The 56014-nt window shown below is 69.7% G+C and carries 53 protein-coding genes and 1 tRNA gene; 23 read left to right on the top strand and 31 right to left on the bottom strand.

Annotated elements, in window-relative coordinates; translation table 11 throughout:
• The 4 genes from K2X24_RS08855 to K2X24_RS08840 form a co-directional block, all read left to right on the top strand.
• On the top strand, window positions 1-1257 hold a 1257-nt coding region (locus tag K2X24_RS08855; RefSeq protein ID WP_292496900.1), incomplete at its 5' end, for a bifunctional 2-C-methyl-D-erythritol 4-phosphate cytidylyltransferase/2-C-methyl-D-erythritol 2,4-cyclodiphosphate synthase.
• On the top strand, window positions 1254-1757 hold the full coding sequence (locus tag K2X24_RS08850; protein WP_292496898.1) for a CinA family protein: 504 nt from the start codon (window positions 1254-1256) through the stop codon (window positions 1755-1757). The genes K2X24_RS08855 and K2X24_RS08850, both read left to right, overlap by 4 nt.
• A gap of 295 nt (window positions 1758-2052) precedes the next feature.
• Window positions 2053-3840 (top strand): ABC transporter ATP-binding protein, encoded by a 1788-nt coding sequence (locus tag K2X24_RS08845; protein ID WP_292496896.1) that lies wholly within the window; start codon window positions 2053-2055, stop codon window positions 3838-3840.
• A 184-nt stretch (window positions 3841-4024) separates the two neighbouring features.
• Window positions 4025-4357 carry a phosphotyrosine protein phosphatase gene (locus K2X24_RS08840; protein ID WP_292496894.1) on the top strand — a complete coding sequence of 111 codons (333 nt, stop codon included), beginning with the start codon at window positions 4025-4027 and terminating at the stop codon, window positions 4355-4357.
• A 3-nt stretch (window positions 4358-4360) separates the two neighbouring features.
• Here the strand turns inward: K2X24_RS08840 and K2X24_RS08835 are convergent, their stop codons facing one another.
• The 3 genes from K2X24_RS08835 to K2X24_RS08825 all read right to left on the bottom strand — a co-directional run bounded on the left by K2X24_RS08835 (window position 4361) and on the right by K2X24_RS08825 (window position 6200).
• Window positions 4361-4816 (bottom strand): type II toxin-antitoxin system RatA family toxin, encoded by a 456-nt coding sequence (locus K2X24_RS08835; RefSeq protein WP_292496892.1) that lies wholly within the window; start codon window positions 4814-4816, stop codon window positions 4361-4363.
• Window positions 4817-4823: 7 nt separating this feature from the next.
• Window positions 4824-5786, bottom strand: coding sequence for a lipoyl synthase (lipA, locus tag K2X24_RS08830; RefSeq protein WP_292496890.1), 963 nt, complete (start codon window positions 5784-5786; stop codon window positions 4824-4826).
• Window positions 5787-5915: 129 nt separating this feature from the next.
• Window positions 5916-6200: a GlsB/YeaQ/YmgE family stress response membrane protein gene (locus K2X24_RS08825; protein ID WP_292496887.1), complete on the bottom strand. Its 285-nt coding sequence runs from the start codon at window positions 6198-6200 to the stop codon at window positions 5916-5918.
• A gap of 410 nt (window positions 6201-6610) precedes the next feature.
• Here K2X24_RS08825 and K2X24_RS08820 point away from each other — a divergent pair, with 410 nt between their 5' ends.
• On the top strand, window positions 6611-7501 hold the full coding sequence (locus tag K2X24_RS08820; protein WP_292496886.1) for an amino acid ABC transporter substrate-binding protein: 891 nt from the start codon (window positions 6611-6613) through the stop codon (window positions 7499-7501).
• Window positions 7502-7838: 337 nt separating this feature from the next.
• Here the strand turns inward: K2X24_RS08820 and lpdA are convergent, their stop codons facing one another.
• From lpdA to K2X24_RS08785, 7 genes are all read right to left on the bottom strand, one after another.
• Entirely contained in the window at window positions 7839-9278 is a 1440-nt protein-coding gene (lpdA, locus tag K2X24_RS08815) for a dihydrolipoyl dehydrogenase (RefSeq protein ID WP_292496883.1), read from the bottom strand.
• A gap of 8 nt (window positions 9279-9286) precedes the next feature.
• The gene (locus K2X24_RS08810) at window positions 9287-9703 is read right to left on the bottom strand and encodes a DUF559 domain-containing protein (RefSeq protein ID WP_292496881.1); all 417 of its coding nucleotides are present in this window, start codon (window positions 9701-9703) and stop codon (window positions 9287-9289) included.
• Between the two features lie 184 nt (window positions 9704-9887).
• The gene (locus tag K2X24_RS08805) at window positions 9888-11360 is read right to left on the bottom strand and encodes a pyruvate dehydrogenase complex dihydrolipoamide acetyltransferase (RefSeq protein WP_292496879.1); all 1473 of its coding nucleotides are present in this window, start codon (window positions 11358-11360) and stop codon (window positions 9888-9890) included.
• A gap of 45 nt (window positions 11361-11405) precedes the next feature.
• A complete protein-coding gene (locus K2X24_RS08800) occupies window positions 11406-11687 on the bottom strand; it encodes a DUF5076 domain-containing protein (protein WP_243914569.1) in 282 nt (93 codons plus the stop codon).
• A 59-nt stretch (window positions 11688-11746) separates the two neighbouring features.
• Window positions 11747-13189 (bottom strand): pyruvate dehydrogenase complex E1 component subunit beta, encoded by a 1443-nt coding sequence (locus K2X24_RS08795; RefSeq protein WP_292496876.1) that lies wholly within the window; start codon window positions 13187-13189, stop codon window positions 11747-11749.
• Between the two features lie 100 nt (window positions 13190-13289).
• Complete coding sequence (gene pdhA, locus K2X24_RS08790) at window positions 13290-14384, bottom strand: pyruvate dehydrogenase (acetyl-transferring) E1 component subunit alpha (RefSeq protein ID WP_292496874.1); 1095 nt, start codon at window positions 14382-14384, stop codon at window positions 13290-13292.
• 142 nt (window positions 14385-14526) lie between these two features.
• Window positions 14527-14838: a septum formation initiator family protein gene (locus K2X24_RS08785; RefSeq protein WP_292496873.1), complete on the bottom strand. Its 312-nt coding sequence runs from the start codon at window positions 14836-14838 to the stop codon at window positions 14527-14529.
• 78 nt (window positions 14839-14916) lie between these two features.
• On the opposite strand from K2X24_RS08785, the gene K2X24_RS08780 reads away from it, so the two are divergent.
• Both K2X24_RS08780 and mntR read left to right on the top strand, forming a co-directional pair.
• The gene (locus tag K2X24_RS08780) at window positions 14917-15804 is read left to right on the top strand and encodes a LysR substrate-binding domain-containing protein (RefSeq protein WP_292496871.1); all 888 of its coding nucleotides are present in this window, start codon (window positions 14917-14919) and stop codon (window positions 15802-15804) included.
• A gap of 103 nt (window positions 15805-15907) precedes the next feature.
• Window positions 15908-16360: a manganese-binding transcriptional regulator MntR gene (mntR, locus tag K2X24_RS08775; protein ID WP_238280835.1), complete on the top strand. Its 453-nt coding sequence runs from the start codon at window positions 15908-15910 to the stop codon at window positions 16358-16360.
• A gap of 195 nt (window positions 16361-16555) precedes the next feature.
• On the opposite strand, the gene K2X24_RS08770 is transcribed toward mntR, so the two are convergent.
• The 3 genes from K2X24_RS08770 to K2X24_RS08760 are packed head-to-tail and all read right to left on the bottom strand — an operon-like array spanning window position 16556 to window position 23285.
• Window positions 16556-17473 carry a transglutaminase family protein gene (locus K2X24_RS08770; protein WP_292496870.1) on the bottom strand — a complete coding sequence of 306 codons (918 nt, stop codon included), beginning with the start codon at window positions 17471-17473 and terminating at the stop codon, window positions 16556-16558.
• Window positions 17470-19989 (bottom strand): circularly permuted type 2 ATP-grasp protein, encoded by a 2520-nt coding sequence (locus K2X24_RS08765; protein WP_292496868.1) that lies wholly within the window; start codon window positions 19987-19989, stop codon window positions 17470-17472. Before K2X24_RS08765 ends, K2X24_RS08770 begins: the two co-directional genes overlap by 4 nt.
• The gene (locus K2X24_RS08760) at window positions 19986-23285 is read right to left on the bottom strand and encodes a DUF2126 domain-containing protein (protein ID WP_292496866.1); all 3300 of its coding nucleotides are present in this window, start codon (window positions 23283-23285) and stop codon (window positions 19986-19988) included. Before K2X24_RS08760 ends, K2X24_RS08765 begins: the two co-directional genes overlap by 4 nt.
• A gap of 350 nt (window positions 23286-23635) precedes the next feature.
• Here K2X24_RS08760 and K2X24_RS08755 point away from each other — a divergent pair, with 350 nt between their 5' ends.
• Window positions 23636-24784 (top strand): putative zinc-binding peptidase, encoded by a 1149-nt coding sequence (locus K2X24_RS08755; RefSeq protein ID WP_292496865.1) that lies wholly within the window; start codon window positions 23636-23638, stop codon window positions 24782-24784.
• A 4-nt stretch (window positions 24785-24788) separates the two neighbouring features.
• On the opposite strand, the gene K2X24_RS08750 is transcribed toward K2X24_RS08755, so the two are convergent.
• From K2X24_RS08750 to K2X24_RS08730, 5 genes are all read right to left on the bottom strand, one after another.
• Window positions 24789-25184: an acyl-CoA thioesterase gene (locus K2X24_RS08750; RefSeq protein WP_292496864.1), complete on the bottom strand. Its 396-nt coding sequence runs from the start codon at window positions 25182-25184 to the stop codon at window positions 24789-24791.
• Window positions 25185-25272: 88 nt separating this feature from the next.
• Window positions 25273-25401, bottom strand: coding sequence for a hypothetical protein (locus K2X24_RS08745; RefSeq protein WP_292496861.1), 129 nt, complete (start codon window positions 25399-25401; stop codon window positions 25273-25275).
• A 210-nt stretch (window positions 25402-25611) separates the two neighbouring features.
• Window positions 25612-25905 (bottom strand): hypothetical protein, encoded by a 294-nt coding sequence (locus K2X24_RS08740; RefSeq protein ID WP_238280841.1) that lies wholly within the window; start codon window positions 25903-25905, stop codon window positions 25612-25614.
• A 237-nt stretch (window positions 25906-26142) separates the two neighbouring features.
• Window positions 26143-26328, bottom strand: a complete 186-nt coding sequence (locus K2X24_RS08735) for a DUF1508 domain-containing protein (RefSeq protein WP_292496859.1) — start codon at window positions 26326-26328, stop codon at window positions 26143-26145.
• Window positions 26329-26509: 181 nt separating this feature from the next.
• Window positions 26510-28009 (bottom strand): DEAD/DEAH box helicase, encoded by a 1500-nt coding sequence (locus K2X24_RS08730; RefSeq protein ID WP_292496857.1) that lies wholly within the window; start codon window positions 28007-28009, stop codon window positions 26510-26512.
• A gap of 428 nt (window positions 28010-28437) precedes the next feature.
• Between K2X24_RS08730 and K2X24_RS08725 the strand changes: the two genes are divergently transcribed.
• Both K2X24_RS08725 and K2X24_RS08720 read left to right on the top strand, forming a co-directional pair.
• Window positions 28438-29853, top strand: a complete 1416-nt coding sequence (locus K2X24_RS08725) for an oligosaccharide flippase family protein (protein ID WP_292496856.1) — start codon at window positions 28438-28440, stop codon at window positions 29851-29853.
• Complete coding sequence (locus K2X24_RS08720) at window positions 29853-31061, top strand: GNAT family N-acetyltransferase (protein WP_292496853.1); 1209 nt, start codon at window positions 29853-29855, stop codon at window positions 31059-31061. Before K2X24_RS08725 ends, K2X24_RS08720 begins: the two co-directional genes overlap by 1 nt.
• A gap of 75 nt (window positions 31062-31136) precedes the next feature.
• Here K2X24_RS08720 and K2X24_RS08715 read toward each other — a convergent pair whose 3' ends face one another.
• The 3 genes from K2X24_RS08715 to K2X24_RS08705 form a co-directional block, all read right to left on the bottom strand.
• Window positions 31137-31493, bottom strand: a complete 357-nt coding sequence (locus tag K2X24_RS08715; protein WP_292496851.1) for a hypothetical protein — start codon at window positions 31491-31493, stop codon at window positions 31137-31139.
• Window positions 31494-31509: 16 nt separating this feature from the next.
• The gene (locus K2X24_RS08710; RefSeq protein ID WP_292496848.1) at window positions 31510-31764 is read right to left on the bottom strand and encodes a hypothetical protein; all 255 of its coding nucleotides are present in this window, start codon (window positions 31762-31764) and stop codon (window positions 31510-31512) included.
• Window positions 31765-31878: 114 nt separating this feature from the next.
• Window positions 31879-32250: a hypothetical protein gene (locus K2X24_RS08705; protein WP_292496847.1), complete on the bottom strand. Its 372-nt coding sequence runs from the start codon at window positions 32248-32250 to the stop codon at window positions 31879-31881.
• A gap of 179 nt (window positions 32251-32429) precedes the next feature.
• On the opposite strand from K2X24_RS08705, the gene sseA reads away from it, so the two are divergent.
• From sseA to K2X24_RS08660, 9 genes are all read left to right on the top strand, one after another.
• Window positions 32430-33278 carry a 3-mercaptopyruvate sulfurtransferase gene (sseA, locus tag K2X24_RS08700; RefSeq protein WP_292496844.1) on the top strand — a complete coding sequence of 283 codons (849 nt, stop codon included), beginning with the start codon at window positions 32430-32432 and terminating at the stop codon, window positions 33276-33278.
• Entirely contained in the window at window positions 33275-34141 is an 867-nt protein-coding gene (locus tag K2X24_RS08695) for an urease accessory protein UreD (protein WP_292496841.1), read from the top strand. Before sseA ends, K2X24_RS08695 begins: the two co-directional genes overlap by 4 nt.
• Window positions 34142-34311: 170 nt before the next feature.
• Window positions 34312-36117, top strand: a complete 1806-nt coding sequence (gene atzF / locus K2X24_RS08690; RefSeq protein WP_292496839.1) for an allophanate hydrolase — start codon at window positions 34312-34314, stop codon at window positions 36115-36117.
• Window positions 36118-36231: 114 nt separating this feature from the next.
• The gene (locus K2X24_RS08685; RefSeq protein WP_292496836.1) at window positions 36232-38457 is read left to right on the top strand and encodes a glycosyltransferase family 2 protein; all 2226 of its coding nucleotides are present in this window, start codon (window positions 36232-36234) and stop codon (window positions 38455-38457) included.
• Window positions 38458-38557: 100 nt separating this feature from the next.
• A complete protein-coding gene (locus K2X24_RS08680; protein WP_292496834.1) occupies window positions 38558-39880 on the top strand; it encodes an SLC13 family permease in 1323 nt (440 codons plus the stop codon).
• 166 nt (window positions 39881-40046) lie between these two features.
• Entirely contained in the window at window positions 40047-40448 is a 402-nt protein-coding gene (gene sdhC / locus K2X24_RS08675) for a succinate dehydrogenase, cytochrome b556 subunit (protein ID WP_238282906.1), read from the top strand.
• Between the two features lie 12 nt (window positions 40449-40460).
• Window positions 40461-40874, top strand: a complete 414-nt coding sequence (gene sdhD / locus K2X24_RS08670) for a succinate dehydrogenase, hydrophobic membrane anchor protein (RefSeq protein WP_292496830.1) — start codon at window positions 40461-40463, stop codon at window positions 40872-40874.
• 29 nt (window positions 40875-40903) lie between these two features.
• A complete protein-coding gene (gene sdhA, locus K2X24_RS08665; protein ID WP_292496826.1) occupies window positions 40904-42724 on the top strand; it encodes a succinate dehydrogenase flavoprotein subunit in 1821 nt (606 codons plus the stop codon).
• A gap of 62 nt (window positions 42725-42786) precedes the next feature.
• Window positions 42787-43590, top strand: a complete 804-nt coding sequence (locus tag K2X24_RS08660; protein ID WP_055952937.1) for a succinate dehydrogenase iron-sulfur subunit — start codon at window positions 42787-42789, stop codon at window positions 43588-43590.
• A gap of 330 nt (window positions 43591-43920) precedes the next feature.
• On the opposite strand, the gene K2X24_RS08655 is transcribed toward K2X24_RS08660, so the two are convergent.
• The 3 genes from K2X24_RS08655 to K2X24_RS08645 all read right to left on the bottom strand — a co-directional run bounded on the left by K2X24_RS08655 (window position 43921) and on the right by K2X24_RS08645 (window position 49212).
• Window positions 43921-47085 (bottom strand): multidrug efflux RND transporter permease subunit, encoded by a 3165-nt coding sequence (locus tag K2X24_RS08655; RefSeq protein ID WP_292496818.1) that lies wholly within the window; start codon window positions 47083-47085, stop codon window positions 43921-43923.
• A gap of 3 nt (window positions 47086-47088) precedes the next feature.
• Window positions 47089-48462, bottom strand: coding sequence for an efflux RND transporter periplasmic adaptor subunit (locus K2X24_RS08650; RefSeq protein ID WP_292496816.1), 1374 nt, complete (start codon window positions 48460-48462; stop codon window positions 47089-47091).
• A 327-nt stretch (window positions 48463-48789) separates the two neighbouring features.
• Window positions 48790-49212 carry a hypothetical protein gene (locus K2X24_RS08645; protein ID WP_292496813.1) on the bottom strand — a complete coding sequence of 141 codons (423 nt, stop codon included), beginning with the start codon at window positions 49210-49212 and terminating at the stop codon, window positions 48790-48792.
• Window positions 49213-49465: 253 nt separating this feature from the next.
• On the opposite strand from K2X24_RS08645, the gene K2X24_RS08640 reads away from it, so the two are divergent.
• Window positions 49466-50038 carry a L,D-transpeptidase gene (locus K2X24_RS08640; protein ID WP_292496811.1) on the top strand — a complete coding sequence of 191 codons (573 nt, stop codon included), beginning with the start codon at window positions 49466-49468 and terminating at the stop codon, window positions 50036-50038.
• Window positions 50039-50115: 77 nt separating this feature from the next.
• Complete coding sequence (locus tag K2X24_RS08635) at window positions 50116-50916, top strand: TSUP family transporter (RefSeq protein WP_292496809.1); 801 nt, start codon at window positions 50116-50118, stop codon at window positions 50914-50916.
• 172 nt (window positions 50917-51088) lie between these two features.
• Here K2X24_RS08635 and K2X24_RS08630 read toward each other — a convergent pair whose 3' ends face one another.
• Together K2X24_RS08630 and K2X24_RS08625 are read right to left on the bottom strand one after the other, a co-directional pair.
• Window positions 51089-52135, bottom strand: a complete 1047-nt coding sequence (locus tag K2X24_RS08630; RefSeq protein WP_292496806.1) for a MaoC family dehydratase — start codon at window positions 52133-52135, stop codon at window positions 51089-51091.
• Window positions 52136-52241: 106 nt separating this feature from the next.
• Window positions 52242-52544 (bottom strand): YggT family protein, encoded by a 303-nt coding sequence (locus K2X24_RS08625; protein ID WP_238282964.1) that lies wholly within the window; start codon window positions 52542-52544, stop codon window positions 52242-52244.
• A 122-nt stretch (window positions 52545-52666) separates the two neighbouring features.
• Here K2X24_RS08625 and K2X24_RS08620 point away from each other — a divergent pair.
• Window positions 52667-52742, top strand: a tRNA-Ala gene (locus tag K2X24_RS08620).
• Between the two features lie 101 nt (window positions 52743-52843).
• On the opposite strand, the gene K2X24_RS08615 is transcribed toward K2X24_RS08620, so the two are convergent.
• Complete coding sequence (locus tag K2X24_RS08615; protein WP_292496802.1) at window positions 52844-53197, bottom strand: DUF3140 domain-containing protein; 354 nt, start codon at window positions 53195-53197, stop codon at window positions 52844-52846.
• Window positions 53198-53572: 375 nt separating this feature from the next.
• On the bottom strand, window positions 53573-53980 hold the full coding sequence (locus K2X24_RS08610) for a hypothetical protein (protein ID WP_292496800.1): 408 nt from the start codon (window positions 53978-53980) through the stop codon (window positions 53573-53575).
• A gap of 234 nt (window positions 53981-54214) precedes the next feature.
• Here K2X24_RS08610 and K2X24_RS08605 point away from each other — a divergent pair, with 234 nt between their 5' ends.
• The gene (locus K2X24_RS08605) at window positions 54215-54709 is read left to right on the top strand and encodes a phosphohydrolase (protein WP_292496798.1); all 495 of its coding nucleotides are present in this window, start codon (window positions 54215-54217) and stop codon (window positions 54707-54709) included.
• An 85-nt stretch (window positions 54710-54794) separates the two neighbouring features.
• Here K2X24_RS08605 and K2X24_RS08600 read toward each other — a convergent pair whose 3' ends face one another.
• The 3 genes from K2X24_RS08600 to K2X24_RS08590 form a co-directional block, all read right to left on the bottom strand.
• Window positions 54795-55088, bottom strand: a complete 294-nt coding sequence (locus K2X24_RS08600; RefSeq protein ID WP_292496796.1) for a hypothetical protein — start codon at window positions 55086-55088, stop codon at window positions 54795-54797.
• 244 nt (window positions 55089-55332) lie between these two features.
• Complete coding sequence (locus tag K2X24_RS08595) at window positions 55333-55506, bottom strand: hypothetical protein (RefSeq protein WP_238282695.1); 174 nt, start codon at window positions 55504-55506, stop codon at window positions 55333-55335.
• A gap of 130 nt (window positions 55507-55636) precedes the next feature.
• On the bottom strand, window positions 55637-56014 hold a 378-nt coding region (locus K2X24_RS08590), incomplete at its 5' end, for a CoA-transferase (protein ID WP_292496790.1).

The raw sequence follows: 56014 nt of genomic DNA, 5'->3' as shown, positions 1-56014 counted from the left end.
GTCGCGGCCGGTCGCGGTATCCGCATCGGCGGCGACACCCCGAAGCAGTACCGCCGCGTCGGCGGCCAGGCCGTGCTGACCCGGACGCTGGCGGCCCTGGCCGCCCATCCGGGCATCGCCCGCATCCAGCCCGTGATCGCGCCGGACGCCGCCGACTTCTACCGCGCCTGCCTCGACGACCTCGACGCCGCGACCCGGGACAAGCTCGCCGAGCCGGTCCCCGGCGGGGCCACCCGGCAGCAATCGGTCCGCGCCGGGCTCGAGGCCCTGGACGGCGCGGACGCGCCGGACCTCGTTCTCGTCCACGACGCCGCCCGCCCACACGTGGACCGCGCGCTGATTGAGCGTGCGCTGGTGGCCGGGCGCGACCACGGCGCCGCCGTGCCGGGCATCGCCGTCACCGACACCATCAAGGTGGTGGAGGATCTCGGCGACGGCACCGGGCGGGTTCGCGAGACGCCGGCGCGCGAGCATCTCCGCGCCGTGCAGACGCCCCAGTCCTTCGCCTACGGCCCCTTGCGCGACGCCCACCGCCGGGCGGCAGGAGCCGATCTCCACGCCTTCACCGACGACGGGGCCCTCGCCGAATGGGCCGGCCTCGCCGTCGTCGTGTTCGAGGGCGACCCGCGCAACCGCAAGATCACCCAGCCGGCCGACCTGATCGAGGCCGATCGCGGCTTCTCCGGCCAAACCCCCGACGCCCTGAGCGAGGCCCATCCCATGACCACCTACGTCACCCGCCTCGGCACCGGCTTCGACGTCCACGCCTTCACGGAAGGCGACCATGTCTGGCTCGGCGGCGTGAAGATCCCCGCCGACCGGGGCGTGCTGGCCCATTCCGACGGCGACGTGGCCCTGCACGCCCTCACCGACGCGCTCCTCGGCGCCATCGCGGACGGCGATATCGGCACGCACTTCCCGCCGAGCGACGAGCAGTGGCGCGGCGCCTCGTCCGATCGCTTCCTGGCGCACGCGGTGGAGCTGGTGCGGGCGCGCGGCGGCAAGATCGACCATCTCGACATCACGGTCCTGGCCGAAGCGCCCCGGATCGGCGCCCATCGGGAGGCGATCCGCGCCCGCATCGCCGAGATCGCGGGCGTGCCGCTGAGTTCGGTCTCGATCAAGGCGACCACCACCGAGAAGCTCGGCTTCGTCGGCCGCGCCGAGGGCCTCGCCGCCCAGGCCGCCGCGACCGTGCGGCTGCCGGAGGCCGCCCCCCTGAACGCCGCCGACGAGACGGCCGAGCGCCGCGCGTGATCGACGATCCCGCCCTGCTCGCCCGTGCGGAGGCGCTCGTCGCCGCCTACGCGGCGGCGGGGCTGACGGTCGCCACGGCCGAATCTTGCACCGGCGGCCTCGTCGCCGGACTGCTCACCGCGATCCCCGGCTCCTCGGCGGTGGTCGAGCGCGGCTTCGTCACCTACTCGAACGCCGCGAAGGCCGAGTGCCTCGGCGTGCCCGCCGACCTCATCGCGGCGCAGGGCGCGGTGAGCATGGACGTCGCCCGCGCCATGGCCGAGGGCGCCCTGTCGCACGCGCGGGCCGATGTCGCCGTGGCCATCACGGGCATCGCCGGTCCCGGCGGCGGCAGCGCGGACAAGCCGGTCGGCCTCGTGCATTTCGGCCTGGCCGCGAAGGGCGCGGGGGTACGCCACCTCGAGCGTCGCTACGGCGATCTCGGCCGCACCGAGATCCGCCGGCAGGCGGTGGGCGATGCGCTGGGTCTGCTCGAATCGGTCCTCGTACCGACGTCTTGAAACCGACACGCTCGATCGTCAGGTTCCGAATCACGGCGCGTCGTTGCGCGCCGGGTTCGCCCGCGATCCATTGGGGAGGCTGCATGACATCGGTATCGTTCGCCTCCTCAGTCCGTCCGCGCTCCGCGCATCTGCCCGCCCGCCCGCGCTCTTCGCGCCTGCCGGCCTGACGCCGCCGCGCGCCCGAGCGCGCCGCGCCCGTCCCCTCCCCGCACCTCTTTGAATCCTCGGCCGGTCGCCCGCGCGTCCGCGCCGTCCACGGAGTCGGCGCCCGCTCCGCGCCGTGATCGCATCCATGCTCCTCGACCGCCTGCACGGCGCGGAGGCCTACCGGGCCGTCCTCGCCTTCCTCGTCCGCCAGTGGCGGACGCGCCTCCCCCTCGTCGCCGGTGTCGTCGCGGCGATCGTCGGCGCGACCCTCGGCGACGTGTTCCTGCCCCTGTTCGCCGGACTGCTGGTCGACGCGCTCTCGGTCGCCGACCGCATGGCGGCGCGCGGGGATGCCCTTCTCGCCTTCGCGGCGATGGCCGGGCTTGGCCTCATCACCCTGGGCCTGCGCCACGTGGCCTGGGCCCTGGTCGTACCGCTGACCCTCTCGACCATGCAGGCGGTGGCGCAGGCCGGCTTCCACCGGGTCCAGCGCCTCTCGACCGACTGGCACGCCAACAGCTTCGCGGGCTCCACCGTGCGCAAGGTCTCGCGCGGCATGTGGGCCCTCGAAGGGCTGAACGACACGCTGCTGCTGGAACTGCTGCCGGCCTTCACGGTGCTCCTCGGCACCATGATCCTGCTCGGCCTGCAATGGCCCGTGATGGGGCTGGTGATCGGCCTCGGCTCGCTGGTCTATCTCGGCATCGTGGTGATGCTCGCAACCCGGGTCATCGCGCCCGCGGCCCAGCTCTCCAACGTCTGGGATTCGCGCCTCGGCGGTGCGCTCAGCGACGCCGTCGGCGCCAACGCGGTGGTGAAGGCCTTCGGGGCCGAGGCCCGTGAGGATGCGCGCCTCGCCCGGCTGCTCGGCAAGTGGAACCGGCGCACCCACCGGACCTGGATGCGGATCACCTGGAGCATCACGGCGCAGTTCGCGCTGCTCCTGGTGCTGCGCACCGCCATCGTGGGCACGGCGCTCTGGCTCTGGTGGACGGGGGCGGCGAGCCCCGGCGACGTCGCCTACGTGCTGACCACCTACTTCGTGGTGCACGGCTACCTGCGCGACATCGGCAGCCACATCAACCGGGTCCAGCGGGGCGTCAACGAGATGGAGGAACTCGTCGCCCTCGAGGCCGAGCCCTACGGCGTCGCCGATCGGCCGGGCGCCACGGCGCTCGCCGCGACGAACGGCGACCTGCGGTTCGAGCACGTGACCTTCCACTATGCCGGGCACGAGACGCCCCTCTACCGCGACCTCTCGGTGCACATCCCGGCCGGGCAGCGGGTCGGCCTCGTCGGCCGCTCGGGCTCGGGCAAGACCACCTTCGTCAAGCTGGTGCAGCGCCTCTACGACGTCACCGGGGGCTGCATCCGCATCGACGGGCGCGACGTGTCCGGGGTGACGCAAGCGTCGTTGCGCGCGCACATCGCCATCGTGCCCCAGGAGCCGGTGCTGTTTCACCGGTCGCTGGCCGAGAACATCGCGTATGCGCGCCCCGGCGCTTCGGCGGAGGCGATCGCGCGCGCCGCGCGCCTCGCCAACGCGCACGACTTCATCGCCCGCCTGCCCCAGGGCTACGCCACCCTGGTGGGTGAGCGCGGCGTCAAGCTCTCGGGCGGCGAACGCCAGCGGGTGGCGCTCGCCCGTGCCTTCCTGGCCGATGCGCCGATCCTGATCCTCGACGAGGCCACCTCGAGCCTCGATTCGGAATCGGAGGCGCTGATCCAGGAGGCGATGGAGCGCCTGATGCGCGGGCGCACGGCCATCGTCATCGCGCACCGGCTCTCCACCGTGCGGGCCCTCGACCGCATCCTCGTCTTCGAGAGCGGCCGCATCGTGGAGGACGGCAGCCACGACGACCTGCTGGTCCGGCCGGAGGGGCGCTACCGCGCCCTGTTCGAGCGCCAGGCCGGCGGGGTGGTGAAGGCGTGATACTGTTTTCGGTCGATGGCTTCGGTCTGCGTGCGCGCTCCGTGCTCCCTCTCCTGGAAGGAAAGGGTTGGGGAGAGGTGTGTGACCTTTCCGGATGGGGCACGCCCCTCACCCCAACCCTCTCCCAAACGGGAGAGGGGGCCCGTCCCGACCAAGACGACCGAAGCGATCAACCGGAGCTGGCGTGAAACGCGCGCGGCGCGTGCTCTTCGTGTGCAGCCGAAACCGGCTGCGCAGCCCGACCGCCGAGCAGGTGTTCTCGGACTGGCCCGATCTGGAGGTCGCCTCGGCGGGGACGGATGCCGCGGCCGACGAGCCGGTCTCGGCGGAGTGGCTCGCCTGGGCCGATCTGATCGTGGTGATGGAGAACCGGCACCGGGCGCTGCTGCAGCGCCGCTTCCGCGCGAGCCTGAAGCACGCGCGCCTCGTTTGCCTCGACATCCCCGACGTCTATGGCTTCATGGACCCGGATCTCGTGCGGCTGTTGCGCGCCCGCGTGACGCCGCACCTGCGCTGACGTTCAGGCGGCGCCGTAGACCCGGTTCGCCCGCGCCTCGAAGGCGTCGGTGAACTTGCGGAAGGCCCGGTCGAACATCGTGCCCATGAGCATGCCGAGGGTGCGGCTCTTGAATTCGTAGGTGATGAAGAAGTCGACCGTGCAGCCCCCGCCGTCGCCCGCCTTGAAGTTCCAGCGGTTCTCCAAGTGGCGGAACGGGCCGTCGATGTATTCGGCCACGATGCGCAGATTCTCGGGATCGAGGGTGACGCGGGTGGTGAAGCGCTCGCGGATCGCCTTGTAGCCGACGCCCATCTCGGCCACGAGCACCTCCGTGCTGTCCGCTCCCGGCTGGCGCCGGAGCACGCGCAGGGATTCGCACAGCGGCAGGAAATCCGGGTAGCGCTCCACGTCGGCCACGAGGTCGTACATCTGGCGCGGCGAGTGCCGCACCGCGCGGTTGATCCGGAATGAGGGCATCGAGACTCTAGGCGTTGGCGATGCGGGCGAGACGGGCCGCTTTCAGCTTTGCGAAATCCTCACCGGCGTGGTGGGAGGAGCGGGTCAGGGGCGTCGCCGAGACGAGAAGGAAGCCCTTGGTGTAGGCGGTGGTCTCCAGGCCCTTGAACTCGTCCGGGGGCACGAAGCGCACCACCTCGTGGTGCTTCTTGGTCGGCTGGAGATACTGGCCGATGGTCAGGAAGTCGACATCGGCCGAGCGCAGGTCGTCCATGAGCTGCACGACCTCGTTCCGCTCCTCGCCGAGGCCCACCATGATGCCCGACTTGGTGAAGATGGTCGGGTCGAGTTCCTTGACCCGCTGGAGCAGACGCACCGAATGGAAGTAGCGCGCGCCCGGGCGGACCGTGAGGTAGTTGCCCGGTACCGTCTCCATGTTGTGGTTGAACACGTCGGGCCGGGCCGCGACCACGACTTCGAGGGCGCCGGGTTTGCGCAGGAAGTCCGGGGTCAGCACCTCGATGGTGGTGGCGGGGCTGCGCGCCCGGATCGCCCGGATGGTGCGGGCGAAGTGCTCGGCGCCGCCATCGCCGAGATCGTCGCGGTCCACCGAGGTGATGACGACGTGGTGCAGGCCGAGCTTGGCCACCGAATCCGCGACCTTGTCGGGCTCACCCGCATCGAGGCCCTCCGGCAGGCCGGTGCGCACGTTGCAGAAGGCGCAGGCCCGCGTGCAGGTGTCGCCCATGATCATGAAGGTGGCGTGCTTCTTCTCCCAGCACTCACCGATGTTGGGGCAGCCCGCCTCCTCGCAGACCGTGACGAGACCGTGCTCGTGCACGATCTTGCGCGTGTCCTCCCAGCCCTTGGAGCCCGGCGCCTTCACGCGGATCCAGTCGGGCTTGCGCTGGATCGGCTTGTCGGGCCGGTGCGCCTTCTCGGGGTGGCGCGGACGCTGATCGTTGCGAAGGAGGTCGAGGACGACGGCCATGACAATCCACGGGATTCGCCCGGGAGACGCCGGCGCGTGTCAACGACTTAAGCCGTGACGCCCGCGACCGCAAACCCGCCGCGACGGGATGGCGCGACAGGGGGCACGGTTCGTCAGGCGCCCTATCGATCAGTATCGGCGCCCGGCGATCGCCCGGTAGATGGTGATGATGATGACGGCGCCCACCGTCGCCGAGATCAGGTTGCGCCAGAACCCGAAGACCGGGATGTGCAGCTTGTGCGCGAGGTAGTTGCCGAGCAGGCCGCCGAGGATGCCCATCACGATGTTGGCGATGAGCCCCATATTCGCCGCCGTGAACCGCTCGGCGAGCCATCCCGCCAGCGCCCCGATCACGATCGCCATCAGAAAGCCGACGCCGGGTTGACCCATGGCGCCGTAGACGTGTCCGTCCATCGTGATTCTCCCCAGAGCGGGTCCCGGCCCGCATCCCCCAGCGGGCTCAGATGCCTTTGGCGCCGTTCGGATTCAACCGCGCGCGCCGGATCTCCCGCGACATCTTTGCGACGCGCGTTTCGGGCTTGCGCGATCGACCCTCGGAAAGTCCGCTTCGGGCCATTCGTCAGCAACGCCGATGGCGACCTTCGGGACATGCCTATCGAAGCGTATCCCACCCCAATCTCAGGAACCGAGAAGGTCGTGCTTGCCGCGCTCGATCCCGAATGCGCTGCCATCGACGTCATCAGTGATTCAGTTCGTGTGCGGCGGATGACATCGCCTTCGTATCGATTTGATCCAGCGCAAGGCCGATTTGAGCAATTGGTCTCAGAGCAAACCTCAATACCAAAATGCTTGAGGAGGCAGAGATGTCCTATCGAAAACAAGTTCGTTGTTTCGTGATAGGCATCGCCCTGCTTGCCGTATCGGGATCTTTGCAGAAATCGGCGCGATCCGAAGATCTGAGTGGGACGCTCAGGAAGGTCAAGGAGGCCGGATCCATCGTCATCGGGCACCGCGAAGCGTCGATTCCGTTTTCCTATCTCGATGAAAACAAGCGGCCGGTGGGATATTCCGTCGATCTATGTCTCAAGATCGTCGATGAAGTGAGGGCCGCACTGCAACGTTCCGAGATTGCCGTGCGATATGTCGCGGTCAATCCTCAGAATCGAATTCGGATGGTCGTGGATGGCCATGTCGACCTCGAATGCGGATCCACGACGAATACGCTCGCCCGTCAGCAGCAAGTCGATTTCTCGGCGGTTTTCTTCACGACCGGGACACGTTTGCTGACTTGGAAACGGGACGGCATCAAGGAGATCGAAAATCTTGTCGGTAGAACAATCGCCGTCGTCGGCGGTTCGACAAACGAAAAAGCCGTCAAGGCGCTCGTCGACAACGGGATTGTCGAACGCGCGGCCGTTCTGAGCGTGAAGGACTATGCCGAAGGTCTCGCGACCCTCGAAACGCGGAGGTCGGATGCGTTTGCGACGGACGACATCGTTCTCTTCGGTTTGCTCTCGAAGTCCCCCAAGCACAGCGAACTCGAGGTGACGGGCCGGTTTCTCACCTACGATCCCTACGGGATCATGTTCCGCCGTGATGATCCGGAATTCCGCTTGGTCGTCACGAAAGCGCTCGCGGGGGTTTTCCGTTCGGGCGATGCCGCACGTCTCTACGCCAAGTGGTTCGACCCGATGTCTGTCCCGCTCAGCCCATTGCTGAAGGCGGGTTTCGCGCTGCAGGCCATTCCCGAATGAGCGACCCTTCCCGCCGAACCGGCTGGTCGGCGGGAGGTGCGAACCGATCTCATTCCACACGGAGCGTCCGCTTCCGCCGGACCTTTCCGGGATCAACCCGTCGACGGGAGAAGCCGACGACATCGCGGCTCCATACGGGTCGGTCGCCGCTCACACATTCGCCGTCGTGAGGCTTCCGATCTCCGGCGTGTTTCGGCCCTCGACGAGAACCGGTCACGCGTGCCGCGCGCGAAGGGGCATGAACCAGTCTGACGCGGCCGAACGGATCATTGTCCGAAGGATCGATTCACGTGAGCGTCGGTACCCCTAAGCCTTTGTTTCGGATGCGGTTTTACGATTAGGTGTGGATCACCTTGCCATACGCATCCAGCACGCTCTCGTGCATCATCTCGCTGAGCGTCGGGTGCGGGAAGACCGTGTGCATCAGGTCTTCCTCGGTGGTCTCCAGGTTCATGGCGACGACGTAGCCCTGGATCAGCTCGGTGACTTCGGCGCCGACCATGTGGGCGCCGAGGAGCTGGCCGGTCTTGGCGTCGAAGACGGTTTTCACGAGGCCGTCCGGCTCGCCGAGCGCGATGGCCTTGCCGTTGCCCGCGAAGGGGAAGCGGCCGACCTTGACCGAAAAACCCTGCTCCTTGGCCTTGGCCTCGGTGAGCCCCACGCTCGCGATCTGCGGCTGGCAATAGGTGCAACCGGGGATCTTGGCCTTGTCCATGGCGTGGGTGTGCAGCCCCTTGATCGTCTCGACGCAGAGCACGCCCTCGTGCTCGGCCTTGTGGGCGAGCATGGGCGGACCGGCGACGTCGCCGATGGCGTAGATCCCCGGCACGTTGGTCCGCCCCAAGCCGTCGGTGACCACGATCCCGCGCTCGATCGCGACGCCGAGTTTATCGAGGCCGATCCCCTCGATGTTGCCGACGACGCCCACCGCCGAGATCAGCTTCTCGGCGCTGAGCTGCTGGGACTTGCCGTCGCCGGTCTCGATGGTCGCCGTGACGGCGGCGGCGGATTTCTCCACCTTCGTCACCTTGGCGCCCGTGAGGATCTTGATGCCCTGCTTCTCGAAGCGCTTGCGGGCCAGCCCGGCGATCTCCGCATCCTCCACCGGCAGGATCTGCGGCAGGAGCTCGATCACCGTCACCTCGGCGCCCATGGTGCGGTAGAACGAGGCGAACTCGATGCCGATGGCGCCCGAGCCCATGACGAGGAGCGATTTCGGCATCGTCTCCGGCACCATGGCCTCGTAATAGGTCCAGATCTGCTTTTTGTCGGGCTCGATGCCCGGGATCGCGCGGGGCCGCGCGCCGGTGGCCACGATGATGTGCTTGGCGGAATACGCGCCCGCCGCCAGGGCGCCCTTCGGGGCCGGCGCGCGGGTGGTCTCCTTGACCGTGACCTGGCCCGGCTGGTTGCCCTTGGCGGCCGCCGTGATGGTGGCCTCCCCCCAGATCACGTCGACCTTGTTCTTCTTCAGCAGCATGCCGACGCCGCCGTTCAGCCGGGTCGAGACCCCGCGCGAGCGCTTGACGATGGCGGCCGTGTCGAACCCGACCTTCTCGGCCGACAGCCCGTAATCGGCGGCGTGCTGCATGTAGTGATAGATCTCGGCCGAGCGCAGCAGCGCCTTGGTGGGGATGCAGCCCCAGTTCAGGCAGATGCCGCCGAGATGCTCGCGGTCCACCACGGCGGTCTTGAAGCCGAGCTGTGCCGCCCGGATCGCCGCCACGTAGCCGCCGGGGCCGGCTCCGATGATGAGGATGTCATAGGTATCGGCCATGTGCGCTCCTACGCCCCGCGTTCGGCGGGGCCATGGGTCGGGGATGGGATGATCGCGAGGGCGGCGTGGACCGTCTCGAGGACGTCGTCGACCCGCTGCATCACGTCGGTGTTCGTGACGCGCAGGACCCGGTAGCCGCTCTCGTTCAGGTAGGCGTCGCGCCGCGAATCATAATCGACTTCACGTGCGTGTGTGTGATGTCCGCCATCGACCTCGACGATCAGTCGTTCAGCCAGGCAGCAGAAATCGGCAACGTAGGGACCGAGCGCGACCTGACGCCGAAAGTGCGATCGTGCGAGGGAAAGACGATGCCGGAGATGCCACCAGAGCCGCTTCTCGGGTTCCGTCATGCTCGTGCGAAGGATGTTCGCATGCGACGCCGCGCGTGGTGTGATCGCTTTCCTGGAATGCTCGTTCCAGGACATCACCGATGTCCACCCGTGTCCGCCCGCGCGACGGCCCATCGACCAAGCGCTTCCCTCCCCCTTGCGGGGAGGGTCAGGGTGGGGGTGGTGCAGAAGGCACCGTGACCGATCCATCCGACCCCACCCCCACCTCCGGCTCCTCCCCGCAAGGGGGAGGAGAGGTGCGCGCGGCTCGATGTGTCGCTCACACCAGCATCCCCATCGGGTTCTCGATCAGCGCCTTGAACGCCGAGATCAGCTCGGCGCCGAGCGCCCCGTCGAGCACCCGGTGGTCGCAGGACAGCGTCGCGGTCATGACCTGCGCGACGGCGGGGGCCCCGTCCCGCACCACGACGCGCTTCTCGCCCGCACCCACCGCGAGGATCGAGGATTGCGGCGGGTTGATCACCGCCGTGAAGTGCTTGATGCCGAACATGCCGAGGTTGGACACCGAGGTGACGCCGCCCTGGTATTCCTCGGGCTTCAGCTTCTTGGCTCGTGCGCGGGCCGCGAAGTCCTTCATCTCGTTGGAGATGGTGGAGACCGTCTTCTGGTCGGCCCGGCGGATGACGGGCGTGAACAGGCCGCCGTCGATGGCCACCGCCACGCCGACCTCGGCGTTGTCGAAGCGCAAGATGCGGTCCTCGGCCCAGACGGCATTCGCCGCCGGCACCCGCATCAGGGCGAGGCCCATCGCCTTGATGACGAAATCGTTCACCGAGAGCTTGAACAGCGGCTTGCCGTCCTTGGTCGTACCGGCGCTCTTGTTCAGCTGCTCGCGCAGGGCCATCAGCGCATCGAGCTCGCAATCCACCGTCAGGTAGAAGTGTGGGGCCACCTGCATCGCCTCGGTGAGGCGCTTGGCGATGGTCTTGCGCATGCCGTCGAGGGGCACTTCCTCGTAGGTGCCCTTGGCGTAGAAGCCCCGGACCTGATCCGTGGTGAGCCCGCTGGCCTTGGGCGGAGCGGCCGGCACCGGGGCGGCCTTCGGGGCTCCGGCGGGCTGCGCGGCTTCGGCGGGCTTCGGCGCGGCAGCCGGGGGGGCCTTGCCGGTACCGGCGGCGAGCGCCGCGCGCACGTCGCGCTCGATCACCCGGCCACGGGGGCCGGAGCCTGTCACCACCGCCAGGTCGACGCCCTCCTGCTTGGCGATGCGGCGGGCCAGCGGCGAGGCGAAGACGCGCCCACCCTCGGCCCCGGGGGCCGACGCGGCGCCGGCAGTCTCCGCGCCCTTGCCGCGATCGGGCTTCGCGCCGTCCGGCGCCGCGTCGACGCGGGCGTAGGACATCGTCCCGCCGCCTGGGGTCGCGTTCTCGGCGGAAGCCTCGGCCCTGGCGTCCGCCCTCGGGGCTTCGGTCTTGGGAGCCTCGGTCTTGGGAGCCTCGGCCTTGGGAGCTTCGGCGCCGCCCGGGGCCTGGATGCTGGCCGGGTCCTCGCCGTCCGCCGCGATGATCGCGATGAGGTCGTTCACCGGCACGTCGGCCGTGCCCTCGGCCACCAGGATCTTGGCGAGCACGCCCTCGTCGATGGCCTCGACCTCCATCGTCGCCTTGTCGGTCTCGATCTCGGCGAGCACGTCGCCGGATTTCACCGCATCCCCCTCCTTCTTGAGCCACTTGGCGAGGTTGCCCTTCTCCATCGTGGGCGACAGGGCGGGCATCAGGACGTTGATCGGCATGGGGTGAAATCCTGATCGTCAGCGGGCTAGGTCGGGGGGCGGCGGTCAGTTCAGAATCGGGGCGTCGGGGTCGAGGCTCTCGGCTTCGAAGCCGGCGCTGATGCGCGCGAAGGCTTCGTCCTCGGCCATCTCCGTCTCCAGCGCGTAGACCCGCGCCGCCTGGCGGGCGAGGTCGGCCAGAAGACGGCCCCAGGTCGCTGGATCGTCGAAGGACCGGCGCAGGGCGATGCTCACCGCGCCGTCGACGACGCTGGCGCGAAGCACCTCGATGCCACCGTTCTCGATGGCATCCGGCGGGGCGGAAAGTTCTTCGAATTTCTGGGTCATCATCTCGTCTCCGGTCTCTCCCCGGCAGGGGGAGAGTTGGAGGTGAACGCGTGCGGGCCTCAGCGGTAGCAGACCGCCTTCACCGCCTCGATGACCTCTGCGACGTTGGGCAGCGCCAGCTTCTCGAGGTTGGCCGCATACGGCATCGGCACATCCTTGCCGGTGACGCGCAGGACGGGGGCGTCGAGGTAGTCGAAGGCGTCGACCATCAGCCGGGCCGAGATCTCGGCGCCGATACCCGATTGCGGAAAGCCCTCCTCGACGGTGACGCAGCGGCCCGTCTTCTTCACCGATTCCACCACCGTGTCGGTGTCCATCGGGCGCAGGGTGCGCAGGTCGATCACCTCCGCCTCGATGCCCTCCTCGGCCAGCGCCTGCGCCGCCTTGAGGGCGTAGGTCATGCCGATCGAGAACGACACGATGGTCACGTCCTTGCCGGTGCGGTGGATGCGCGCCTTGCCGATGGGCAGCACGAAGTCGTCGAGCTTCGGCACCGGGAAGCTCTGGCCGTACAGGATCTCGTTTTCGAGGAAGATGACCGGGTTCGGGTCGCGGATCGCGGCCTTCAGCAGGCCCTTGGCGTCCGAGGCGGTGTAGGGCGCGATGACCTTGAGGCCGGGCACGTTGGAGTACCAGGCCGAGTAGTCGTGGCTGTGCTGCGCGCCGACGCGGGCGGCCGCGCCGTTGGGGCCGCGGAACACGATGGGGCAGCCGAGCTGGCCGCCGGACATGTAGAGGGTCTTGGCCGCCGAGTTGATGATGTGGTCGATCGCCTGCATGGCGAAGTTGAAGGTCATGAACTCGACGATGGGCCGCAGGCCCGTGAAGGCCGCGCCGACGCCGATGCCGGCGAAGCCGTGCTCGGTGATCGGGGTGTCGACCACCCGCCGCGCCCCGAATTCCTGCAGCAGCCCCTGCGTGATCTTGTAGGCGCCCTGGTACTCGGCGACCTCCTCGCCCATCACGAAGACGTCGTCGCTCCGGCGCATCTCCTCGGCCATCGCGTCGCGCAGGGCCTCGCGGACGGTCGTGGTGACCATCTCGGTGCCCTTCGGAAATTCCTCCATCACCGGCGCGGGCGCCTTGTTGGTGATGGTGGCGGGCGCCGCCGGGGCCTTCGGCGCGTCTTCGCCGGTCTTGGCGCTCGGGGCGGGCTTCTCCGCCTGGCCCTCGGCCTGCATGTCGGGCGCCGGGGCGGGTTGGGCGGAGGCCTCCGGCTTCGGGGTGCCGCCGCCGGCGGAAGCCGCCGAGACGTCCTCGCCCTCGGCCGCGATGATGGCGATCGGCGTGTTGACCTTCACGCCCTCGGTGCCTTCCTCGACCAGGATCTTGGCGAGCACGCCCTCGTCGATGGCCTCGACCTCCATGGTCGCCTTGTCGGTCTCGATCTCGGCCAGCACGTCCCCGGATTTGACCGGATCACCCGCTTTCTTCAGCCACTTCGAGAGCTTGCCCTCCTCCATGGTCGGAGAGAGGGCGGGCATCAGGATGTCGGTCGCCATGAAATACTCGTCGATCGAGGATGAGGCGGTCAGCCCGTCGGAGGCAGGGGCGCAGCCGCTGGCGCGGCGTGCGCGCCCGGCCTCCGGCGCGTGATGGGGCTCAGGCGCGGGCTTCCAGCAGGATGTCGGTCCACAGCTCGGCCGGATCCGGCTCGGGATCGTGCGTGGCGAACTCGGCGGATTCGTTCACGGTCTCGCGCACCTTCGCGTCGGTGGCCTTGAGATCGGCCTCGGGCACGCCGTGCATCTCGATCAGGCGCTTGCGCACCATCTCGATGGGGTCGTGCTCCTCGCGCATCTTCGAGACTTCGTCCTTGGTCCGGTACTTGGCCGGGTCGGACATCGAGTGACCGCGATAGCGGTAGGTCTGCATCTCGAGGATGTAGGGGCCCTGGCCTGACCGGGCGTGCTCGATCGCCCGGGTCGCGGCCTCACGCACGGTGCGGACATCCATGCCGTCCACCTGCTCGCCGGGGATGCCGAACGAGATGCCGCGCTTGGAGAAGTCGGTCTGGGCCGAGGCACGGGCGACCGACGTGCCCATGGCGTAGCGGTTGTTCTCGATCACGTAGACCACGGGCAGCTTCCAGAGCTGCGCCATGTTGAAGCTCTCGTAGACCTGGCCCTGGTTGGCGGCGCCGTCGCCCATGTAGGTCAGGCTGACGTTGCCGTTCTTCCGGTAGGCGTCGGCGAAGGCGAGCCCGGTGCCGAGGGAGACCTGGGCGCCGACGATGCCGTGACCGCCGAAGAACTGCTTCTCGCGGCTGAACATGTGCATCGAGCCCCCCTTGCCGCGACTGTAGCCGCCGCGCCGACCGGTCAATTCGGCCATCACGCCCTTCGGGTCCATGCCGCAGGCCAGCATGTGGCCGTGGTCACGGTAGCCGGTGATGACCTGATCGCCCTCGACGGAGGCCATCTGCATGCCGATCACGACGGCTTCCTGGCCGATATAGAGGTGGCAGAAACCGCCGATCAGGCCCATGCCGTAGAGCTGGCCGGCCTTCTCCTCGAAGCGCCGGATCAGCAGCATCTCGTGATAGGCGTGGAGATCTTCCTCACGGGTGAACTGCGGCGCGTTCGGGGCCGGCGCGTGGGTCTCGGCCGCACCTCCGGACTTCGCCCCCGCGGAGCGCTTGGCTCCCGCCCGGCTCGTATCGGAGGCGGCTTGGCCTGCATCCTTCGCGGCATCCATCGGCAACTCCCCGGGACCATCTGTTCACCCGGGGTTCTAGGGCACGCCTCCGGGGAAAGCGAGGCCGCCGGCCCGACAGAACGGGGAAGTTGTCAGTTGCGAAGCCCCTGCGTCGGCGAAGGGTTTTGCCCTCTGGGCGGCCTTACGGATCGATGATCACGACGTCGTTGGCGTGGACGCGGCCGAGCATGACGCGGGCGCGCTCCTCCAGCAGGTCGCGGTCGATCTGCTCGCTGCGCAGGAGGGCGACGCGGTGCTCCCAGATCGCTCGGTCGGCCTTGGCGGCCGTGAGCTCCTGGTTCAGCGCCCGCGCCTGGATCTTGAGGGCGCGCTTCGCCTCGAGGCCGCGGTTGCCGCTCTCGGCCTGATGCACGAAGTAGCCCACGACGAGGCCCGACACGGCGTAGAGGCCGAGGGGCATCAGGACAGCACGGACGCGACGACGAACCACCATGCCGGCAGGATGCGCGCACAGGGTTAAGAAAGTGCTGACGCCGCGGGGAGACACCGCCATGCAGAAGGGCCCACGTCGATGATGCGCTTCGACCTCGTCGACCTCTCGCTGTTCCGGCACGTGGTGGAGGCGGGCTCGATCACCCACGGCGCGGGGCGCGCCAACCTCGCGCTGGCCGCCGCCTCCGTGCGCATCCGCGCCATGGAGGAGACCCTCGGGGCGGCACTCCTCACGCGCGGGCGCCAGGGCGTGGTGCCGACGCCGGCGGGGCGCTCGCTCCTCGCCCATGCGCGCGGGCTCCTCGAGCGCATCGACCGCATGCAGGAGGATCTGGCCGCGTTCTCGGGCGGCACGGTGGGGCAGATCCGCCTCGTCTCGAACACCAACGCGCTCACCGAATTCCTGCCCGAGGTCCTGAGCGCCTTCCTGGCGCGTCAGACCGGCGTCAGTGTCGACATCGAGGAGCGGACCTCGGACGAGATCGTGGGGCTGGTGGCGGAGGGCTCGGCCGATCTCGGCATCGTGGCCGGCACCGTCGATACCGGCGCGCTGGAGACCTATCCGTTCCGGCAGGACCGCTTCGTCATGGTGGCGGCGACCGGGCACCCCCTGGCGGGGCGGACCTGCGTAGCCTTCGCGGAGGTGATCGAGCACCCGCTGGTCGGCCTCGACCGGACCAGCGCCCTGACCCGCTTCCTCGCCGACAAGGCCGCGCGCACGGGGCGCCCGCCCATGCGGCTGCGGGTGCAGCTGCGCAGCTTCGACGCGATCTGCCGGCTGGTGGCCTGCGACGTCGGCCTCGGCATCGTGCCCGAGACCACGGCGGCGCGGGCGGCCCGCACCATGCCGCTGGCGATCGTGCCCCTGGAGGATGCCTGGGCCCTGCGCGACCTCACCATCTGCGTGCGCGACCTCGACGCCCTGCCCCGCTTCACGCGGGATTTCGTGGCCCAACTCCGGGGCTGATCCGGCTTTCGGGCCCCGGGGGGCTCCCATCCGGGGCCGCGCTTGGCTACAACCCGGCTCGGGCGCCGTTCGGCGCGCCGAACGGGGGGAGTTCGCCGGCCAGATGCAGGATTCGACCTCCTCCGCGCCCGATACGGCCCTCGTCGACCCCGACGTCCACGTGGAAAGCTTCCGGCAGGCCCGCGAGGCGCGCCGCCTCGAACTCGTGGAAGATTACGTGGAGCTGATCGCCGACCTGATCGGCGACGGCGGCGAGGCCCGCCAGGTCGACATCGCGGCCCGGCTCGGCGTCGCCCAGCCCACCGTCGCCAAGATGCTCAAGCGCCTGGCCGAGGACGGCCTCGTGCAGCAGCGGCCCTACCGGGGCGTGTTCCTCACCGAGGCGGGCCAGGCCCTGGCCGTGCAGAGCCGCGAGCGCCACCGCATCGTCGAGCAGTTCCTGTGCGCCCTCGGCGTCAGGCCCGAGATCGCGCGCCGCGACGCCGAGGGCATCGAGCACCATGTCAGCGCCGAGACCCTGGAGGCGTTCCGGCTCTTCACCGAGCGGATGGGCTGATCCAATTTTTGCTTGAATGCTTCGGTCTGACGGCGCGCGACGCGCCCCCTCTCCTGAAAGGAGAGGGCTGGGGTGAGGTGTGGTCCATCTCCGGAAAGATCACACACCTCACCCTGTCCCTCTCCCGAAGGAGAGGGGACCCGCGCCAGAATGCGAATGGATCAGCCCGATAAACGTATGAGGCGCGGAGCCTCTTCAGGCGGACGCGGCGAGCGCGGTCTCCGTGTGCTCGGGCATGGGCTCGCCGTCCGGTACCACGTCGACCTCGACCTTGAGCTTCTGCGGACCGGAGGCCGAGACGATGCCGTCGATGGGCGAGACGTCGGTGTAGTCGCGCCCCCGCGCCACGACGATGTGGTCGTCGCACATGCCGATGCCGTTGGTGGGGTCGAGGCCGATCCAGCCCTCCCCGCACCAGACCGAGACCCAGGCGTGGCTGGCATCGGCGCCGCGCAGGCGCGGCCGACCCGCCGGAGGGATGGTGCGCAGGTAGCCGCTCACGTAGGCCGCCGGCAGGCCGAGGCCGCGCAGGCCCGCGATCATGATGTGGGTGAAGTCCTGGCAGACCCCGGCCCGCAGGGCGAAGGCCTCCGCCAGCGGCGTGTGGACGGTGGTGGCCTTCGAATCGAAGGTGAAATCGGCCCGGATGCGGCGCATCAGGTCGACGGCTCCGCCATAGGCGCTGCGGCCGGGGGGGAAGCTCGCCCGGGCGTAGTCCGTCACCGCAGGCACCAGGGGCACGCGCACGCTGGGGAACTGGAAATGCACGGGCCGTTCGGGGTCGAGCCCCTGCCCCGTCACCGCGCGGTCGCGCACCGTCTCCCAGGCCGGGCCGGATTCCGGCGCGGGCAGCGGATCGCGCTCGACGCGGACACGCGAGAGGGCCTCCACCCGCAACTCGGTATGGGGCGCGTCGATCGTCACCGAGACCACGTCAAGGCCGAAATAGTCGCGCCGGACCACCCGCAGGCTCGGGTCCGGGCTGATGGTCAGGGCGCTCTCCAGCACCGTCTGGCCCTCGCCGTCGCGCGGTCGCAGGCGCAGGGCGCAGCGCGCGAAGCGCACGGGCCGCGTGTAGCGGTAGGTGGTGAGGTGGCGCAGCGTGTAGATCACGCGAGTCCCACGAGCTTTTCCGGGCGCAGGGCGTGCGGTCCGTTGGGAAAGTAGCGGGTCGCGATGGCGTCGGCGAGGCGTTCCACCTCGTTCTCCAGGCGGGTCAGGGCGGCGCCGTCGAATTCCGCCGCCTCGCCGGTGGCGAACTCCGCCGCGAGCCGGGAGGCGAGACGCTGGTGCGGTTCGGGCAGGCCGTCGGCCCGCAGCACCGGCAACTGGCCGAGATGCCGGGCGATCGCCTCCACCTGGAAGGCCACCGAGCGCGGGTTGAACGGATCGAGCAGCACCATGTCGCGCACGGGATCGAGGGCGACGCCCTGGAGATAGCGCGCGCCGAACGAGACGTGGGCGTCGCAGAGCGACAGCATCACGCCGAGATCCTCCGCCGTGGCCGCGTCGCGGGCAAAGCGCGTGGCGAAGCTGAGGGTGTTGATCGCCCGCTCGATGCGCCGCCCGAGATCGACGAAGTGCCAGCCGGCGGTGCGGTTCATGTTCTCCTGCGCGAGGCCGGAGAGGGCCGCGATGTGGCTGAGGGCCCGCTCGGCGAGGCCGAGCAGCTGGGCCTCGGGCAGGGCCTGGGTCGCGTCGATCTCGAGAAGATCCCGGAGGTCGGCCAGCGCCCGCCACGCCTCGCCCGAGAGGCGCTCGCGCAGGGTGGCGGCGTTGGCCCGGGCCGACAGGCTGTGGCGCAGGGCCGAGCCGTAGGCGTCGCGCCCGCTCAGAGCCTGCTGCGCCAGGGTGGCGGTCGGCAGGTCTGGCGCCTCGATGGCCCCCCATTCGTCGAGGAGCGCGCGGATGCGCAGAGCCGTCGGCGCCTTGGCGTCGCCCGCCATGTCGGCGATCACGGCCGAGCCGACGCTGCCGAGATGCGCGATGACGAGGCGGATCACCGCCTCCGCCCGCTCCACGTAGCGCCCGAACCAGAATAGGTTGTCGGCGGCCCGCGACGGCAGGTGCCCGGCGATCCGCCGGACCCGGGTCGAGCCGGGCTGGATCAGCGAGACCGCCTCGACGGGATCGCGCGACAGGATCCAGACATCGGCCGACTTGATGCCGGCCCGCATCTCCAGGGGTTCGACGTCGGGCCGCTCCGAGATGCGGCAGAACCCGCCCGGCATCACGCGCCAGCCCTCCGGCGTGGCCGCCGCGAAGACCCGCAGCACGAAGGGGCGCGGCACCAGCCGCAAGGCGCCGCCCGTGCGGTCCCAGGCCGGCATGGTGGCCAACGGCATGGTTTCCTGGGCGACGTAGTCGAAGGGCCGGTCGCGCAGGGCGGCGAGGAGGTGGTCCCGCTCGGCATCGAGGGCGTGGGGCGCCAGGATCGCGTCGCGGACGGCGCCCTTCGGCGGGGTCGCTACCGGGCGCAGGCTCAGGGCACCGAGGTTGTCGCGGACTTCCGCCAGGCCGTCCGGATCGCCGCACCACCAGGTCTTTGGGCCGTCGAGCCGGAGGTCCCGCCCGAGGAGGTGCCGGGCGATGTTCGGCAGATAGGCGGCGAGCGCCCCGGATTCGAGGATGCCGGAGCCCGGCATGTTGCCGACGACGAGGCTGCCGTTGCGCAGGGCCTCCACGAGGCCGGGCACGCCGAGGCGCGAGGCCGGGTTGAGTTCGAGGGGGTCGATGTAGTCGGAATCGATGCGCCGCCAAAGCACGTCCGCCCGCTTGAGGCCCGACACCGTGCGGATGTGCAGGGCGCCGTCCTGCATCACGAGGTCGTCGCCCTCCACCAGGAGCAGGCCGAGGTAGCGGGCGAGCGCGGCTTGCTCCACGTAGGTCGAGCTGAACACCCCGGAGGTGAGCAGGCAGATGCGCGGGTCGCTGCGCTCGGCCCCCACGGCGAGGCCGTCGCGAAAAGCCTGGAAGAAGGCCGCAAGGCGTTCCACCTGCAGGTCGGCGTGCAGGTCCGGGAAGGCGCGGGTGAGGACGAGGCGGTTCTCCAGGGCGTAGCCGGGCCCGGAGGGGGATTGGGTGCGGTCGGCCAGCACCCGCCAGCGCCCGTCGGGACCGCGGGTGACGTCGGCGGCGTAGAGCTTGAGGAAGCGTCCGCCGGGCGGCGTCACCCCGACGAGGGGGCGCATGAATTCGGGGCTGCCCGCCACGGCGGCGGCCGGCAGCAGCCCCTGCGCCACGAGGCGCCCGTCGCCGTAGATGTCGGCGAGGATCGATTCCATCACCCCGGCCCGCTCGACGATGCCGGCGCTCAAGGCCTCCCAGTCGTCCTGCTCGATGACCAGCGGCAGGGAGCCCAGCGGCCAGGCATGCTCGCGCTTGTCGCCGTAGATCCGGTAGGAGATGCCGGTGTCGCGGATGCGCCGGACCGCCGAGACGAAGCGGGCTCCGATCTCCAGTTCGTCGAGGGCGCCGAGGCGGTCGAGGAAGCGCGGCCACGCACCCTTAGGCCGGCCGTCCGCATCCATGAACTCGTCCGGCACCCCTGCCTGCGGCCGGTAGGCGGAGGTCCAGCGCGCGAGGCGCTCGGCCCGACCCTGAACCTCCCCTGCGGCCGCCTCGGTCATGGCGCGGTCGCGCCCGGGGGCGTGTAGCCCGGGGGCACCGGCGTACGCAGGTCGAGGGTCATCGGGAACTCCCGGTTGAGTTCTTCCACGGGCATCGCGACCGGGCCGGCGGTGTGGCCGTGCGGCTGGAAGCGGGCGAGGCGGCGCCCCTCCGCCTCGTAGGTGTTGACCGGGAAGGTCTCGTAGTTGCGCCCGCCCGGATGGCTGACATGGTAGCGGCAGCCGCCCAGGGACCGGCCGCTCCAGGCGTCCAGGATGTCGATGGTCAGCGGCGAGTGCGCGGGAATCGTCGGGTGCAGCGAGGAGGCCGGCTGCCAGGCCTTGAAGCGCAGGCCCGCCACCGCCTCGCCGGAGGTGCCGGTGCCGGTCATGGGCAGGCGCCGGCCGTTGCAGGCGATGATGTGCCGGCCGGGCACGTAGCCCTCGACCTTCACCTGCAGCCGCTCCACCGACGAGTCCACGTAGCGCACGGTTCCCCCGATCGCGCCCTCCTCGCCCAGCACGTGCCAGGGCTCCAGGGCCTGGCGGAGTTCGAGCTTCACGCCGCCCTGCTCCACCGTCCCGAAGACGGGGAAGCGGAACTCGCGCTGCGCCACGAAGGCCGCCGGGTCGAAGTCGTAGCCGGCCCCCCGGAGGTCTTCCAGCACGCCGAGGAAATCGGCCCACAGGAAGTGGGGCAGCATGAAACGATCGTGCAGGCCCGTGCCCCAGCGGACACAGCCGCCCTCCTGCGGCTCGCGCCAGAGCCAGGCGACGATGGCGCGCAGGAGAAGCTGCTGCGCGAGGCTCATGCGCGGGTCCGGCGGCATCTCGAAGGAGCGGAACTCGAGGAGTCCAAGTCGGCCCGTGGGGCCGTCCGGCGAGTAGAGCTTGTCGATGCAGATCTCGGAGCGGTGGGTGTTGCCCGTCACGTCCACGAGGATGTTGCGGAAGATGCGGTCCACGAGCCAGCGCGGGATGTTGGGCGCGTCGGGTTTGGGCACCTGCGCCATCGCGATCTCGAGCTCGTAGAGCCCGTCGTGGCGCGCCTCGTCCATGCGCGGGGCCTGGCTCGTCGGGCCGATGTAGAGGCCCGAGAACAGGTAGGACATCGCCGGGTGGCGCTGCCAGTACAGCACGAGGCTCTTCAGGAGGTCGGGCCGGCGCAGGAACGGCGAATCGTCCGGCGTGGCGCCGCCCAGCACCACGTGGTTGCCGCCCCCGGTCCCGGTGTGGCGGCCGTCGGTCATGAACTTCTGCGCGCCGAGGCGGGTCTGGCGGGCATCCTCGTAGAGGTCGGTGGTGATCCGCACGGCCTCCCGCCAGGACGGGGCCGGGTGTACGTTCACCTCGATCACGCCGGGATCGGGCGTGACCTTGATGACGTTGAGGCGCGGATCGAAGGGGGGCTCGTAGCCCTCGATGTGCAGGGGCTGCTTCAACTCGGCGGCGGCCGCCTCCAAGTGCCCGAGGAGTTCGAGGTACTCGTCCACCCGCTGCAGCGGCGGCATGAAGACGTGCAGGATGCCGTTGCGCGGCTCCACCGCGAAGGCCGTGCGCACCGCGACCCCGGTGACGCCCGAGCCGTTGACGGTCCGCGTGCCCGGATGGCCCTCGGGCAGGGCCGGCCGCTCCTCCAGGGTGTCCTGGGGCTGGTAGTAGGGGTAGTGCTCCGGCGGCACGTAGGGCAGCGAGGAGAGCGGCAGGCGGTAGCCGACGGGTGAATCGCCCGGCGTGAGGAAAGCGTGGCCGCGCCGGAACTCCCAGGGCTCCGAGATCCAGGCCCGCTCGGCATCGCCGTCCTTGCCGGTGGGCAGGCTTGCCAGCGGCAGCGCGTAGCCGGCCGCCTCCCCCAGGCCCCGCTCGAACACCCGCGCCATCCGGGCATTGGCCTCGGGGTTCGGGAAATGCGGCTCGGCGGTGGTGACGTTGACGGGTAGCTCGTCGCGCTTCTCGGTCCAGTAGACCGGGTCCTCGAAGGCCGGGAACACGTAGGCGCCGAGGCCCAGGCGCCGGGCGACGCCGTCCATGAGGTCCTTGGCCCTGTGGATGGTGGCGTCGCGCGGGCCGTCCTCGGCGGCGATGAGGTCGGCGTCCTTCCAGACCGGAACACCGTCCCGGCGCCAGTACAGGGCGAAGGCCCAGCGCGGCAGGCTCTCGCCCGGATACCACTTGCCCTGGCCGTAATGCAGCATGCCGCCCGGCGCGAAGCGGGTGCGCAGGCGCCGGATCAGCTTGTCGGCGAGGCCGCGCTTGGTCGGGCCGACGGCGGCGGCGTTCCATTCGGCCGACTCGAAGTCGTCGATGGAGACGAAGGTGGGCTCGCCGCCCATGGTCAGGCGGACGTCCTGCTCGGCGAGGTCGGTGTCGATGCGGTCGCCCAGCGCGTCCATCGCCGCCCAGACCTCCTCGGAGAAGGGCTTGGTGATGCGAGGCGCCTCGGCCACGCGGGTCACCGACATCTCGAAGCCGAACGTGACCTCGGCCGGCTCGGCCAAGCCCGCGATCGGCGCGGCGGAGGCGTAGTGCGGGGTCGCGGCCAGCGGGATGTGGCCCTCGCCGCAGAGGAGGCCGGAGGTGGCGTCGAGGCCGATCCAGCCGGCGCCGGGGAGGTAGACCTCGGCCCAGGCGTGCAGGTCGGTGAAGTCGGTGCTGGTGCCGGCCGGGCCGTCCACCGCGGTGGTGTCGGGGATGAGCTGGATCAGGTAGCCCGAGACAAAGCGGGCGGCCATGCCGAGGCGGCGCAGGATCTGCACCATGAGCCAGGCGGAGTCGCGGCAGGAGCCGCTCTTGAGCGTCAGGGTCTCGGCCGCACTCTGGACCCCGGGCTCCATGCGCACGCCGTAGGTGATCTCGCCCGCCACCTGGGCGTTGAGCGCCACCAGGAACAGCACGGTGTTCGTCTCGGTGGGCAGCCGCTCCAGGAAGGCGTCGACCTCCGGGCAAAGGGCGTCGTCGAGGACGAGGTAGGGCTTCAGCTCGGCGGTGAGATCTTCCGCGTAGGCGAACCCGCGCGTCTGGGCGTAGTCCTCCACGAAGAAGTCGAATGGATTGATCACCGACATGTCGGCGATGAGGTCGACCTCGATCTTCAGCTCGGAGGTCTTTTCCGGAAACACCAGCCGGGCCAGCCAGTTGCCGTTCGGGTCCTGCTGCCAGTTGATGAAGTGGTTCTCGGGCAGCACCTTCAGCGAATAGGCCGGCACGGCGGTGCGCGTATGGGGCGCCGGGCGCAGCCGGATCACCTGCGGGCCGAGGGAGATCGGCCGGTCGTAGGTGTAGTGCGTGACGTGGTGCAGGGCGGCTTTGATCGACACGGGGGCTCCCGCTGTAGCTGGACAGGGCGCCGGGCGCGAAGGGCGCGCACCGGCGGCGGAGAAACGGGGCACCGCCCTGCGGTGTCCCGGAGGAAGCTTCGCTATGACATACGCGAACACGGACCCTTGTGCGATGGCCTTCACGCGGCGGCATCACGAGGGCACGCCCGAGGGGCGGGCTTGCAAGTTTCGTGCATCGGGCGTTCGATGCACGCCGGGCGAGCGGCGCCCGGAACTTCGCCGGTGGCGTACGCTTTGCCACCGGGACGCGCGCCGATCCGCTATGACGGTTCCTTCACGAGCGGCGTGCGACGCTGGATGTAACAGGCGAGGCGTCCCGCGACGGGTTCATGAAGATCTTCCAGTGCCAGGCCTGTGACCAGCCGATCAGCTTCGAGAGCACGCATTGCGAGAGCTGTCAGCGCCGGCTCGGCTACGTCTGCGCCATCCACGAGATGTCGGCCCTGGAGCCGGTGGGCCAGGTCTGGCACGCCTATGCCGACCCGGCGCGGCGCTACCGGTTCTGCGCCAATGCCCAATACGACGCCTGCAACTGGCTCGTGCCGGAAGATTCCCCGGATCGATACTGCTTCACCTGCCGGCACAACCACGTGGTGCCGGACCTCTCGATCGCCTGGAACCTGACGCGCTGGCGCCAGATCGAGGCGGCCAAGCACCGGTTGTTCTACTCGCTCCTGCGCCTCGACCTGCCGCTGATGACCCGGGACGAGAACCCGACCACGGGCCTCGCCTTCGATTTCCTGGTCGATCCCTCCGAGAGCTACCAGATCGGTCCGCCGGTGCTGACGGGCCACCGCAGCGGCCTCATCACCCTGAACATCGCCGAGGCCGACGACGTCGAGCGCGAACGCCGCCGGATGCTGTTCGGCGAGTACTACCGCACCCTGCTGGGGCACTTCCGCCACGAGATCGGGCACTATTTCTGGAACGTCCTGGTGCGCTTCGACCAGAGCCTCTGGACCTTCCGCTCGCTGTTCGGCGACGAGCGGCTGAACTATTCGGGCGCGCTCCAGCGCCACTATTCGCAGGGCGCGCCGGCGGACTGGGAGGACACCTACGTCAGCGCCTACGCCACGGCCCACCCGTGGGAGGATTTCGCCGAGACCTGGGCGCAGTACCTCCACATCGTCGATACCCTGGAGACCGCCAGCACCTTCGAGATGCACGTGCGCCCGCGCCTGCGCCACGGCCCGGCCGAGCCGGTGGTGATCGACTTCGATCCCTACCGGACCACCGATTTCAGCCGGATCGTCGAGGCGTGGCTGCCCCTGACCTACGCGGTCAATTCGCTGAGCCGCAGCATGGGCCAGCCGGCCCTGTTCCCGTTCAAGCTGACGCCGGCGGTGATCGCCAAGCTCTCCTTCGTGCACGAGCGCATCGAGACCGTGCGCTGCATGGCCAGCAGCGATTCCGATGCCGACATCCTGAAGGCGGTGATCACGGGGCTGCGCCAGAAAGTGGCCGCGCCCAACGCCTGACGGATCAGGGCGTGTCCAGGGGCCGGGGTCGGCCCTCGTCGTCGATGGACACGAAGGTGAAGGTCGCCTCCGTCACCTTCTCGCGCACCTGGGTGCGGAAGCGCCGGGCCCAGGCCTCGACCTCGATCTTCATCGACGTGCGCCCGACGCGGTCGATCCGCGTATAGACGCAGAGCACGTCGCCGACGCGCACGGGGCGGATGAAAGTCATCGCGTTCACCGCGACGGTGACCGCCCTGCCCTGCGCGCGCTCCACGGCCGCGATGCCGCCGGCCTGGTCCATCTGCGACATGACCCAGCCGCCGAAGATGTCGCCGTTTGCGTTCGTGTCAGCCGGCATCGCGATGGTGCGCACCGTCAGGTCGCCCCGGGGGAGCGGTGCCCCGTCCGTTTCGGTCATGATCTCACCCGTCTGCGCGCGCGCCGGATCCCGGCCGGCTCCACCATAGGACGAAGGCGGCGGGGCCGCCCATCCGTGACCGGGTGGATCAGGGCAGCGCACCGGCCCATTTCAGGCCGCCGGCGAGGATGATGGCGAAGGCCGACATCAGGAACTCGAGGGGAAGCGACTTCCAGGGCGCGCAGGCGGGCGCGCGCCGTTCGGCGATGGCGTTCATGGCTTATCCTCCGGAGCAGCCCGATCTGACGCGGGCCGTCTCGCATCCGGCAACTTATCGCATGGACTTCCGGCTTCCCAGCCGCAATCGCGAAATTTAGTGCCGCCGCACAACCCGCCCGAAACGAAACGGCCCGGCCCCCGCGTGAGCGGGAACCGGGCCGGAACGACGCGAAGGCGCCGTCCAGACGTCTCAAAGGTCTTCTGTGTCTTAGTAGTAGAAGCGGCGCGGGCCGTAGAAGCGACGGCCGTAATAGGGACGCGGGCCGTAGAAGCGACGCGGACCATAGTAGCGGCGGCCGTAGAAGGGACGCGGGCCATAGAAACGGCGCGGGCCGTAGAAGCGGCGACGGTAGCCGTAATACTGAACCGTCTGCACGGCGGCCGGGGCTGCCTCGCTCTGAAGGGCGAGGGCAGGACCGATCGGGGCGGCTGAAGCGCCCTGGGGTGCCATGGCGGCGAAGCCTAAGGCCAGCAGCGCGGCCAGCACGAGTTTCCTCAGCACGTTCTCAACTCCTTGGAATCTGTCGAGTTCGATATCCGTGCCCGCGCGAAATCCTTTCGCGATCCGAACCCGGTCGCATCAAACGCACGAGTGGCCGAAAGCGTTGCGGGCGCATCGCGCGGCTTGCGTGGAATGGTCAACGAAGCCCTGCGATCCGATCCCGGGCCGCTGAAATTCGGCGGCCGCGCCGGCCGACCGCGCGGGGTGACGCTCATCGCGGTCCGGTACGCGTCCGCCTCAGGCGATCCTGAGGGTCATATCGACGATCGCCGCCTCGGCGCTGCCCTTCACCAGCGCGATGCCGTGCTCGCAATCCTCGCGGCGGACGTAGGCTTCGGCGGAATCCGCGACCACGTTGCCGTTCTGGGTCCGCAGGCGCCAGCGCCAGCCGCCCGCCGAATCCCGGTACAGTTCAAACCGCATCGCTCGCCTCCGGTAAGGCCGGACGCAGGGGCCCGGCTCCTTTGAGATGGCCTTCGGGCCCGACTTGGCAATGGTCGTTGGGCCGACTCGACCATGCCCGTCGAGCCACCCGATGCCAGGACGAAAAACGCCGCCCCGGCTGGCCGGGGCGGCGTGATCTCTGGTCAGAGGCTGGTCGGGTTCAGGAGCGCGGGCCGCGATCCAGCCAACCGATGGCGCGGCCTTCGCCGCCACCCTGCGGGCGCGGTGCCCGGGGGCGCTCGCCACGGGGCTCGGAGCGATGCTCGGCCGGAGCGGCCTGGCGGCGCTCGCCGCGCGGCTCACCCCGGTTCTCCTGCGGACGGGGCGCTCCGTCGGCACGGGCCGGGCGCCCGGCGCCGCCGCGGTTCTCGCCGCCGCGACCCTCGAAGCCACGGCCCTGGCCGGGCCGGCCGCCGGGGCGGCTGCTCGGACGCTGGCCCTGGCGCTGGCCGGGACGCTGGCCGTTCGGCGCGGGGCGACGCTCCTCGGCCTGGGCGTTGTCCGCCGCTTCCTGGCGGGAGGGCGGGCTGAAGCCCTCGGGGAAGCCCGCCACGGGGATCTTCTGGCGCGTGGTGCGCTCGATATCCCGCAGGTAGGCCTTCTCCTCGTCGTTGCAGAACGAGATCGCGAGCCCGTTCGCCCCGGCGCGCGCGGTGCGGCCGATGCGGTGGACGTAGCTCTCCGGCACGTTCGGCAGATCGTAGTTGATGACGTGGCTCACGGCCTCGACGTCGATGCCGCGTGCCGCGATGTCGGTGGCGACAAGAACCCGGCAGGAGCCGTCCTTGAAGGCGGCCAGCGCCCGCTCGCGCTGCGGCTGGGACTTGTTGCCGTGGATGGCGGAGGCGTTGATCGAGACCTTCTCCAGGCCGCGCACCACGCGGTCGGCGCCGTGCTTGGTCCGGGTGAAGACGAGCACGCGCTCGATTCCCGGATCGCGCAGGATGTGGTTCAGCAGCGCCTGCTTGGCGCCCGTATGGGCGAAGATGACCTCCTGTGTCACGCGCTCGGCGGTGGTGGCGACCGGCGTGACGGCGACCTGGACCGGATCACGCAGATACTGGTCGGCGAGGCTGGCGATGTTCTTCGGCATGGTGGCCGAGAAGAACAGGCTCTGGCGCTCCTTCGGCAGCATCTTCACGATGCGCTTGAGGGCGTGGATGAAGCCGAGGTCGAGCATCTGGTCGGCCTCGTCGAGGACGAGGATCTCGACGGCCTCGAGGGTCAGCGAGCGGCGCTCGATGAGGTCCATGAGGCGGCCCGGCGTGGCGACCAGGATGTCGACGCCGTTGGCCAGCGCCTTCTCCTGACGGGAGATGGTGACCCCGCCGAACACCACGGTGTTGGTGAACGACAGGTATTTCCCGTAGTCGGAGAAGTTTTCGGCGATCTGGTTGGCGAGTTCGCGTGTCGGCGAGAGCACGAGCACGCGGCAGCCGCGGCGGATGGGCCGGCGCGGGGTCTCGGCGAGGCGGTGCAGGATCGGCAGCGCGAAGGCCGCGGTCTTGCCGGTGCCCGTCTGGGCGATGCCGCAGAGGTCGCGGCCCTGCATGGCGGGGGCGATGGCCTGCGCCTGGATCGGGGTCGGGCTCTTGTAGCCGGCCTCCTCCAGCGCCCGCAGCACGGGCTGGGCGAGGCCGAAATCGGTGAATTGGGTCAAGGAATAACTTTCAGGCAGCGGGACCGTGCCGGACGACCTCGTGGCGAGGCGCGTCATCGAAGACGATGGTCGGTCCGTTGAGCTGGAGCCGCCCGCGTGCGGGGGCAGTCCGGGTGCATGCACGTTGAAGAGAGGGGCTCAGGTCGCTCGGGGCCCGCTGATGCGATCCGGCGATCCGTCACGCAGCCCTCTCAAGCGGAACCATGACGGCCGCTGACGCTGCAGTCGCGATATGAGCCTTCGCGCTTGCGAAGTCAATCGAAGCACCGCCACGCGGCGTCGTCCGACCGGCCCTCATGCGTCAGGCGCATGAGGCGCCCTCGCCGTGCCTTCGCTCCGGGACCGTTGACGTGTCGGCAACGTTGGCGTGTTACCGCAGGCGAACGAGGCCGGAGCGACCGGCCGGGCTGGTTGCGCCCTGGGGACCCATGATCGCGCGCCACACCCTGACCTATGTGGGTTCGCGGGGCTTTGCCGCCGCCCTGAACATGGCGGCCCTGGCGGTGTTCACCCGCCTCGCGCCGACCGACGTTTTCGGTCTCTACCTGCTGGTCCTGTCCTGGGCGCTGGTGCTCTACAGCGCCACCTGCCAATGGCCGAAGTTCTCGTTCTTCGCCCTCTATGCCGAGGATCGGGCGGCGCTGCAGGTCGGCACGGTGGTCCGGCTCCTCGGCGGCATGCTGCTGCTGGCCGGCCTCGGCGCGGCCGGAGCGGCGATGGCGGGTCTCATCGCCCCGCGCGCGGCCGCCGCCATCCTCGTCGCGGTCGTCGGCATGACGGCCTTCGAGGGGGCCGCCGAGATCGCCCGAACCCGCCTCGAAGTCAGCGCCGTCGCCCTTTCCATCGTGCTGCGGTCCGTGCTGGTGCTCGGCCTCGGCAGCGCCGCTCTGCTCGGCGGGGGCGAGGCCGTCGCGCTCCTGGTGGCGACGGCGCTCGCCAACATGCTGGCGGCGATCCCCTCCCTCGTCGCCATCCGGGCCCTGCTGCGCGGGCCGGGCGACCGCGCCGAGGCCCGGCGCCTGCTGGTCTATGGCTGGCCCCTGGTGCTGTCCTTCGCGGCCGCCGCCCTGGCGCAGACCCTGGACCGCCTCATCATCGGGGCCAGCATCGGTGTGGGTGAACTCGGCGCCTACGGGGCCTTCGCCGACTTCCTGCGCCAGAGCTTCGTGGTGTTCGGCGACAGCATCGCCCTCGCCCTGGTCTCCATCGCCAAGCGCGAGGCCCGGGAGGGGGGCCTGCCCGCCGCGCGGCCCGTGCTGGAGGACGCGGCCCGACTCCTCACGGTGATCGCGGCCTTCGGGGCGGTGTTCTTCCTGTCCTTCGACGACGTCCTCGTCGGCATTCTGCTCGGGCCGGATTACCGTGAGACGGCCCTGCGAGTGGCGCCCCTCTTGGTGACCGCGAGCATCCTGCAGATGCTGCGCGCCTATTACTTCGGACAGGTGATCTACTTCACGCCCACGAGCCACCTCGATGCGGTGGCCTCGGTGACGTTGCTGGTCGCCATCGGCGCCCTCTCGGCCGTGCTGGTGCCCCGCTACGGCGTCGAGGGAGCGGCGCTCGCCATGGCGGTCGGCCAGGGCCTCGCCTGCCTCGTGTTCCTGTTCGGCTCGCGCGGCGGCAGCCGCATGCCGGTGCCGGTGCGGGACGTGGCGATCATCGTCTGCGCCGCGCTCCTGTGCGGCCTCATCCTGGCGGGCCTCGACCGCCTGCCCCTCGATCCGCGCGCGGGCCTCGCCCTCAAGCTCGCCTGCCTCGCCGTGGTCTCGGTCGCGACGGGCTGGGCCTTCAACATCCTCGGCGTGGCCGACCTCACGGCCCGCCGCTTCAAGCGAGCCGCCTGATGCGACAGATCCGGTCCCGCAGCGTGGTGACGCCGGACGGCCTCGTGGTCGCCCTGCGCCCCCTCGAGGCGAACGCCCCCTGGATCGCGGCCTGGCGCGACCTCAGCCGCCGGCCCCTCGTCGACAACCTGTTCTACGACCCCGACTTCGCCCTGCCGGCCTCGGGCGCCTTCGGCCACGGCGTGCAGGTGGCCCTGGTGGGCGACCGGGCGCCGGAGGAGCCGGGCCTGCATCTCCTCGGCGCCTGGCCGGTGCGGGTCAGGCGCCTGCGCTGGGGCCTGCCCCTCGTCCTCACGATGGGATGGATGCACGAGTTCGGAGTCTTCGGGGTGCCCCTCCTCGACGCCGCCGAACCGGCCCGCGCCCTCGACGCCCTGTTCCTCGGCCTGCGCCACCTGATCGGTCCGCGCCTGATGCTGACCCACGTGCCCACGCAAGGCCCCTTCGCCGAACTCCTCTCCGGCTGGCTCGACCGCAACCGGCTCCGCCACGCCCGGTTCTGGGCGCACGAGCGCGCCCTCCTCGACCTGACGGGGCGCGATTCCGCGGCGCGGACTGCATACCTCGCGCATCTTTCGTCCCGAAAGCGCCGCAAGCTGCGCCAAGCCTGGGAGCGTCTCAACGCGGACGGGCCGGTCAGCGTCGAGACGATCCGCGATCCGGCCGACCTGCCCGCCGCCATCGACGACTACATCGCCCTGGAGAGCGCCGGCTGGAAGGGGCGGCGCGGCACCGCCATCGCTGACGATCCCCGCCAGGCCGCGATGATGCGCGCGGCCATCGCGGCCTTCGGCGCCCGCGGCGACGTCCGGATCGACCGCCTGCGCCGCGACGGGCGCACGCTGGCGGCGGTGGTCAGCTTCGTCACCGGTAAGCGGCTCTGGAGCCTGAAGATTTCCTACGACGCGTCGGTCGCCCGGCATTCCCCCGGCGCCCTCGCCTTCCACCAGCTCACCCAGGACCTCGTCGCCGACCCCGCGATCGCCAGCGCGGATTCCTGCGCGCCGCCGAACTACACCCTGCCGGAGACCTTCTGGACCGAGCGCCTGGCCCTCGCCCACATCCTCGTCGAAACCCGGGGCGGCGATCCGCTCTTTCCCCTCGCCGCGCGCCTGGAGCGGGCGCGCGCCGCCGCCAACGTCCGGGTCAAGGGCTGGCGCGACCGCCTGCGCGCCCGCCGGCAAACCGACGCCGGCGACCCGGTCTGAGCCCCCTCACGCCGCGCGATCCCGCACCTGTGCGGGGTCCGTGGTAAGCCGCGTGGCACCGACGCGATCCAGGCCTCACCAGCCGAAGCGCCCGATCTCGGCGAGGCGCGCCCGGGTCGCGGCCTCGTCGCGCCCGAGGGTGGCGAGGCGCTGCGAGAGCCCGTAGCAGGTGGCGCAGAACCCGAGCTGCAGCAGGGGGATGCCGTCCTGACGCGCCTGCGCCACGGAGGCGATCAGGCAGGCGATCACCGGCTGGCCCTCCGCGAGATCGAGGCACGCGCCGCGCGGGCTGCCGAACAGGGGGCGGTTCGGCCAGTTCAGCGAGACCACCGTGCCGCCGCGGCGGTCGGGGGCCGGCGGCACGGTGTAGCTGCGCAGGAACAGGGCCGCGAAGACGAGAACCAGAGTCGGAAGGATCAGGGCGCGCCGCATGCCGGGTCTCGATCCCTCAGGTCCGCTCGTCGAACCGGCTCCAGCGGAACACTTCCGTGCCGGCGCCGTCGATCACCCGCACCGCCTCGGCCGGCGCGCCCGAGCGCTGCGGCGCGCGGGCCCGGGCGAACACCGAGAGGGCCCGCTCCTTGGCGGCCTCGACGGAGCCGGTCCGCACGGAGATGCGCTGGCTCACCGGGTCCTCGCCGCGCGCGCCGGCCTCGTCCTCCGAGGCGAGCACTTCGATGTGATAGGTCTCGCGCGGGGTCAAAGCATGTCCTGGGGGCGTTCTGCGGTAGCGGTGCCGCTTCCTCCATAGCCGCCGCTCTCCGCCTTGGCACCGTGCGTCGCCCGGCTGCGACGAAAAAGGCCGGCGCGATGGATCTCAGCGCGGCAGCGCACCCGCCGGCGCGCCACCGGACCTGATGCCGCCTCCGGTGCTCGGGATAGGGGCCGCACTCGGATTCCGCGCGGCGCCGGTCCCCGGTCCGACCCCACCCGTGCTGCCGGTCACCCCCGCGCCGCCGGTGCTGCCGACGCCGCCCGGACTGCCCATGCCGGGATTGTTCATGCCGGGATTGTTCACGCCGGAACTGCTCATGCCAGGACTGCTCATGCCAGGACTGCTCATGCCAGGACTGCTCATGCCAGAATTGTTCATGCCGCCGGTACTTCCCGACCCGCCGGTCTGCGCTTGGGCGGCCGCCGCGCCGAGGGCCAGGGTCGAGGCGGTGAGCAGGATGATCGCGATGCGCATGAGGGGCTCCTGAGGTCGATCTACCGGGTGTCAACGCCGTCGCGAAGTTGCGGGTTCGGTTGGTCGGCGCGCCAGCCGGGCGTGCAACACCTGTCCGGATGTGGTTTGGTGCCGGTTCGTGAGCGCCCGAGGGCGTGTCCCGGCCGGAGTCCCCCCCGGCCCATCGAACAGAGAACACCATGGCGACGACGCCCTTTGTCACGGCCGAATGGCTCCACGCCCGCCTCGGCGCACCCGACATCGTGATCCTCGACGCGTCCTGGTACCTGCCGGCCCAGGGTCGCGACGCGCGCGGCGAGTACCTGGCCGGGCACATCCCCGGCGCGATCCGCTTCGACATCGACACGATGAGCGATGAGACCTCGCCCCTCCCCCACACGCTTCCGCGCCCGGAGGTCTTCGCGTCCCGCATGCGGGCGCTGGGCATCGGCGACGGGGCGCACATCGTGGTCTATGACGGGATGGGCCTGTTCTCGGCGCCGCGGGTGCGCTGGATGCTGCAGACCTTCGGGGTGCGCGACGTCGAGATCCTCGAGGGCGGCCTGCCGGCCTGGATCGCGGCCGGCTACCCCGTGGAGGAGGGCGAGGGGCGCCCGCGTACCCGGCGTCACTTCACCGCCCGCCTCGACCACGGCGCCGTGGCCGATGCCGGCGACGTCGCACGCGCCCTCGAGACCGGCACCGCGCAACTGGTGGACGCTCGCTCCGCGCCGCGCTTCCGCGGCGAGGAGGCGGAGCCTCGTCCCGGCGTCCGCCCCGGCCACATGCCGGGCGCCCGCAACGTCCATTACGCCGCGCTTCAATCCGAGGGACGCCTGAAGGACCCGGAGGCCCTGCGGGCGGTCTTCGCCGAAGCCGGCGTCGACGTGAACCGGCCCGTGGTCACAACCTGCGGATCCGGCGTCACCGCGGCGATCGTCGGTCTGGCCCTGGAGACCCTGGGACGCCCTCAGCGCGCGCTCTACGACGGCTCCTGGTCGGAATGGGGGGCCGATCCCGCCCGTCCCGTGGCGACCGGTCCGGCGTGAGCGCCGTCTTGCTCGATCCGGACCGTTCGCCCCTGCCCGTCGCGGCGCCCGAGCGTCAGCGCTCGCGCGGGCGCATTCACCTCAGTGTCGACTGCGCGGACGGCCACGACACCCGCATCCGCGACATCGCGGAGGCGGGCCCGGCCCGCCTGCGCCTGCCGCGCCGGATGCGCGGTCCCTGCGAGGCCGTCCTCCTCAACACGGCCGGGGGCATCGCCTGCGGCGACACCTTCGACGTGACGGTCGAAGTCGGGGCCGGTGCCGATCTCGTCCTGACGACGACGGCCGCCGAGAAGATCTACCGCTCCGATGGCCCGGTCAGCCGCCTGACGACGTGCACCACCCTCGCGGCCGGGGGGCGCCTCGCCTTCCTGCCGCAGGAGACGATCCTGTTCGACCAGGCCACCCTGGAGCGGCGATTCTCGGCGGATCTGGCGCCGGATGCGCGGCTCCTCGCTTTCGAGGCCGTCACGTTCGGGCGCACGGCGCGCCGGGAGCCGATCACGCGGGGGCATCTCACCGATATCTGGCGCATCCGGCGCGGAGGGCGTCTGGTCTATGCGGATTCCGTGCGCCTCGACGGCGATCTCTCGGCCCAGCTCGCGCGCGCGGCGATCGGCGGAGGCGCCCGGGCCATGGCGACCCTGCTCGACGTCTCCCCCGAGGCGGAGGGCCGCCTGGAGCAGGCCCGCGCGATCCTCGACGACGTCGCGATGGCCGGCGTCACGGCGGCGGCCTCCGCCTGGAACGGTCATCTCGTCGTGCGGTGCCTCGCCGCCGATCCGGATGCGCTCCGGACGCTGGCACAGCGTCTCCTGACCGCCTATCGCGGGCAGCCGCTCCCGCGGGTCTGGCAGGCCTGAGGGTGTCGCGAACGCCCGTCACCGCGCGCTCGGCCGCCGCGTCGGCACGGAGGATGCAACCTCGGCCGCAGGGGCGCCCCGACCTCTAGCCGGACCATCGAAACCCGCCGCCGCGGGCCGCACGCGGCACGGCGAAAAGCCCGCCGCGCCGATCGAGGAGACCCGTACCGATGCTGCCCACCATCCTCGATGCCGCGACCCTGCGCGCGGCCTACGCGTCCGGGGCCCTCGATCCCGTTGCCGTGGCCGGCATCGTCGCGGACCGCATGGCGACCTCCGCCGATCCGGCGATCTTCATCACGATGGTGAACCGGGACGACCTCGTCGCGGCCGCCCGCGACCTCATCGAGCGCCATCCGGTCCCGAATTCGCTGCCGCTGTGGGGCCTGCCCTTCGCGGTCAAGGACAACATCGACGTGGCGGGCTTGCCCACGACCGCCGCTTGCCCGGCCTTCGCTTACACGCCCGAGGCGGACGCGGTCGTGGTGGCGCGCCTGAAGGCGGCCGGTGCCTTAGTGACGGGCAAGACCAATCTCGACCAGTTCGCCACCGGTCTCAACGGCACGCGCTCGCCCTACGGGGCGCCGCGCAGCGTGTTCAGCGCCGAGCACGTCTCCGGTGGGTCGAGCTCCGGTTCGGCCGTGGCGGTGGCGGCCGGGCTCGCCTGCTTCAGTCTCGGCACCGATACGGCCGGGTCCGGCCGCGTGCCGGCGGCCTTCAACAACATCGTGGGCATCAAGCCAACCCCGGGGGCGCTCAGCACCACCGGCCTCGTCCCCGCCTGCCGCAGCCTCGACTGCATCACGGTGTTTTCCGCCACCGTGGGCGATGGCATCGCGGTGCGCCGCGTGGCGGAGGGGTTCGATCCCGCCGATCCCTATTCGCGGATGGCGGTTCCGCGGGCGCTGCCGGCCACAGGTCTGCGCTTCGGCGTGCTGGCGCCCGCCGAGCGCGAGTTCTACGGCGATGCCGAGACCGCGGCGCTCTACGACGCCGCCATCGCCCGGCTGGGAGGGCTTGGCGGCGTGGCGGTGCCGTTTGACTATGCCCCGTTCCGCGAGATCGCTGCCTTGCTCTACGACGGCCCCTGGGTGGCCGAGCGGCTGGCGGCCATCGAGACGTTCCACGCGGATCACGCGGCCGCCATGGACCCGAGCGTCCGCGCCATCGTCGAGTCCGCCAAGCGCTACAGCGCCGTCGACGCGTTCAGGGGGCGCTACGCCTTTGAGGCGTGCAAGCGCCGCACGGACATGATCCTGGGCGAACTCGACATCCTGTTGCTGCCCACCTCGCCCACCACCTATTCGGTGGCCGAGATGCAGGCGGAACCTATCCTCCGCAACAGTCATTTTGGGCGCTACACGAACTTCGCCAACCTGCTCGGCATGGCCGCCATCGCGGTTCCGGCGGGATTTCGCCGGGACGGGCTGCCGGCGGGCGTGATGCTGGTGGCGCCGGGCTTCACGGACGAGGCGCTCAGTCCATGGGCCGACGCCCTGCACCGTGCGCTCGCGGGCGGCATGGGACTCGACCGGGCCGCCGCCCTGCCGGCGGCGAGCCTCGTGCCGGCGGCCGAGCCCGATGCGATTCCGCTCGTGGTGGTGGGCGCCCACCTCACGGGCCTCGCCCTCAACCACCAACTCCAGGATCTCGGCGCGCGCTTCCTGCGGGCCACCCGCACGGCGGCCGATTACCGCCTCTTCGCCCTGCCCGGCACGGTGCCGGCCAAACCCGGCCTCGTGCGCGAGCCCGGCCATCCCGGGCCGGGCCTGGAGGTCGAGGTCTGGAGCCTCGATCCGGCGAGCTTCGGGCGCTTCGCCGCCGCGATCCCCGCCCCCCTCGGCATCGGCAAGATCACCCTGGCCGATGGCGAGACGGCCTCCGGCTTCCTGTGCGAGGCGCACGCGGTGGCGGGCGCCCCGGAGATCACCCATCACGGGGGCTGGCGCGCCTACCTCGCCGCCAACCAGCCCTGATCTGCGCCGACCTTGCGGGGGGAAGCGGGCTTGCCCTAAACCTCGCCTCGGCAGGTCGGGCGATCTGCCGATGAGCCGCGCGCCGCGCGCGCCGGCCCCCGAGAGGATCCGGGTTTGCGTCGTACCCTTCGCTGCCGTCTTGACCCCGCCACCCAGATCGAGGCGGATGGGGCACCCGATGCGTGGCGCGCGACGGGCACCGACCCGAACTTCCGCCTGTGGCCGCCGCAGGGCCGCAAGCGCCATCGCGGCGGCTGGGTGCGCCTGCGGGCAGACCTCAAAGTCGTCGACCGGGCGAAGCTGACGCCCCTGCTCTACGTCGATGACGGCAAGGGCTTTCGCGAGACCCTGACCGTTCCCCTCGAACTCGACGCGAACGGCATCGACAACCTCGTTCGGCTGCCGCGCCGCGTCCGGGGCCTGCGCCTCGATCCCCTGAGCGGCGTCGGCCGGTTCCGCCTCGGCCATGTCGAGTTGACTTACCTTGGCCGCGTCGGCGCGGTGGCGGAGATCGCGCGCCGACTCCTCGCGCGCCTGCCGGAGGCCGAGCGCCGGCCGGGTCCGCTCCTCGCTCGCATCAAGGCGCTCGCCCGCGAGCGGGGGCTCGCCGCACTCTGGCAGGACTTCTTCGCAAGCGCCCGGCCGCGGCCGGTGCCGGCGTCCTACATGGCCTGGATCGAGACCGTGGAGGCGCCCGCCCGGCTCTCGGTCGCGGCGATGCGCGCCGAGGTCGCCGGTTATCCGTTCCGGCCGCGCATCTCCATCATCATGCCGGTCTACGATACGCCCAAGCGCTGGCTCGAGGCGGCCATCGCCTCCGTACGGGCACAGGCCTACGAGGATTGGGAACTCTGCCTCTGCGACGACAACTCGTCGGCGCCCCATGTCTGGCCCATGCTCCAGGCCTACGCGGCGGCCGATCCCCGGATCAAGCTCCACCGCCGCCGGAGCAACGGCCGGATCTCGGCCGCCTCCAACGACGCCATGGGCCTGGCTACCGGCCGCTACATGACCCTGATGGACCACGACGACGCGATCCCCGACAACGCGCTCTACGAGTTCGTCCGCATCCTGAACGCCGACGAGAGCGTCGACTTCATCTATTCGGACGAGGACAAGATCTCCATCGACGGGGTGCGCTACGAGCCGTTCTTCAAGCCGGACTGGTCGCCCGAGGCCCTCGAGGCCTGCATGTACACGGCGCACCTCGCGCTCTACCGCATGGACATCGTGGAGCGGATCGGCGGGTTTCGCGACGCCTGCAACGGCGCCCAGGATTACGATTTCGCCCTGCGCTACACCGAGCACGTCCGCAACGTCGTCCACGTGCCGAAGGTGCTCTACCACTGGCGCGCCATTCCCGGCTCCACCGCCCAGACGATGGACAACAAGGACTACGTCATCGCGGCGGCGATCCGCGGCCTGGAGGACCGGGCCCGGCGCACGGGCGAACTCGACTTCGCCCGTTCCACCGCGTTCAAGGGCTGCTTCGCGTTGCGGCGAAAGCTGACCGACCGCCCCCTCGTCTCGATCGTGATCCCGACCGCCGGCCGCGACAGCACCGTCGGCGGCCGCACGGTCGATCTGCTGGCCGCCTGCCTCGACAGCGTCGCCGCTCTCAGCACCTATCCGCGCATCGCGTTCGTGGTGGTCGACAACGGCGACCTGCGGCCGGGCACCCTGGCGGCCCTGGAGCGCCACGGCGCCGAGCGCGTGACCTGGTCCGAGCCGGTCTTCAACGTGGCCGCCAAGATGAACCTCGGCGCACGGGCCGCGCGCGGCGCAGTCCTGGTCTTTCTCAATGACGACATCGCGGTGATCAGCCCCGACTGGATCGAGGCACTGTTGGCGCAACTCCAGATCCCCGGCGTCGGCGCGGTCGCGCCGAAGCTCCTTTTCGAGACCGGCGAGATCCAGCATGCCGGCGTGTCGATCGTCGACGCGACGCCCGACCATGTCCGGCGCGGTTATCCCGGCGACGATCCGGGGCACTATTTCTCCACCGTCGGCAACCGCAACTACCTCGCGGTGACTGGTGCCTGCCTGATGGTGCGGCGAGCGGAGTTCGAGGCCGTCGGCGGGTTCGACGAGGGCTTTGCCGTCAATTACAACGACATCGACCTCTGCCTGCGGCTGCGGGAGCGGGGCCTGCGCAGCGTCTACTGCGCACAGGCGAGCCTCTACCATTACGAGAGCCGCAACCGCGCCCGCACCGTCGACCCGGACGAGCATCAGCGCTTTCGCGATCGCTGGGCGGCGAAGCTCCCCCGCGATCCCTATTACGGCGAATGGTTCGAGGCCCTGCCGCCGACCTTCGAGCTCGATCCGGCCCGGTTCTGAGCCTTCGTCGTCGGCGAAGGCTCACGCTGCAAAGTCCGAATTGCGAACCGCTCCAAGGTAGGACCATTGTCCCGGCGAACCAGCGGGATGGAATCACGCGATGCCGGCAGGGGCGTTGATGGGCGGGGAGGCGACGGTCGTGGTGACCGCGCTCCTGCTCGTGCTCTGCATGGGGCTTTGGGCGAGCGGGCTGATCGCCGAGATCGTCACCGCGATGCTGTTCTTCGCGGGGGCGATGTTGTTTCGCCTCGCGCCCGCCGCGACCGTGTTCTCGGGCTTCGCCTCCTCGGCCTTCTGGCTGGTGCTCAGCGGCATGGTGGTGGGCCTCGCCATGACGCGCTCGGGCCTCGGCGACCGTCTGGCGCGAAGTCTGTCGGGGCACCTCTCGGCCTCCTACCCCGCCTTCGTCGCCGGCATCGTCGCCTTGTCCTTCGCCGTCGCCTTCGTGATGCCGTCGAACCTCGGCCGCATCGCCCTGCTTGTACCCGTGGTGCTCGCCCTCTGCGACGCATTCGGCCTCGGTGCCGGCCGGCCGGGCCGGCACGGGGCGGTGCTCGCGGTGGGTCTTGCCACGCCGATCCTCTCCGCCGCGATCCTACCCGCGAACGTGCCGAACCTCGTCATGGCCGGCACCGCCGAGACGCAGTACGGCCTCCACATCGCCTATCTGCCCTACCTCCTGCTGCACGCGCCGGTGCTGGCCCTGGTGAAGGGCGTCCTCCTCGTCCTGGCGATCGTCCGGCTGTTCCCGGATCGGCTCGACCATGGCGAGAACGGGGCCGCCCTCGCGAAGGAGCCCCTGCGGCCGGAGGCGCGCCGCCTCGCGGTGATCCTGGCCGGTACCCTTGGCCTCTGGGTCACCGACAGCCTGCACGGCATCGCCCCGGCCTGGGTCGGCCTCGTCGCCGCGATCCTCTGCCTGATGCCCCGCATCGGCGTGCTGCCGGCCGAAGCCTTCGGGGCGGTGAACCTGCGCACCTGCTTCTACGTCGCCGCCCTGCTCGGCCTCGTCGCCACCGTGAACGAGACCGGTCTCGGCGCTCGCCTCGGCCATGCCCTGCTTCACGTCGCGCCGCTGACACCGGATGCGCCGGGCTACAACTTCGCAATTTTGACAGGACTGGCGGCGATCCTCACGCTTGCCGTCACCGCGAACGGTGCCCCCGCGCTCTACACGGCGCTCGCCGGTGAGATGGCGCGCGCGAGCGGCCTCGACCTCATGGCGGTGGTGATGATCCAGGTAGTCGGCTACTCGACCCTGTTCCTGCCCTATCAGGCCCCGCCGATCGTCCTCGCGGTGGATCTCGGCAAGGTGCCGCTGCGGGCAGCGACCAAGCTGACCCTCGCGACCGGGCTTGCCTCCCTCCTCGTCGTCGCACCCCTGGATTATCTCTGGTGGCGTGCGCTCGGATGGCTGCCATGAGGCGGAAGGAAGGGAATGACGATTCGGCCCCTGTGTCGCATGTGCGCTGCGGCAAGGCGGGGTTGCGCATTGGCGCGTGCCCGCTAGCACTTTAGAGACGATCCAAATTTTTCTGAGGCCCATCTCAAAATTGGATGGTGCCGCCCAGTCGAGGACCTTCAGCACGATGGCTCCAACCGTCCGTCCCACGGTCGCCCAGCCGCTCTCGCCCCACCTCCAGATCTATCGGTGGACCTGGACCATGGCGATGTCGGTGTTTCACCGCATCACCGGCACCGCCCTCTACGGCGGCTCGGCTCTGGTGGCGATCTGGCTGGTGGCCCTCGCCTCCGGCCCGTCCGCCTACGGCACCGTCTCGTGGTTCTTCGGCTCGATCGTCGGCCGCCTGGTGCTGTTCGTCTACACCTGGATCCTGATGCACCACATGCTGGGGGGCTTGCGCCACTTCATCTGGGATCTCGGCTACGGCTTCGACCGCGCCCAGCGCATGGGCCTCGCCCGCGCGACCCTGATCGGCTCCGTCATCCTGACCGTCCTGATCTGGGCGCTCGCCCTGACCCTGCGCTGAGGAGACGGACCGATGGCCGACAACCGCCAGAACACGAACGTCACCATGCGCACGCCCCGCGCCCGGGTGAAGGGCCTCGGGGCCTCGGGCCACGGCGCTGGCCATTTCTGGACCCAGCGCCTGACCGCCGCCGCCAACGCGCCGCTGATGCTGGCCTTCGTGGTCATCGTCGCGCTGATGGCGAACCGGCCCTACCCGGAGGCCATCGCGCTGATGTCGCACCCGGTGGTGGCGCTGATCCTGATCCTCGCCGTGATCTCGGTCACGGCCCATATGAGGATCGGGATGCAGGTCATCATCGAGGACTACGTCCATGACAAGACGCTCAAGCTCTTGAGCCTGCTCGCCAACAATTTCTACGCGGTCATCGTCGCCGTGGCCTGCCTGTACGCGATCCTACGCGTCGGCCTCGGCAAGCTCGTCTGACCCGCCCCCCGAACCCGAAGGATCTGCCCATGGCCACCAACGGAACCAACGGCAACGGCGCTCCCGCCTACACGATCAACGACCATACCTTCGACGTGGTGGTGGTGGGCGCCGGCGGCGCGGGCCTGCGCGCCACGGTGGGCTGCTCGCAGGCCGGCCTGCGCACCGCCTGCATCTCGAAGGTGTTTCCCACTCGCTCGCACACCGTGGCGGCGCAGGGCGGCATCTCGGCCTCGCTCGGCAACATGGGCCCGGACGACTGGCGCTGGCACATGTACGACACCGTGAAGGGGTCCGACTGGCTCGGCGACCAGGACGCGATCGAGTACCTCGTGCGCAACGCGCCCGCCGCGGTCTACGAGCTTGAGCACTGGGGCGTGCCGTTCTCGCGCACGGAAGAGGGCAAGATCTACCAGCGCCCGTTCGGCGGCATGACCACCGATTACGGCAAGGGCACCGCCCAGCGCACCTGCGCGGCGGCCGACCGCACCGGCCACGCCATGCTGCACACCCTCTACGGGCAGGCGGTGAAGAACCACACCAATTTCTTCATCGAGTACTTCGCCCTCGACCTCATCATGGACGAGGAGGGCCGCTGCCTCGGCGTCATCGCCATCGACCAGGCCTCAGGCGAGATCCACCGCTTCCGCGCGCAGATGACGATTTTGGCCACCGGCGGCTACGGCCGCTCGTACTTCTCGGCCACCTCCGCCCACACCTGCACCGGCGACGGCAACGCCATGGTTCTGCGCGCCGGCCTGCCCCTGCAGGACATGGAGTTCGTGCAGTTCCACCCCACCGGCATCTACGGCGCCGGCTGCCTCATCACCGAGGGGGCGCGGGGCGAGGGTGGCTACCTGACCAATTCCGAGGGTGAGCGCTTCATGGAGCGCTACGCTCCGAGCGCCAAGGACCTCGCCTCGCGCGACGTGGTCTCCCGCTCGATGACCATGGAGATCCGGGCCGGACGGGGCGTCGGCAAGTCCAACGACCACATCTACCTGCATCTCGACCATCTCGACCCGGCGATCCTGCACCAGCGCCTGCCGGGCATCTCGGAATCTGCCAAGATCTTCGCCGGCGTCGACGTCACCAAGGAGCCGATCCCGGTGCTGCCGACGGTCCACTACAACATGGGCGGCATCCCGACGAACTATCACGGCGAGGTGCTGACCCTGAAGAACGGCAACCCCGACACGGTGGTGCCGGGCCTGATGGCACTGGGCGAGGCGGCCTGCGTCTCGGTGCACGGAGCCAACCGCCTCGGCTCGAACTCGCTGATCGACCTCGTGGTCTTCGGCCGCGCGGCGGGCCTGCGCTGCGCCGAGATCGTCGAGGCGGGCGCCCGCCAGATGGAGCTTCCGAAGGATTCCGCCGACAAGGCCCTCGGGCGCCTCGATCGCTTCCGCTACGCCAATGGCGGCACACCGACGGCGCAGCTTCGCGCCGAGATGCAGAAGACGATGCAGAACAACTGCGCCGTGTTCCGCACCGGCGAGGTGCTGGAAGAGGGCAAGTCCCTCATCCACAAGGTCGCCGCCGGCATTCCCGACATCCACGTCAACGACCGCTCGCTGATCTGGAACACCGATCTCCTCGAGACGCTGGAATTCGACAACCTGATCGGTCAGGCCGTCGTCACCATGGAATCCGCCGCCAATCGCAAGGAAAGCCGCGGCGCGCATGCCCGCGAGGACTTCCCGGATCGCGACGACAAGGAGTGGATGAAGCACACGCTGGCCTGGATGGATGACACCTCCAAGCAGGTCAGCATCGATTACCGCCCGGTCCACACCTACACGATGTCGAACGAGATCCAGTACATCGAGCCGAAGGCGCGCGTGTACTGAGGAAACGGCTGTTGTCGTTCCCCGGATTGGTTCTCACGAGACGGATTTAGGCACGCCAAACCATGGCTCAATTTAATCTACCCAAGAACTCTCAGATCACCGAGGGCAAGACCTGGCCTCGGCCGCAGGGGGCCAACAACCTGCAGGAGTTCCGGATCTATCGCTGGAACCCCGATGACGGGAAGAACCCGCGCGTCGACGTCTATCAGGTCGATCGGGACGATTGCGGCCCGATGGTGCTCGACGCCCTTCTGTGGATCAAGAGCAAGGTCGACTCGACCCTGGTGTTCCGCCGCTCCTGCCGCGAGGGCATCTGCGGCTCCTGCGCCATGAACATCGAGGGCCAGAACGCGCTGGCCTGCACCATGGGCATCGACGAGTGCCAGGAGCACGCCAAGGGCAAGAAGACCGGCGCGGTGCGGATCTATCCGCTACCGCACATGCCGGTGCTGAAGGACCTCGTGCCGGACCTGACGAACTTCTTCGCCCAGCACGCCTCGATCGAGCCCTGGCTCCAGACCGAGACGCCGGCCCCCGAGGGCGAGTGGAAGCAGACACCGGAGGACCGCGCCCAGCTCGACGGCCTCTACGAGTGCATCCTGTGCGCCTGCTGCACGACCTCGTGCCCGAGCTACTGGTGGAACGGCGATCGCTTCCTCGGTCCGGCGGCCCTGCTCCAGGCCTATCGCTGGCTGATCGACAGCCGCGACGAGAACACCGGCGAGCGCCTCGACGCCCTGCACGATCCCTTCCGGCTGTATCGCTGCCACACGATCATGAACTGCGCCAACACCTGCCCGAAGAGCCTGAACCCGGCCAAGGCCATCGCCGAGATCAAAAAGATGATGATCGCCCGCGAGGTCTGACATGGTTTCCGGCTGAATCGTTCGGGGTTCTGGCGCGGGTTCCCTCTCCTGGAAGGAGAGGGACAGGGTGAGGTGGGTGACCTTTCCGGATGTGGACCACACCTCACCCCGACCCTCTCCTTCCAGGAGAGGGAGCATGTCGCGCCCTGCCAGAACGAAGCCATCAACCGGAAACCATATGAGCGGGCTCCGCTCGAACAGACTCGGGCTCGGCGTCGACCGACGCCGGACGAAAGAAGGGGCGCGCGGTCGATTAGACCGCGCGCCCCTTCTTCATGTCCGCATCTCGCTGCGCCGGGGCTCCCCACGGGAGAGCCCCGGCGCCCGGACCTACTCGGCCGGCGCGTGGTGCGGCACGTGTACCGCGCCGGGCTCCGCCTCGGGCTGGATGCCCTCGTAGGCGTCCTTGCGGCGGAAGATCCGCATCACCACCACGAAGAACACCGGCACGAACAGCACCGCCAGAATCGTGGCCGAGATCATGCCACCGAGCACGCCGGTACCGATCGCCTGCTGGCTCTTCGAGGCGGCACCGGTGGCGATGGCCAGCGGCACCACGCCGAAGATGAAGGCGAGCGAGGTCATCACGATGGGGCGGAAGCGCAGGGCCGAGGCCTCGATGGTGGCGTCGACCAGGGACTTGCCCGGCTTCCACAGGTCCTTGGCGAATTCCACGATGAGGATCGCGTTCTTGGCCGAGAGACCGATGATCGTGATGATGCCGATCTTGAAGTAGACGTCGTTGGGCAGCCCCCGGAGGTACACGGCCGCCACCGAGCCGATGATGCCGAGCGGGATGACGAGCAGCACCGAGAACGGGATCGACCAGCTCTCGTAGAGCGCCGCGAGACACAGGAACACGATCAGGATCGAGAGGCCGAGGAGCAGCGAGGCCTGGGAGCCCGCCTGCTTTTCCTGCAGCGACTGACCGGTCCAGGCGTAGCCGAAGCCCTTCGGCAATTGCTGCATCAGGCGTTCCATCTCCGCGATGGCGTCGCCCGAGGTGTAGCCCGCGGCCGGCTCGCCGGTGAAGCGGACCGACTGGTAGCCGTTGAAGCCGACGATCTGCGAGGGGCCGACGCCCCATTTCAGATCGGCGAAGGACGACATCGGCACCATCGTGCCCGAGGCGTTCTTCACCCCGTAGTTCAGCAGGTCGGGCGCCTGCATGCGCTGGAGCTGTTCCGCCTGGACGTAGACGCGCTGCATCTTGCCCTGGTTGGGGAAGTCGTTGGTGTAGACCGAGCCCAGGTTGACCTGGATCGTGCTGTTGATGTCCTCGAACTTCACCCCGAGGGCGGCGGCCTTCTCGCGGTCGATGATCAGCTCCGCCTGCGGCGTCGGGGACAGGCCCTCGATCTTCATCTTCTGCAGGATGGGGCTCTTCTTCGCGAGGGTCAGCAGCTGCGACTCGGCCGCCGTGAGGGCCGAGTAGCCGCGCTGGGCCCGGTCCTGGAGGCGGAACGAGAAGCCGGCGGCGTTGCCGAGGTTGTCCACCGGCGGCGGCTCCTGCGCGTCGATGATGGCGTCGCGGTAGCCGGCGAGGGCCGCGTTGGTGTCGGCCACCAGGGCGCTGGCGGAATTGGCCGCGTCGCGCTCGCTCCAGGGCTTCAGGGTCACGAAGGCTTGGCTCAGGTTCGGGCCCTGGCCCGAGAACGAGAATCCGTTGAGCATCGTCACGGTGGCGACGCCGGGCCGGGCGAGGAGATACTGCTCCACCTCGCGCACCGCCGTCTGGGTGCGGTTGAACGAGGCGCCGGGCGGCGTCTGGATGTCCACCGTGAAGAAGCCCTGGTCCTCCACGGGCAGGAAGCCCTCGGGCAGGCGCAGGAAGGCGAAGCCGACCCCGACCAGCAGGGCGAGGTAGACCATCATCACCTTGCCGGAACGCTTGATCAGCGCCGCGACGCCGCGGCCGTAGCGCGCGGTTTCGCGGTCGACGATCCGGTTGAACCAGCCGAAGAACCCGCCCTTCGAATGGCCGTGGCCCTTCTCGATCGGCTTCAGCAGGGTCGCGCAGAGCGCCGGGGTCAGAGACAGGGCGAGGAGCGCCGAGAAGCCGATGGAGGTCACCATCGCGATGGAGAACTGCCGGTAGATGATGCCGACCGAGCCCGGGAAGAACGCCATCGGAATGAACACCGCGACGAGCACCAGGGTGATGCCGATGATGGCACCGGTGATCTGGCTCATCGCCTTGCGGGTGGCCTCCTTCGGCGAGAGGCCCTCCTCGTTCATGATGCGCTCGACGTTCTCCACCACCACGATGGCGTCGTCGACGAGGATGCCGATGGCCAGCACCATGCCGAACATGGTCAGAACGTTGATCGAGAACCCGGACAACAGCATCACCGTGACGGTGCCGAGCAGCGCGATCGGGACCACGATGGTGGGGATCAGGGTGTAGCGGATGTTCTGCAGGAATAGGAACATCACCACGAACACCAGCACCACCGCCTCGACCAGGGTCATCAGGACCTTCTTGATCGAGGCCTGAACCGCCGGGGTGATGTCGTAGGGAATGTCCCATTTCAGGCCGGGCGGGAAGAACTGCGACAGCTCCTCCATCTTGGCGCGGATGGCCTGGGCGGTCTCGAGGGCGTTGCCGTCGGGGGCCAGGGTGACGGAAATGCCGGCCGCCTCGCCGCCGTTGAGGCGGGTCGAGAACTGGTAGGCGTCGCCGCCGAGTTCGATCCGGGATACGTCGCGCAGCCGCACGTTCGAGCCGTCGGAATTCGCCCGCAGGACGATGGCGCCGAAATCCTCGACGGTGTTGAGCTGGCCCTTCACGACGATCGGCGCGAAGACCGGATGCTTGCTCGGGCTCGGCTGGGCGCCGACCGCCCCGGAGGCGATCTGGATGTTCTGGTTGCGGATCGCGTCGGTGACGTCCTCGGGGGTCAGCGACAGGCCGCGCAGCTTGTCGGGATCGACCCAGACGCGCAGGCTGCGCTCCGTCGAGTAGAGTGTCGCGCGCCCGACGCCGGGCACGCGCCGGATCTCGTTGATGACGTTGCGGATCAGGAAGTCGCCGAGGCCGATCTCGTCCATCTTCCCGTCGGTCGAGACCAGCGTGATGATGTTGAGCGTCGCGGCCGAGGCCTCCTCGACCAGGATGCCCTGCTGGCGGACTTCCGCCGGCAGGCGCGCCTCCACGCGCTTGAGGCGGTTCTGGACTTCGACGGAGGCCAGCGCCGGGTCGGTGCCGGGCAGGAAGGTCGCGGTGATATTGATCGAGCCGAACGAGTCGGTGGTCGACTCGAAGCTCATGATGTTGGCCGCCCCGTTCAACTCATCCTCGATGAGCCGGGTGGTGCCGGTGTAGAGGCTCTCCACCGAGGCGCCCGGGAAGGCGGTGGAGAGGGCGATCGAGGGCGGCGCGATCACGGGGTACTGCGCCACCGGCAGCATGGGCAGGGAGAGCGCGCCGCCGAGGATGATGAAGAGGGCGACGACCCACGCGAAGACCGGACGGTCGATGAAGAAACGGGCCATGGTTCAGCGCACCTGCGAAACGGGCTTGGCCGTGTCGGGCTTGGCCTTGTCGGTCTTGGCCGCATCGGGTTTGGCAGCTTCGGACCTGGGCGCGTCGGTCTTCACCGTATCGGTCTTGGCCGTGTCGGTCTTGGCCGCCTCCCCCTTGGGCTGGCGTGGCTTGGCCTCGGCGTCCGCGACATCGGTGTCGCGCGGCTTCGGCTCGTGGTCCTCGGTGGCCGTCTTCAGTTCGACGGTCTTCACCTCCTGGCCGGCGGCGATCTTCTGCACGCCCTCGACCACGACCCGGTCGCCGGCCTTGAGGCCGGAGCGGATGATCCACTGGTTGCCGACCACGGAGCCGACCTCCACGGGCTGGAGCATCACCTTGCTGTCGTCGCGGACGACCCAGACCTCGGCCTTGCCGTCGCTGGTGCGCTGGATCGCCTGCTGCGGCACCGCGAGCGCGTCGGTGTCGATGCCCTGCTTGATGCGGGCGCGGACATACATGCCGGGGAACAGCTCGTCGTGCGGATTCGGGAACAGTACGCGCAGGGTCACCTGGCCGGTGCTGGGGTCGGCGGTGACGTCGGAGAACAGCAACTTGCCGGCCGAGCCGTAGAGCGAGCCGTCATCCATGATGAGGTGGACGTTCGCGGTGTCGGCCGAGAGCCGCGAGAGTTCGCCGCTGGCGAGATCCCGGCGCAGCTTGTTCAGCTCGCCCACCGACTGGGTGATGTCGACGTAGATCGGGTCGAGCTGCTGGATGGTCGCGAGGTTGGCGGTTCCCCCCTGCTCCACCAGGGTGCCCTCGGTGAGGAGCGCGCGGCCGATGCGGCCCGAGATGGGCGCGCGGACATCCGTGTAGCCGAGGTTGAGCTTGGCCCGGTCACGGGTCGCCTTGGCGCCGGCGACCTCGGCCTGGGCCTGCTTCAGCCCCGCATAGGCGGCATCGTACTGCGCCTGGCTCGCGGTCTGGCGCGAGAGCAGCTGCTCCAGGCGGTCGGCCTGCTGGGACGCGAGGACCTGCGCGGCCTCCGTGCGCGCCAGCGCCGCCTCCGCGCTCAGGAGTTCGACCTCGAAGGGGGCCGGATCGATCTTGTAGAGGACGTCGCCCTCCTTCACGAGGCTGCCCTGCTCGAAGGTCCGCTTGACCACGAGGCCGGACACCCGCGAGCGCACCTCGGCGATGCGCAAGGGCGCGACCCGCCCCGGCAGGTCCCGCACGTAGGGGATCGGCTGCTCGCGGACGGTCACGATCCCGACTTCGGGCGCCGGACCGGGAACGGGTGCGGCCGCCTGTTGCTTCTGGTTGCACGCCGAAAGAGCGACCAGCACGAAGCCGGCGGCGAGGGAAGCCGGCCGGGCCCGGAACAGGCGGGTGGTGAGAGACGTCACGATTACTTCGCTCCTGCGAAATGGCGGTTCGATGACGCTCGCGGGGCGAGCCGGCATCACCGTGTTCAGGGTCCAGGGAGCCGGGATCCGTAATCGGATCCGCCCTCTGGCAAGCGGCGGGCCACGGCCGGCATCACGCCAGCATCGACGCTGCGGGGGCCGTGTTCGAGGGGTGGTGGAGCCATCCCCGGTTCGGAGAGCCCGCCATCGACCGGATCGAGATCGCTGACGGCGACGCCCTGGATGCCGCACAATCTTGGCAATCCAACGACACGGGTTGCACCCGGCCGTCCGGGACCACGCAGGGATAGGCGGCGCGCCGGGCGTTCAGCCGGCCGGGCGCGGCCTCGGCGGGCGGTCGAGGGGGATGGCGGCGGCAACCTTGAGCACACCGGTCGAGCGCGGCAAGGCGGGGCGCGGCAGCCGCGCGACCACCAGAGCGCCGACGCGGGGCTGGACCGCCTCCTCGCAGGCCTCGTCGAGATCGAGGAGCGTACTCGCGATGCGGGCGCCGGCGTCCGACGCGGGAAGTCCCGCCGAATGCGCGAGCACGGGTCGGACTTCGAAGCCGCGGGGCACATCCACGGCGACGTGAAGCAGGGGCAGCAGGGCGCAGACAAGAGACAGCAGGCCCAGCAGCCCATATCCGGCCGCAACCACGGTCCGCAGGGCGGCGTGGGGACCATGTCCGGGCCACGATGCGCCGATGCGACCGAACGGGTCGACACGCATCGCGAAGTGGGGGGCCAAGCTTCTCACGTCCCGGACTCTGGGGCTGCGCCGGCGGCGCCGCAAGTTCCTGCGGCATTGTGTCAGGTGTTCCGAAGGCCCTTCGGCGGCTGAATCGGACGGCGTTGCGGGGATCACACAGAGGCGCGCGAACGTGGTCGGCTCGGTTGACCACCTCCCCGTGCGCCGTCAAGGCTCCTGCCCCCGACCATGAGCCTGATGGCTTCGGGGCCCAGAATGGCCCCCGGAGCCTGTTTTGGCTGGAGGACAGACCATGCAGACGCGCCGCGTTCTCGCCGCAGCCGCCCTGGCGGCGGCCCTCACCGGATCGACCGGCCCGGCCTTCGCCGGAAACCCGTTCGACAGCGGGCCGATCGCCGACTTCATGAACATCTTCAAGGAGCAGGCGATCCCGCGCGAGACCGTCGCCTGGAAGGGCGCCGAGAAGCCCGGCACCATCGTGGTCTCGACGAGCCAGCGCCGGCTCTACTACGTGCTCGGCGGCGGTCAGGCCGTGCGCTACGGCGTCGGCGTCGGCCGCCAGGGCTTCTCCTGGTCCGGCGAGAAGCGCGTGACGATGAAGAAGGAATGGCCGGATTGGCGCCCGCCGTCGCAGATGCTGGCCCGCCGGCCCGACCTGCCGCGCTTCATGGCCGGAGGGCAGGACAACCCCCTCGGCGCCCGCGCCCTCTACCTCGGTTCGTCGCTCTACCGCATCCACGGTTCGAACGAGCCCGAGACCATGGGCGCCGCCGTTTCCTCGGGCTGCATCCGCATGACGAACAAGGACGTGGTCGACCTCTACGATCGCGCCAAGGTCGGCACCCGGGTCGTCGTCCGCAACTGAGACGCTGATCCGGCGCCCGCCCCCATCCTCCATCCCGCCTCCAGTCGGTCTTCACTGGACCATGACGTGAGGACGGTATGATCTTCGGGGTGGATATCGGCCTGATCGCGGGTCTGTTCGCGATGGCCGTCGCGGCCGGCTGCGTCGACGCGATCGCGGGCGGCGGCGGCCTGCTCACGGTACCGGCCCTGCTGCTCGCGGGGCTCGATCCCGTGGCGGCGATCGCGACGAACAAGCTTCAGGGCAGCGCCGGAGCGATCTCCTCCACCCTCGCCTTCGCCCGGCGCCGCCTGATCCACTGGCCGGATGCCTGGAAGATCGCGGTGAGCGCCGGCTGCGCCTCGATCGCGGGCGCGCTCTGCGTCAGCCTGCTGCCGCGCGCCGTGCTGGACGCCGCGGTGCCGATCCTGCTCGTCGCGATCGCCATCTACTTCGCTACCGCCAAGCGCATGAGCAACGAGGACGCGGCCGCGCGGATGACGCCGAACTGGTTCGCCCTGACATGGGCCCCGGCGGTCGGTTTCTACGATGGCGTGTTCGGTCCCGGCGCCGGTGCGTTCTACATGATCGGTTTCGTGACCCTGCTGGGCCTCGGCGTGGTGAAGGGTACCGCCCATACCAAGCTCGCCAACGCTGCGAGTAATCTCGGCAGCCTCGCCCTCTTCGCGATCGGCGGTCACGTGGTCTGGGCGATCGGCCTGACGATGGCGGTCGGCGCCTTTCTCGGGGCGCAGATCGGCTCGCGCCTCGCGATCCGGATGGGGGCCCGGTTGATCCGCCCGCTTCTCGTGACGATCGCGTGCCTGATGGCGCTGCGACTGCTCTCCGATCCGGCCAATCCCCTGCGGCGGACCGTGCTCGGCCTGTTCGGCGGCTGACCGGCGCCGCGCGATCCACGGATCGCGGGGGCTGATTCCGAACGACGGAAAGGGGCAGGCGGGCCCCTTGGTCGGCTCTGCAACCACTGCCCATCATCCTCCGGACGCGTCCGGATAACGACAGCACAATCACGGGCGGCCCTCTCGAGGCCGCCCGCGCGGCGACGGGACCTCAGCGCGGCATGAAGGCCCAGTAGTCGAGGTCGAGGATTACGGACGGGTCATAGGCATCGCCGACCTTGTCCGGGTGGTTGCCGCAGGGCTGGTTCTTGGTGGCCACCGTGCGCAGGCGCAGCGCCCCGATGTCGCTGCGGCCGGGCAATTCGGCGGTCTCCAGCACCTCGCTCCAGGCATAGACCGTGTCGCCGGCGAACAGCGGCGCGACGTGGCGGCCGGCATTGATGCCCGCGAGCGCGAAGGCGTTCGCCAGGCCGTTGAAGCTGAGCGCCCGGGCCAGCGAGATGACGACGCCCCCGTAGATCAGCCGGCGGCCGAAGCGGGTGTCCTTGGCCGCGTAGCCGTCGAAGTGCACCTTGGCGGTGTTTTGGTAGAGGCGCGTGGCGATCTGGTGCTCGGCCTCTTCGACGGTCATCCCGTCGACGTGGTCGATCCGCTCGCCCACCACGTAGTCGCCGAAGCGGTGAGGCGAGCCGGCGAGTTCGCAATCGTAGGCGCCGGCGTTGAGGGACGGCAGGGCGCCGGCGAGGTCGGCGGGGTCCACCACCTTGGCGAAGGTCGGCACGTGCTCCTGGGCGATGACCGCCGCTGGATCGCGCTTCTTGACCAGCACCCAGCGGCAATAGCTCAGCACGGTCTCGCCGTCGGCGTCCGAGCCGGTGGAGCGCACGTAGACCACGCCGGTCTGCCGGTTCGAGCTCTCCTTGAGGCCGATCACCTCCGACACCGTCGAGAGCGTCTCGCCGGGATAGACCGGCCGGCGGAAGCCACCCTCGGCATAGCCGAGATTGGCAAGGGCGTTGAGGGAGATGTCCGGCACGGTCTTGCCGAAGACGACGTGGAAGGTGAGCAGGTCGTCGAGGGGGCTCCGCGGATAGCCGATGGCGCGTGCGAAGGCGTCCGAGGATTGAACGGCGAAGCGGGGCCCGTAGAGCGCGGTGTAGAGCGCGACGTCGCCGAGGGTGACGGTGCGGGGCGTGGCGTGGCGGATGGTCTCCCCGAGGCGGTAATCCTCGAAGAATCGGCCGGGATTGGTCTTCATGGCGGTCTCGTCCCCAGGGCGGCGCGGTGGCGCAACGGTTTCTTGTGTGGGGCGGGCCGTCGTCGTGCCCTGCCCCTCGCCGGCTCTTCGGCCCGGCGCGTGCGGCTCAGCGCGTGTAGATGGTGGTCTGCGTCGGCACGAATTCGTGCAGCAGCCGGCTCGCGAACAGCAGCAGCAGGACGAGCACGATCGGCGAAAGGTCGACGCCGCCCAGATTGGGCAGGATGTTGCGGATCGGGCGCAGCACCGGCTCGGTGAGGCGGTAGAGCACCTCGCCGATCTGGGAGACGATGGGATTGCGGACGTTCACCACGTTGAACGCCACGAGCCAGCTCAGCACGGCGCTGGCGATGAGGACGTAGATGTAGAGCTGCACGACGGTGTCGAAGAGCCAGATGAAGGCGTTCATGCGCGGAAACGAAGTCCTCGTGGCCCCGCGCTCGCAGGGCGCATCACGCGCACGCAAAGCCGCAGGATTTCTGGAATTGACAGGCCGGCGTGCGCGAGCCTAAAAGGCCGGCACCCCGGAACGGGGCTGTAGCTCAGATGGGAGAGCGCCGCAATCGCACTGCGGAGGTCAGCGGTTCGATCCCGCTCAGCTCCACCAGGTTTCCCCCAGGGACGGGTTTTCGCCCCGGGTGAGACATCGGTGGTTGTCATATCGTTCAGACCGCTCGGCGCAGCGGGCGCCTCGTAAGACGAGATGCGTCAGTCGTCCTTGAGCGGGTCGTGTCCCCAGTTCATCAGGGACAGCCGCCAGGCCGAATCCTTCACCTTGGCCTTGTCGTCCGGTCCGCCCTGCTTGAGGTGGCGGCGAACGTATCCGACGACCTTGGCCATGTGGGCGTAGTCGTCGTCGGTGAGGTCGGCCTTCTTCGTGCGCAGAAGTTCGACGATGCGACGCCCCTCGCGGTGGCCCGTCGCCTCGCCGCCATCCTTCTTCTGGCCGACGGACTTGCTCTCGTCGGTCTCGAGGAAGGCTTCCAGCTTGGCGGGGGGCATGTTCACGGCCTCGCGGAAAGCCGCGTAGGTCTCGGCGTGATCGTCGGCTCGGTCTGCCATTCGCGCGTCGTCTCCCGGGTGATCGGCCGAGAAACCCGACTGCGTTTCCGGGAGTTCCATGCTCGAACGGGGCGCGGCGGCCGCCTCCCCGTGTGCCTTCCTCGCGTCCCCTGCCCGGCGCTCAGGCGATCAGCCAAGCCATCGCGATCACGCCCGCGAAGAACAGGGCGTAGGTCACCAGGATGGCGACGATCTCACGGTGTTGGATGACGAGGTTTTCTGAGGCGGTCAGCATGGCAATCGGCCGGGTGTGGGATGAGCCCGTTTATCTCACGCCCACGCTTGGAATTCGATGACCGCGACGCTGTCCACAGCGAGGAAATTGCCGATGTCTCCCGGCCGCCACAGAGACGCGGCGCGTCCGCCCGAACCGCTTCAGGCCGGCAGGCCGGAGGGCAGATCGAACAGGAAGTTGTCCACCGCCGGAATGGTGACGGCAAGGCCGGTGCCTGCGCCGTAGCGCGCCTTGGACAGCCGCCAGGGGAAGTCCGTCCGGGCGCGGATCGCTTCCGATGGGCGCAGGCGCCGGGGCGTCCCGTCGGCCCCGATCTCTTCAACGAGGAGGAAGCCATAGACCTGCAGGCGCGAGGCGATGAGTTTGGTCTCGCGGTCGCCGGCCGCCACCGCCAGGCTGCCGGTCGCGTAGACCGCGTCCATCAGGGCTCGCTGCTCGCTCCGCCGGGCCGCGACGCTGCCCGGTACCGGGGTCTCGGGCCGCTGCGGCCGGGGGGCCGTGCGCCGGAAGGGAACGACATTGTCCATCGTCGCCGGAACGCTACCCATACGCCATCATCCTCGCGATACGCCCGAGGGCCGGGGAACGCCTCCGGCCTTCCCCTGATTTCGACGGTTCCGCTTAATGCCCCGCTAACGCTGGCGGCCTGTGCCGTCCCGGTTTCGTGGACGGAGCGGATCGGACGCGCCGGAACGCGGCGCTGCGGTTTACCCGCGCGGGCATCTGAGGCAGTGAGAGGCCTCGTCGATCGGGGTCGGCGACCGAGCCTGCGAGGCGACGCGATGGCATCCATCTTCGAAGCGCACAGCTTTGCGATCCTCGCCCATGCGGGCCAGATCGATAAGGGCGGGCAACCCTACATCCGGCACCTCGAGCGGGTCGCGAACGCCTCCGTCGTCCGCGCCGGCCATGCCAAATCCGTGGACCGCCTGCCGATCGACCCGATGGAGGTGATGCAGGCCGCGATCCTCCACGATGTGCTCGAGGATACGCCGACCACCCCGGTCGGCCTGCGCGCGGAGGGCTTCGCGGAGCCCGTGGTCGCGATGGTCCGGCTGCTGACGAAGTCGCCGGAGCCGATGCCCTACGATGCGCGCATGACCCGTCTCATCGGCGAGGGCCATCTCGGCGCGATTCTCATCAAGATGTCGGATACCGAGGACAATCTGAGCCCGGATCGAACCCTCCCGGACGGGGCGGCCCAGCGCGAGCGCTACGCGACGGCGTTCCAACGCCTGAAGGCTGCCGCGATCGCCCTGGGCTATACCGGCGCCTGAGATCCGCACCGTCGACAAGCGAAAGCCCCGCGCCGTGAGGCTGCGGGGCTGGACGTGTCGTTTGGAGAAGACCGGCGCGCCGACTTTACTTGCCGCTGGGGGCCGCGCCGCTGCCGGTCACGCCGTTGCCACCGGTTCCGCCGGGGGCACCCTGCGTCGCCGTGCTCGGACCGCCGGAGGTGCCGGCCGGCGCCATGGTGGAACCGGTGGCCGCCGGTGCGCCCGTACGTTCCATGGCCTTCTCGCCGTCGCTCTTCACGCTGCCCGGATTGTTCATGTTGCCCGTGGCGGAGCCGCCGCCGGCCGCGTTCTGGGCGAAGGCGGAACCCGTGAGGGCGAGGGCGAGCGATCCAGCAACGACTAAGGTTTTGATCGACATGGTGCGTTGTCTCCTGTTGTTATCAACTTGGAAACTTAACGCGTCGAGTCCAGCATTCGTTCATCGCAAAATTCGGACGCGACAGTCTCAAGATTTTTCGAAGGTACGTCCGATTTTCTTACGTTCATCGGCCGGTTAATTCGACGGCGACACGCTGTATCGGTGGCCGGATATTTTGCGGCCGATACGGCAAAACTTGCCATTCGGGTATGACCGCCCAACGGCTCGTATGACCCAACAGGCGTTAGCCGTCGCTCCCCGGACGATCGACGTTCTGTTCGGCCTCGTCGAAGGTATAACCCTCCAGCCAGTCCGCGCTGTTCTGCGAACCGGCGGGGTACGGGTTCTCGGAATCGGGCAATCCAGCCAGCTTGGCGGCCTTGCCCTCTTCCATCACGGTCTTTGAAACCACGGTCATGTCTCGGCACTCCTGTGTTGCCCCCCGCAGGACAGGTAGAGCGCCGCCACGATCCGGGGACCGGCGTGCCGCGAAAAACCCGTCGCGGCCGAGACCGGCCGGGTTGGTCGCGGATCGAGCGCGGTTCGGTTCAGGCGAGCTTGGTGGTGAAGCGCGCCGTCGTCTTCCGGCGGACCTCGTCCTCGGTGACGCCGTCGGCGAGCTCGACCAGGGTCATCCCGCCCTCACCCTTCTTGTCGATGGTGAAGACGCCGAGATCGGTGATGACCATGTCGACCACGTGGGTGCCGGTGAGGGGCAGGTCGCAGGCGGCCAGCAGCTTGGGGCTCTCCGAGCCGTCCTTGCCCTTGGCGGTGTGCTCCATCACCACCACCACCTTCTTGACGCCGGCCACGAGATCCATGGCGCCGCCCATGCCCTTCACCATCTTGCCCGGGATCATCCAGTTGGCCAGATCGCCGTTCTCCGCCACCTGCATGGCGCCGAGGATCGACAGATTGATGTGCCC

The sequence above is a fragment of the Methylobacterium sp. genome, from assembly GCF_019750675.1.
In the GTDB taxonomy this organism is placed as follows: domain Bacteria; phylum Pseudomonadota; class Alphaproteobacteria; order Rhizobiales; family Beijerinckiaceae; genus Methylobacterium.
Note: the sequence above shows the minus strand (reverse complement) of the source record. Positions and strands in the feature narration are given on the sequence as shown.

Coding starts and splice junctions, on each gene's coding strand:
- K2X24_RS08605 (WP_292496798.1), top strand. CDS start 54,215: ATGGCATCCATCTTCGAAGCGCACAGCTTTGCGATCCTCGCCCATGCG.
- K2X24_RS08765 (WP_292496868.1), bottom strand. CDS start 19,989: ATGACCGAGGCGGCCGCAGGGGAGGTTCAGGGTCGGGCCGAGCGCCTC.
- K2X24_RS08595 (WP_238282695.1), bottom strand. CDS start 55,506: ATGACCGTGGTTTCAAAGACCGTGATGGAAGAGGGCAAGGCCGCCAAG.
- sdhD (WP_292496830.1), top strand. CDS start 40,461: ATGGCCGACAACCGCCAGAACACGAACGTCACCATGCGCACGCCCCGC.
- K2X24_RS08655 (WP_292496818.1), bottom strand. CDS start 47,085: ATGGCCCGTTTCTTCATCGACCGTCCGGTCTTCGCGTGGGTCGTCGCC.
- K2X24_RS08780 (WP_292496871.1), top strand. CDS start 14,917: ATGATGCGCTTCGACCTCGTCGACCTCTCGCTGTTCCGGCACGTGGTG.
- K2X24_RS08825 (WP_292496887.1), bottom strand. CDS start 6,200: ATGGACGGACACGTCTACGGCGCCATGGGTCAACCCGGCGTCGGCTTT.
- K2X24_RS08835 (WP_292496892.1), bottom strand. CDS start 4,816: ATGCCCTCATTCCGGATCAACCGCGCGGTGCGGCACTCGCCGCGCCAG.
- K2X24_RS08715 (WP_292496851.1), bottom strand. CDS start 31,493: ATGCGGCGCGCCCTGATCCTTCCGACTCTGGTTCTCGTCTTCGCGGCC.
- K2X24_RS08720 (WP_292496853.1), top strand. CDS start 29,853: ATGCGACAGATCCGGTCCCGCAGCGTGGTGACGCCGGACGGCCTCGTG.
- mntR (WP_238280835.1), top strand. CDS start 15,908: ATGCAGGATTCGACCTCCTCCGCGCCCGATACGGCCCTCGTCGACCCC.
- K2X24_RS08705 (WP_292496847.1), bottom strand. CDS start 32,250: ATGCGCATCGCGATCATCCTGCTCACCGCCTCGACCCTGGCCCTCGGC.
- K2X24_RS08600 (WP_292496796.1), bottom strand. CDS start 55,088: ATGTCGATCAAAACCTTAGTCGTTGCTGGATCGCTCGCCCTCGCCCTC.
- K2X24_RS08630 (WP_292496806.1), bottom strand. CDS start 52,135: ATGAAGACCAATCCCGGCCGATTCTTCGAGGATTACCGCCTCGGGGAG.
- K2X24_RS08750 (WP_292496864.1), bottom strand. CDS start 25,184: ATGACCGAAACGGACGGGGCACCGCTCCCCCGGGGCGACCTGACGGTG.
- K2X24_RS08755 (WP_292496865.1), top strand. CDS start 23,636: ATGAAGATCTTCCAGTGCCAGGCCTGTGACCAGCCGATCAGCTTCGAG.
- sdhA (WP_292496826.1), top strand. CDS start 40,904: ATGGCCACCAACGGAACCAACGGCAACGGCGCTCCCGCCTACACGATC.
- K2X24_RS08820 (WP_292496886.1), top strand. CDS start 6,611: ATGTCCTATCGAAAACAAGTTCGTTGTTTCGTGATAGGCATCGCCCTG.
- K2X24_RS08725 (WP_292496856.1), top strand. CDS start 28,438: ATGATCGCGCGCCACACCCTGACCTATGTGGGTTCGCGGGGCTTTGCC.
- K2X24_RS08660 (WP_055952937.1), top strand. CDS start 42,787: ATGGCTCAATTTAATCTACCCAAGAACTCTCAGATCACCGAGGGCAAG.
- K2X24_RS08680 (WP_292496834.1), top strand. CDS start 38,558: ATGCCGGCAGGGGCGTTGATGGGCGGGGAGGCGACGGTCGTGGTGACC.
- atzF (WP_292496839.1), top strand. CDS start 34,312: ATGCTGCCCACCATCCTCGATGCCGCGACCCTGCGCGCGGCCTACGCG.
- K2X24_RS08610 (WP_292496800.1), bottom strand. CDS start 53,980: ATGGGTAGCGTTCCGGCGACGATGGACAATGTCGTTCCCTTCCGGCGC.
- K2X24_RS08640 (WP_292496811.1), top strand. CDS start 49,466: ATGCAGACGCGCCGCGTTCTCGCCGCAGCCGCCCTGGCGGCGGCCCTC.
- K2X24_RS08785 (WP_292496873.1), bottom strand. CDS start 14,838: ATGGTGGTTCGTCGTCGCGTCCGTGCTGTCCTGATGCCCCTCGGCCTC.
- K2X24_RS08635 (WP_292496809.1), top strand. CDS start 50,116: ATGATCTTCGGGGTGGATATCGGCCTGATCGCGGGTCTGTTCGCGATG.
- K2X24_RS08845 (WP_292496896.1), top strand. CDS start 2,053: ATGCTCCTCGACCGCCTGCACGGCGCGGAGGCCTACCGGGCCGTCCTC.
- lipA (WP_292496890.1), bottom strand. CDS start 5,786: ATGGCCGTCGTCCTCGACCTCCTTCGCAACGATCAGCGTCCGCGCCAC.
- K2X24_RS08735 (WP_292496859.1), bottom strand. CDS start 26,328: ATGCGGTTTGAACTGTACCGGGATTCGGCGGGCGGCTGGCGCTGGCGC.
- K2X24_RS08795 (WP_292496876.1), bottom strand. CDS start 13,189: ATGGCGACCGACATCCTGATGCCCGCCCTCTCTCCGACCATGGAGGAG.
- pdhA (WP_292496874.1), bottom strand. CDS start 14,384: ATGGATGCCGCGAAGGATGCAGGCCAAGCCGCCTCCGATACGAGCCGG.
- K2X24_RS08615 (WP_292496802.1), bottom strand. CDS start 53,197: ATGGCAGACCGAGCCGACGATCACGCCGAGACCTACGCGGCTTTCCGC.
- K2X24_RS08800 (WP_243914569.1), bottom strand. CDS start 11,687: ATGACCCAGAAATTCGAAGAACTTTCCGCCCCGCCGGATGCCATCGAG.
- lpdA (WP_292496883.1), bottom strand. CDS start 9,278: ATGGCCGATACCTATGACATCCTCATCATCGGAGCCGGCCCCGGCGGC.
- K2X24_RS08810 (WP_292496881.1), bottom strand. CDS start 9,703: ATGTCCTGGAACGAGCATTCCAGGAAAGCGATCACACCACGCGCGGCG.
- sseA (WP_292496844.1), top strand. CDS start 32,430: ATGGCGACGACGCCCTTTGTCACGGCCGAATGGCTCCACGCCCGCCTC.
- sdhC (WP_238282906.1), top strand. CDS start 40,047: ATGGCTCCAACCGTCCGTCCCACGGTCGCCCAGCCGCTCTCGCCCCAC.
- K2X24_RS08625 (WP_238282964.1), bottom strand. CDS start 52,544: ATGAACGCCTTCATCTGGCTCTTCGACACCGTCGTGCAGCTCTACATC.
- K2X24_RS08805 (WP_292496879.1), bottom strand. CDS start 11,360: ATGCCGATCAACGTCCTGATGCCCGCCCTGTCGCCCACGATGGAGAAG.
- K2X24_RS08745 (WP_292496861.1), bottom strand. CDS start 25,401: ATGAACGCCATCGCCGAACGGCGCGCGCCCGCCTGCGCGCCCTGGAAG.